Annotated in this window: 47 protein-coding genes and 3 tRNA genes (2 of these 50 cut by a window edge); 15 read left to right on the plus strand and 35 right to left on the minus strand. The window is 67.3% G+C overall.

All coding sequences use genetic code 11. The annotated features are described in order from the left end of the window. Positions 1 to 291, plus strand: partial view of a hypothetical protein gene (locus tag BLV92_RS09705; RefSeq protein ID WP_090544442.1) — the 3' portion only. Its footprint begins 57 nt before the window's first position; the window shows 291 of its 348 coding nt (coding positions 58-348); its start codon lies beyond the left edge, outside the window; the stop codon is at positions 289 to 291. Positions 292 to 403: 112 nt separating this feature from the next. On the opposite strand, the gene BLV92_RS09710 is transcribed toward BLV92_RS09705, so the two are convergent. The 8 genes from BLV92_RS09710 to tig form a co-directional block, all read right to left on the minus strand. Further along, on the minus strand, positions 404 to 2,350 hold the full coding sequence (locus BLV92_RS09710; RefSeq protein WP_090544444.1) for a SurA N-terminal domain-containing protein: 1,947 nt from the start codon (positions 2,348 to 2,350) through the stop codon (positions 404 to 406). A 133-nt stretch (positions 2,351 to 2,483) separates the two neighbouring features. Further along, positions 2,484 to 2,560 (minus strand) — tRNA-Asp (locus BLV92_RS09715). Between the two features lie 30 nt (positions 2,561 to 2,590). Further along, positions 2,591 to 2,666 (minus strand) — tRNA-Val (locus BLV92_RS09720). Between the two features lie 148 nt (positions 2,667 to 2,814). Then, positions 2,815 to 3,087 (minus strand): HU family DNA-binding protein, encoded by a 273-nt coding sequence (locus tag BLV92_RS09725; protein WP_090544446.1) that lies wholly within the window; start codon positions 3,085 to 3,087, stop codon positions 2,815 to 2,817. Between the two features lie 299 nt (positions 3,088 to 3,386). After that, positions 3,387 to 5,807: an endopeptidase La gene (gene lon / locus BLV92_RS09730; RefSeq protein WP_090544448.1), complete on the minus strand. Its 2,421-nt coding sequence runs from the start codon at positions 5,805 to 5,807 to the stop codon at positions 3,387 to 3,389. A 188-nt stretch (positions 5,808 to 5,995) separates the two neighbouring features. Further along, a complete protein-coding gene (gene clpX, locus BLV92_RS09735) occupies positions 5,996 to 7,267 on the minus strand; it encodes an ATP-dependent Clp protease ATP-binding subunit ClpX (protein ID WP_090544450.1) in 1,272 nt (423 codons plus the stop codon). Positions 7,268 to 7,466: 199 nt separating this feature from the next. Further along, the gene (gene clpP, locus BLV92_RS09740; protein ID WP_090544451.1) at positions 7,467 to 8,120 is read right to left on the minus strand and encodes an ATP-dependent Clp endopeptidase proteolytic subunit ClpP; all 654 of its coding nucleotides are present in this window, start codon (positions 8,118 to 8,120) and stop codon (positions 7,467 to 7,469) included. Between the two features lie 155 nt (positions 8,121 to 8,275). Beyond that, positions 8,276 to 9,622 (minus strand): trigger factor, encoded by a 1,347-nt coding sequence (tig, locus tag BLV92_RS09745; RefSeq protein ID WP_090544453.1) that lies wholly within the window; start codon positions 9,620 to 9,622, stop codon positions 8,276 to 8,278. A gap of 504 nt (positions 9,623 to 10,126) precedes the next feature. Between tig and BLV92_RS09750 the strand changes: the two genes are divergently transcribed. Together BLV92_RS09750 and BLV92_RS09755 are read left to right on the plus strand one after the other, a co-directional pair. Then, a complete protein-coding gene (locus tag BLV92_RS09750) occupies positions 10,127 to 11,284 on the plus strand; it encodes a glycerate kinase (RefSeq protein WP_090544455.1) in 1,158 nt (385 codons plus the stop codon). A 181-nt stretch (positions 11,285 to 11,465) separates the two neighbouring features. After that, on the plus strand, positions 11,466 to 11,921 hold the full coding sequence (locus BLV92_RS09755; RefSeq protein WP_090546967.1) for a MarR family winged helix-turn-helix transcriptional regulator: 456 nt from the start codon (positions 11,466 to 11,468) through the stop codon (positions 11,919 to 11,921). A gap of 411 nt (positions 11,922 to 12,332) precedes the next feature. Here the strand turns inward: BLV92_RS09755 and BLV92_RS09760 are convergent. Further along, positions 12,333 to 12,419 (minus strand) — tRNA-Leu (locus BLV92_RS09760). A 413-nt stretch (positions 12,420 to 12,832) separates the two neighbouring features. Here BLV92_RS09760 and BLV92_RS09765 point away from each other — a divergent pair. Next, the gene (locus tag BLV92_RS09765; protein ID WP_090544457.1) at positions 12,833 to 13,666 is read left to right on the plus strand and encodes a squalene/phytoene synthase family protein; all 834 of its coding nucleotides are present in this window, start codon (positions 12,833 to 12,835) and stop codon (positions 13,664 to 13,666) included. 21 nt (positions 13,667 to 13,687) lie between these two features. On the opposite strand, the gene BLV92_RS09770 is transcribed toward BLV92_RS09765, so the two are convergent. The 3 genes from BLV92_RS09770 to BLV92_RS09780 form a co-directional block, all read right to left on the minus strand. After that, positions 13,688 to 14,920, minus strand: coding sequence for a DUF1501 domain-containing protein (locus BLV92_RS09770; RefSeq protein ID WP_090544459.1), 1,233 nt, complete (start codon positions 14,918 to 14,920; stop codon positions 13,688 to 13,690). Positions 14,921 to 15,008: 88 nt separating this feature from the next. Further along, positions 15,009 to 16,517: a DUF1800 domain-containing protein gene (locus BLV92_RS09775; protein ID WP_090544461.1), complete on the minus strand. Its 1,509-nt coding sequence runs from the start codon at positions 16,515 to 16,517 to the stop codon at positions 15,009 to 15,011. Between the two features lie 223 nt (positions 16,518 to 16,740). Continuing rightward, positions 16,741 to 17,055 carry a hypothetical protein gene (locus BLV92_RS09780; protein ID WP_243842499.1) on the minus strand — a complete coding sequence of 105 codons (315 nt, stop codon included), beginning with the start codon at positions 17,053 to 17,055 and terminating at the stop codon, positions 16,741 to 16,743. Between the two features lie 251 nt (positions 17,056 to 17,306). On the opposite strand from BLV92_RS09780, the gene ompR reads away from it, so the two are divergent. The 3 genes from ompR (at position 17,307) to BLV92_RS09795 (ending at position 20,246) form a co-directional block, all read left to right on the plus strand. Then, positions 17,307 to 18,041, plus strand: a complete 735-nt coding sequence (gene ompR, locus BLV92_RS09785; protein WP_027814652.1) for an osmolarity response regulator transcription factor OmpR — start codon at positions 17,307 to 17,309, stop codon at positions 18,039 to 18,041. Positions 18,042 to 18,093: 52 nt separating this feature from the next. After that, positions 18,094 to 19,446, plus strand: coding sequence for an ATP-binding protein (locus tag BLV92_RS09790; protein ID WP_090544465.1), 1,353 nt, complete (start codon positions 18,094 to 18,096; stop codon positions 19,444 to 19,446). A gap of 251 nt (positions 19,447 to 19,697) precedes the next feature. Further along, on the plus strand, positions 19,698 to 20,246 hold the full coding sequence (locus BLV92_RS09795; RefSeq protein ID WP_090544467.1) for a peroxiredoxin: 549 nt from the start codon (positions 19,698 to 19,700) through the stop codon (positions 20,244 to 20,246). An 87-nt stretch (positions 20,247 to 20,333) separates the two neighbouring features. On the opposite strand, the gene BLV92_RS09800 is transcribed toward BLV92_RS09795, so the two are convergent. From BLV92_RS09800 to ispD, 3 genes are all read right to left on the minus strand, one after another. Continuing rightward, positions 20,334 to 21,464, minus strand: coding sequence for an acyltransferase family protein (locus tag BLV92_RS09800; RefSeq protein WP_090544469.1), 1,131 nt, complete (start codon positions 21,462 to 21,464; stop codon positions 20,334 to 20,336). A gap of 151 nt (positions 21,465 to 21,615) precedes the next feature. Next, entirely contained in the window at positions 21,616 to 22,095 is a 480-nt protein-coding gene (gene ispF, locus BLV92_RS09805) for a 2-C-methyl-D-erythritol 2,4-cyclodiphosphate synthase (RefSeq protein WP_090544470.1), read from the minus strand. 51 nt (positions 22,096 to 22,146) lie between these two features. Then, entirely contained in the window at positions 22,147 to 22,860 is a 714-nt protein-coding gene (ispD, locus tag BLV92_RS09810) for a 2-C-methyl-D-erythritol 4-phosphate cytidylyltransferase (RefSeq protein ID WP_090544472.1), read from the minus strand. A gap of 162 nt (positions 22,861 to 23,022) precedes the next feature. Between ispD and mfd the strand changes: the two genes are divergently transcribed. The 4 genes from mfd (at position 23,023) to mscL (ending at position 29,631) form a co-directional block, all read left to right on the plus strand. Continuing rightward, positions 23,023 to 26,496, plus strand: coding sequence for a transcription-repair coupling factor (gene mfd / locus BLV92_RS09815; RefSeq protein WP_090544474.1), 3,474 nt, complete (start codon positions 23,023 to 23,025; stop codon positions 26,494 to 26,496). 239 nt (positions 26,497 to 26,735) lie between these two features. Continuing rightward, positions 26,736 to 27,968 (plus strand): acetylornithine deacetylase, encoded by a 1,233-nt coding sequence (gene argE / locus BLV92_RS09820; protein ID WP_090544476.1) that lies wholly within the window; start codon positions 26,736 to 26,738, stop codon positions 27,966 to 27,968. 28 nt (positions 27,969 to 27,996) lie between these two features. After that, a complete protein-coding gene (locus BLV92_RS09825; protein ID WP_090544478.1) occupies positions 27,997 to 29,019 on the plus strand; it encodes a pyridoxal-phosphate dependent enzyme in 1,023 nt (340 codons plus the stop codon). Positions 29,020 to 29,184: 165 nt separating this feature from the next. Continuing rightward, the gene (gene mscL, locus BLV92_RS09830) at positions 29,185 to 29,631 is read left to right on the plus strand and encodes a large conductance mechanosensitive channel protein MscL (protein WP_090544480.1); all 447 of its coding nucleotides are present in this window, start codon (positions 29,185 to 29,187) and stop codon (positions 29,629 to 29,631) included. Between the two features lie 77 nt (positions 29,632 to 29,708). Here mscL and BLV92_RS09835 read toward each other — a convergent pair whose 3' ends face one another. From BLV92_RS09835 to BLV92_RS09845, 3 genes are all read right to left on the minus strand, one after another. Next, positions 29,709 to 31,685 carry a hybrid sensor histidine kinase/response regulator gene (locus BLV92_RS09835; protein WP_090544482.1) on the minus strand — a complete coding sequence of 659 codons (1,977 nt, stop codon included), beginning with the start codon at positions 31,683 to 31,685 and terminating at the stop codon, positions 29,709 to 29,711. A 90-nt stretch (positions 31,686 to 31,775) separates the two neighbouring features. Further along, positions 31,776 to 32,249, minus strand: a complete 474-nt coding sequence (locus BLV92_RS09840) for a response regulator (RefSeq protein WP_090544484.1) — start codon at positions 32,247 to 32,249, stop codon at positions 31,776 to 31,778. Between the two features lie 52 nt (positions 32,250 to 32,301). Continuing rightward, positions 32,302 to 33,978: a sensor histidine kinase gene (locus tag BLV92_RS09845; protein WP_090544486.1), complete on the minus strand. Its 1,677-nt coding sequence runs from the start codon at positions 33,976 to 33,978 to the stop codon at positions 32,302 to 32,304. Positions 33,979 to 34,330: 352 nt separating this feature from the next. On the opposite strand from BLV92_RS09845, the gene BLV92_RS09850 reads away from it, so the two are divergent. Continuing rightward, positions 34,331 to 34,831 carry a hypothetical protein gene (locus BLV92_RS09850; protein WP_090544488.1) on the plus strand — a complete coding sequence of 167 codons (501 nt, stop codon included), beginning with the start codon at positions 34,331 to 34,333 and terminating at the stop codon, positions 34,829 to 34,831. 103 nt (positions 34,832 to 34,934) lie between these two features. Here the strand turns inward: BLV92_RS09850 and BLV92_RS09855 are convergent, their stop codons facing one another. Continuing rightward, positions 34,935 to 37,382: an AsmA family protein gene (locus tag BLV92_RS09855; protein WP_090544490.1), complete on the minus strand. Its 2,448-nt coding sequence runs from the start codon at positions 37,380 to 37,382 to the stop codon at positions 34,935 to 34,937. A 169-nt stretch (positions 37,383 to 37,551) separates the two neighbouring features. Here BLV92_RS09855 and BLV92_RS09860 point away from each other — a divergent pair, with 169 nt between their 5' ends. Next, complete coding sequence (locus BLV92_RS09860) at positions 37,552 to 38,289, plus strand: ABC transporter ATP-binding protein (RefSeq protein WP_090544492.1); 738 nt, start codon at positions 37,552 to 37,554, stop codon at positions 38,287 to 38,289. Continuing rightward, positions 38,286 to 39,104 carry an ABC transporter permease gene (locus BLV92_RS09865; RefSeq protein WP_090544495.1) on the plus strand — a complete coding sequence of 273 codons (819 nt, stop codon included), beginning with the start codon at positions 38,286 to 38,288 and terminating at the stop codon, positions 39,102 to 39,104. Before BLV92_RS09860 ends, BLV92_RS09865 begins: the two co-directional genes overlap by 4 nt. A gap of 284 nt (positions 39,105 to 39,388) precedes the next feature. Here BLV92_RS09865 and BLV92_RS09870 read toward each other — a convergent pair whose 3' ends face one another. From BLV92_RS09870 to ligD, 3 genes are all read right to left on the minus strand, one after another. After that, positions 39,389 to 39,946, minus strand: coding sequence for a DUF6013 family protein (locus BLV92_RS09870; protein WP_090544497.1), 558 nt, complete (start codon positions 39,944 to 39,946; stop codon positions 39,389 to 39,391). A 260-nt stretch (positions 39,947 to 40,206) separates the two neighbouring features. Beyond that, positions 40,207 to 41,223 carry a zinc-binding alcohol dehydrogenase family protein gene (locus BLV92_RS09875; RefSeq protein WP_090544499.1) on the minus strand — a complete coding sequence of 339 codons (1,017 nt, stop codon included), beginning with the start codon at positions 41,221 to 41,223 and terminating at the stop codon, positions 40,207 to 40,209. A gap of 289 nt (positions 41,224 to 41,512) precedes the next feature. After that, a complete protein-coding gene (ligD, locus tag BLV92_RS09880; RefSeq protein WP_373681821.1) occupies positions 41,513 to 42,556 on the minus strand; it encodes a non-homologous end-joining DNA ligase in 1,044 nt (347 codons plus the stop codon). A gap of 518 nt (positions 42,557 to 43,074) precedes the next feature. Between ligD and serB the strand changes: the two genes are divergently transcribed. Further along, complete coding sequence (serB, locus tag BLV92_RS09885) at positions 43,075 to 43,914, plus strand: phosphoserine phosphatase SerB (RefSeq protein WP_090544503.1); 840 nt, start codon at positions 43,075 to 43,077, stop codon at positions 43,912 to 43,914. 387 nt (positions 43,915 to 44,301) lie between these two features. Here the strand turns inward: serB and BLV92_RS09890 are convergent, their stop codons facing one another. The 13 genes from BLV92_RS09890 to BLV92_RS09945 all read right to left on the minus strand — a co-directional run. Beyond that, positions 44,302 to 45,486, minus strand: a complete 1,185-nt coding sequence (locus BLV92_RS09890; RefSeq protein ID WP_090544505.1) for a cystathionine beta-lyase — start codon at positions 45,484 to 45,486, stop codon at positions 44,302 to 44,304. Positions 45,487 to 45,852: 366 nt separating this feature from the next. Beyond that, positions 45,853 to 46,485 carry a hypothetical protein gene (locus BLV92_RS09895; protein WP_244283773.1) on the minus strand — a complete coding sequence of 211 codons (633 nt, stop codon included), beginning with the start codon at positions 46,483 to 46,485 and terminating at the stop codon, positions 45,853 to 45,855. 61 nt (positions 46,486 to 46,546) lie between these two features. Then, the gene (bktB, locus tag BLV92_RS09900) at positions 46,547 to 47,731 is read right to left on the minus strand and encodes a beta-ketothiolase BktB (protein WP_090544509.1); all 1,185 of its coding nucleotides are present in this window, start codon (positions 47,729 to 47,731) and stop codon (positions 46,547 to 46,549) included. An 85-nt stretch (positions 47,732 to 47,816) separates the two neighbouring features. After that, a complete protein-coding gene (locus BLV92_RS09905; protein ID WP_090544511.1) occupies positions 47,817 to 48,743 on the minus strand; it encodes a sugar kinase in 927 nt (308 codons plus the stop codon). 5 nt (positions 48,744 to 48,748) lie between these two features. Then, entirely contained in the window at positions 48,749 to 50,140 is a 1,392-nt protein-coding gene (rimO, locus tag BLV92_RS09910) for a 30S ribosomal protein S12 methylthiotransferase RimO (RefSeq protein ID WP_090544513.1), read from the minus strand. Positions 50,141 to 50,239: 99 nt separating this feature from the next. Further along, positions 50,240 to 50,530, minus strand: a complete 291-nt coding sequence (locus BLV92_RS09915; RefSeq protein WP_166676593.1) for a BrnA antitoxin family protein — start codon at positions 50,528 to 50,530, stop codon at positions 50,240 to 50,242. After that, positions 50,514 to 50,783 carry a BrnT family toxin gene (locus tag BLV92_RS09920; protein WP_166676915.1) on the minus strand — a complete coding sequence of 90 codons (270 nt, stop codon included), beginning with the start codon at positions 50,781 to 50,783 and terminating at the stop codon, positions 50,514 to 50,516. The genes BLV92_RS09915 and BLV92_RS09920 overlap by 17 nt, the downstream gene beginning before the upstream one ends. 50 nt (positions 50,784 to 50,833) lie before the next feature. Then, entirely contained in the window at positions 50,834 to 51,592 is a 759-nt protein-coding gene (locus tag BLV92_RS31475) for a DUF3800 domain-containing protein (protein ID WP_143040667.1), read from the minus strand. A 254-nt stretch (positions 51,593 to 51,846) separates the two neighbouring features. Beyond that, on the minus strand, positions 51,847 to 52,716 hold the full coding sequence (locus BLV92_RS09925) for an ABC transporter permease subunit (RefSeq protein WP_090544518.1): 870 nt from the start codon (positions 52,714 to 52,716) through the stop codon (positions 51,847 to 51,849). After that, complete coding sequence (locus BLV92_RS09930) at positions 52,713 to 53,510, minus strand: taurine ABC transporter ATP-binding protein (protein ID WP_090544520.1); 798 nt, start codon at positions 53,508 to 53,510, stop codon at positions 52,713 to 52,715. Before BLV92_RS09930 ends, BLV92_RS09925 begins: the two co-directional genes overlap by 4 nt. A 25-nt stretch (positions 53,511 to 53,535) precedes the next feature. Continuing rightward, positions 53,536 to 54,588 (minus strand): taurine ABC transporter substrate-binding protein, encoded by a 1,053-nt coding sequence (gene tauA / locus BLV92_RS09935; RefSeq protein ID WP_090544522.1) that lies wholly within the window; start codon positions 54,586 to 54,588, stop codon positions 53,536 to 53,538. A gap of 244 nt (positions 54,589 to 54,832) precedes the next feature. After that, positions 54,833 to 56,878 carry a family 2A encapsulin nanocompartment cargo protein cysteine desulfurase gene (locus BLV92_RS09940; protein WP_090544524.1) on the minus strand — a complete coding sequence of 682 codons (2,046 nt, stop codon included), beginning with the start codon at positions 56,876 to 56,878 and terminating at the stop codon, positions 54,833 to 54,835. Beyond that, positions 56,853 to 57,671, minus strand: partial view of a family 2A encapsulin nanocompartment shell protein gene (locus BLV92_RS09945; RefSeq protein ID WP_090544526.1) — the 3' portion only. 114 nt of this gene lie beyond the right edge of the window; the window shows 819 of its 933 coding nt (coding positions 115-933); its start codon lies beyond the right edge, outside the window; the stop codon is at positions 56,853 to 56,855. Before BLV92_RS09945 ends, BLV92_RS09940 begins: the two co-directional genes overlap by 26 nt.

The raw sequence follows: 57,671 nt of genomic DNA on the forward strand, positions 1-57,671 counted from the left end.
CCCATTCCGACGGGCGCACAATCGGTCGGCACGAGCCAGCAGGCGCCGACCGCGGTCGCGCAGTGCATCGCGCAGAAGTGGGCCGACCGGTCGCAGCAGCAGGTCGTGTCGCAGACCATGCTGGCGAACAACCAGGCGGTCGATGTGTATGTGCCGGGCCAGCAGCCGCCGAACGGCGCGGCCGCGATCGTGCGGCCCGCATGGTCCGCGAACGCGAAAACGTGGGTCGGCTTCCGCGCAGCCGGCGGTGCGGCCGGCGACGCGACGGGGGATATCGGCGCCTGCCTGTGAGAGTTCGCGATGGTTGCATCGCGCGGCGCATCGCAGACGCCGGATGTGAAAAAGCCCCGCAAATGCGGGGCTTTTTCGTTGTTGCGCGCATGCGGCATACGCCGCGCGACGCTTACTGACCGTCGCCGCCGGCGTCGTTGCTGCCGGCCGGCCCGAGCGAGCCATACGTCTTGACCTTCGAGCGGTTGCGCAGCGCGTCCATGTACGCCTGCACGTTCGCCTGGCCGGCGATCTGCCCGAGCTGCTGCTGCGCGGCCGCGAGACGCGGCGCATCGACCGCCGCGCCGCTGATCACCGCATTCACGCGATAGATCGCGAAACCGTCCGCGCCGAGGTCGACGCCGACATACGCGGGCAGATGCTGCGGATCGGCCTTGAACACGGCGCTCAATGCCGCGGGCGGCAGCCCTTGCGCATCGTCGCGCGACACCTTCAGCGCGGACGAGAAACCGTCGGTCGCTTTCGACTTCTGGAGCGCCGCGAGTTTCGCCTGCCCTTCGGTGTGCGCCATGTCGGCGGCCTGCTGCGCGACGACCCGTTGACGCACCACGTCCTTCACCGCGTCGAACGCGGGCACCGCGGCCGGCTTGAAGTCGGTCACGCGCGCCGCGATCAGCGTGTTGTTGCCGACGTCGATCGCCTGCGTGTTGTTGTGCTGGTTCACCGAGTCGTTCGCGAACACCGCTTCGAGGAACTTCGGATGGTTCAGCGGGCTGTCCGGCGGCAGCGCGGGATTCGGCTTCGGCGTGACGGTCGCCGTGCGGATCTGCAGATGGAACTTGTCGGCGGCCGGCTGCAAGGTCTTCGACTGTTCGTACACGAGCGACGTGAAGCCATCGGTCGCCTCGGTGAACAGCTTCGACGCCTGCTGCGCCTTCACTTCCGCGACGATCGTCGGCTTCACTTCGTCGAACGGCTTCGTGACCGCCGGCTTCAGGTCGGTCAGCTTGACGATGTGATAACCGAAGTCCGACTGGATCACGCCGCTGATCTCGTCTTTCTTCAGCGCGAACACCGCGTTGTCGAACGCGTCGCCGCCGGCGATCATCCCGCGGCCGAAGTAACCGAGGTCGCCGCCCTTCGATGCGGAGCCCGGGTCCTGCGACGCGCGCTGCGCGATCTGCGCGAACTGGTCCGGATGCGCCTTCACTTCCGCGAGGATCGATTCGGCCTTCTGCTGCGCCGCCTTGCGGTCGGCCGCGTTCGCATCCTTCGGCACCGCGATCAGAATGTGGCTCGCGCGCACCTGCTCGTCGGTGCGGAAACGCTTGATGTTGTCGTTGTAGAACTTCTGCAGGTCCGCGTCGCCCGGCTGCACCGACGCGGCAACCGCGTCGGGAGACAACACGAGATACTGGATCTGCGCGGTCGCGGGCGTCGCGAAGTCGTTGCGATGCGCGTCGTAATACGACTGAAGCTGCGCGTCGGTCGGCTGCACCTTCGATGCGAAGTCCGACGCACGCAGCATCAACCCCTGCACCTCACGCTGCTGAACGGTCAGTTCAGCGAGATGCTGCGCGAGCGACTTCGGCGTAAACGCACTGCCGATCACCGCGGCCGGCAACTGCTGCAACGCGAGGTTGTAGCGCACGCGCTCGTCGTACTGCTCGGGCGTCATGCCCTGCATCGCGAGCAGTTCCTTGTAGTGGTCGAGGTCGATCGTGCCGTCCGGCTTCTTCAGCGACGAGATCACCGGGTCCGCGAGCAGCGAGCGGCGCACCGCGTCGTCCGACGCCGTCAGATGCAGGCGCTGCGTTTCGTCCGCGAGCACGCGCTGCTGGATCAATCCTTCGAGCACGTCCTGACGATGCTGCGGCGTATCGAAGATGCTGGCGTCGAAGCGCGCACCCAGCATCTGCCGCGCCTGATCGAGCTGCTGGCGCGCGGCGTTATCGTATTCGGCGCGGGTGATCTTGTTGCCGTTGACGCTCGCGACATTCGCGCTCTCGTCGAAGAAGCCGCGGAAGCCCTGGATGCCGACGAAGCCTAGCCCCGGCACCACCAGCAGGAGCAGCATGAACATCATCAGCCGTTTATGATTGCGGAAAAAATCGAGCATGCCTGACAGACCGGATGGGGGCGCCAAAAAACAGAACGCCCGATATTACAACAGCGGGCAATAAAAAAGGCGAACCACTGGTTCGCCTTTGCTTTCTTTTGCCGCAGTGCTGCGGCGCTTCGTCGTGAACGGCTGGCGGAGCGGACGGGGCTCGAACCCGCGACCCCCGGCGTGACAGGCCGGTATTCTGACCAACTGAACTACCGCTCCGTATTGCGCTGCATATGAACCGCAAAGCTGTGGTGGGTGCTGAGAGGCTCGAACTCCCGACCTACGCCTTGTAAGGGCGCCGCTCTACCAACTGAGCTAAGCACCCAGCTCGACGGTTCGTGTCGCTTGCATCGTTCTTTGCTCGTTCACGTCGTGAACACGATGGGCCTGAGTCACTCAACGGCCATCGCCGCGCTGCCTGATCGCCAGGCCATGCATCCGTATGGTTGCAAGCCCCTCAAGCAGCGAGCCCGCTAGTTTAGCGCATCCTTCAGCGCTTTACCAGGCCTGAATTTCGGGACCTTTGCAGCCTTGATCTTGATCGCCGCGCCGGTGCGCGGGTTGCGGCCGGTGCGTGCGGTGCGCTTGCCGACGGCGAAGGTGCCGAAGCCGACCAGCGTGACCGTGCCGCCCTTCTTCAGCGTTCCCTTGACGCCGCCGATCACGGCGTCGAGTGCGCGCCCCGCTGCGGCTTTCGAGATGTCCGCTTGCTGCGCAATATGGTCGATCAATTCCGTTTTATTCATTCCAGCCCCCGAGAATGTGTGTTTGGGCAATCGTGATGGCGCAGTGCGCCGGGAAAAGACGGGTCCGACGCTACGTCGGGCCCGCTCATTAAACGAGGCCGAAAGACACGTGTCAAGCGGGGCAGAGCCTGATATAGCGCCGTTTTCGAGCGATTTACCGGATCGGCGGCGAGCCTGAGGCGGACCGTCGCCGTGTAATGATCCGTAACCGTTGCGAGGCCAATAAAAAAACCCGCGGCGTTAAAGCCGCGGGTTTTCGGGTCATGCGTGCCGCGCCGGAGCGCGGTCGACAACGATCATCAGTGCTTGACGACTTCGCCGGTAGCCGCGTCCTTCGCCGATTCGGCAACCGGCGCTTCGGCCTTCGCCTCTTCTTCCGGCAGCGCCTGCGGCACCCGTTCGAGCGCCAGTTCGAGCACCTTGTCGATCCAGCGGACCGGCACGATTTCGATCGCGTTCTTCACGTTGTCCGGAATTTCCGTCAGGTCCTTCACGTTCTCTTCCGGGATCAGCACGAGCTTGATGCCGCCGCGATGCGCCGCGAGCAGTTTCTCCTTCAGCCCGCCGATCGGCAGCACTTCGCCGCGCAGCGTGATTTCACCCGTCATCGCGACGTCGGCGCGCACCGGGATGCCGGTCAGCACGGACACCAGCGCCGTCGTCATCGCGATGCCGGCGGACGGACCGTCCTTCGGCGTCGCGCCTTCCGGCACGTGGATGTGGATGTCCTGCTTGTCGAACGCTTCGTCCTTGATGCCGAGACGACGCGAACGCGAACGCACCACCGAGCGCGCGGCTTCGACCGACTCCTTCATCACGTCGCCGAGCGAACCCGTGCGGATCACGTTGCCCTTGCCGGGCATCACCGCCGCTTCGATCGTCAACAGGTCGCCGCCGACTTCCGTCCACGCGAGGCCCGTGACCTGACCGATCTGGTTTTCCTTCGCGGCCAGGCCGAAGTCGTACTTGCGCACGCCGAGGAACGTGTCGAGGTTGCTGCCGTCGACCGTCACCGCACCATCCGCCTTCTTCAGCAGAAGCATCTTCACGACCTTGCGGCAGATCTTCGACACTTCGCGTTCCAGCGAGCGCACGCCCGCTTCACGCGTGTAGTAGCGAATGATGTCGCGGATCGCCTGCTCCGTGACCTCGATCTCGCCGGCCTTCAGGCCGTTGTTCTTCTTCTGCTTCGGCAGCAGGTAACGCAGCGCGATGCTGACCTTCTCGTCTTCCGTGTAACCCGACAGACGGATCACTTCCATCCGGTCGAGCAGCGGCGGCGGGATGTTCAGCGAGTTCGACGTCGCGACGAACATCACGTCCGACAGGTCGAAGTCCACTTCGATGTAGTGGTCCGCGAACGTGTGGTTCTGTTCCGGGTCCAGCACTTCGAGCAGCGCCGACGACGGATCGCCGCGGAAATCCATGCCCATCTTGTCGACTTCGTCGAGCAGGAAGAGCGGATTGCGCACGCCGACTTTCGTCAGGCTCTGCAGGATCTTGCCGGGCATCGACCCGATATACGTGCGCCGGTGGCCGCGAATCTCGGCCTCGTCACGCACGCCGCCGAGCGCCATGCGCACGAACTTGCGGTTCGTGGCGCGGGCGATCGACTGACCCAGCGACGTCTTGCCGACGCCGGGAGGCCCGACGAGGCACAGGATCGGCGCCTTCACCTTGTCCACGCGCTGTTGCACCGCAAGATATTCGAGGATGCGTTCCTTCACCTTCTCAAGACCGTAGTGGTCTTCGTCGAGCACGCGTTCGGCGTTCGAGAGGTCGTTGTTGACCTTGCTCTTCTTGCGCCACGGCAGCCCGATCAGCGTGTCGATGTAGTTGCGCACGACCGTCGCTTCCGCCGACATCGGCGACATCAGCTTCAGCTTCTTCAGCTCCGCGTCGGCCTTCTTCTTCGCTTCCTTCGGCATGCGCGCGGCGGTGATGCGCTTCTCAAGCTCTTCGAGATCCGCGCCTTCTTCGCCTTCGCCCAGTTCCTTCTGGATCGCCTTGACCTGCTCGTTCAGGTAGTACTCGCGCTGGCTCTTCTCCATCTGACGCTTCACGCGTCCGCGGATGCGCTTCTCGACCTGAAGGATGTCGATCTCCGCTTCGAGCTGCGCGAGCAGATGTTCGAGGCGCTCGATAACCGGGAACATCTCCAGGATGTGCTGCTTCTGGTCGAGCTTCAGCGGCAGATGCGCGGCGATCGTATCGGCGAGACGCCCGGCTTCGTCGATACCCGACAGCGACGTCAGGATCTCCGGCGGGATCTTCTTGTTCAGCTTCACGTACTGGTCGAACTGCGACACGATCGCGCGACGCAGCGCTTCGGTTTCGGCGCTGTCCGCGTGGTCGGGTTCGAGCGGCAGCACTTCGCACGAGAACTGGGTTTCCTGTTCTTCGATCGAAAGCGTCTTCGCGCGCTGCAGCCCCTCGACCAGCACCTTCACGGTGCCGTCAGGCAGCTTCAGCATCTGCAGGATGTTCGCGATACATCCCACTTCGTACATGTCTTTTTCGGTCGGCTCGTCCTTGGCGGCGGTTTTCTGCGCGACGAGCATGATGTGCTTGCCGCCCTCCATCGCCACTTCGAGCGCCTTGATCGACTTCGGCCGGCCCACGAAGAGCGGAATCACCATATGCGGGAAAACTACGACGTCACGCAGCGGGAGCAGCGGGAGCGTGGTGCGTTCCGGCGGGAGGAGTTGGGTTCCTGACATTTCATTTCCCCATGAGTGGAATCAATTCGTTCGGTAGGTGAGGCCTGCGACAACGATTGCAAGCCTCCAGCGTGTGGGAAAAGTTCAGTGACACCAAAAAAAGTACGCCATCGACCACAAGATAAACGAAAAAGCCGTTCATCAATTACATGAACGGCTTTTTCCCGGAACTCTTTAGCCGATCACGGTCAGTTCGACCCGGCGACTTTTGGCGCGTCCTCGTAAATCAGCAGAGGCTTGCCATCGCCGTCGATCACGTTGTCGTCGATGATTACCTTGCTGACGCCTTTCATCGTCGGCAGTTCGTACATCACGTCGAGCAATGCCTGTTCCAGAATCGAGCGCAGCCCGCGGGCGCCGGTCTTGCGGCGGATCGCCTTGCGCGCGACGGCCTGCAGCGCGGCCGGACGGATCTCCAGTTCGACCCGTTCCATCGCGAACAGCTTGTGATACTGCTTCACGAGCGCATTCTTCGGTTCGACGAGAATCTTCATCAGCGCCGTTTCGTCGAGCTTGCCGAGCGTCGCGACCACCGGCAGACGGCCGATCAGTTCGGGAATCAGGCCGAACTTGATCAGGTCTTCCGGTTCCACTTCGCGCAGCACTTCGCCCGCGTCGCGCTCCTGCTTGCTCTTCACGCTCGCGCCGAAACCAATGCCGGTTTTCTCGGTGCGATCGGTGATGACCTTTTCGAGTCCATCGAAAGCGCCGCCGCAAACGAACAGGATATTCGTCGTATCGACCTGGATGAAATCCTGGTTCGGATGCTTGCGGCCGCCTTGCGGCGGCACCGACGCCATCGTGCCTTCGATCAGTTTCAGCAGCGCCTGCTGGACACCTTCGCCGGACACGTCGCGCGTGATCGACGGGTTGTCGGACTTGCGGCTGATCTTGTCGATTTCGTCGATGTAGACGATCCCGCGCTGCGCCTTGTCGACTTCGTAATTGCAGTTCTGCAGCAGCTTCTGGATGATGTTCTCGACGTCCTCGCCGACGTAGCCGGCTTCGGTCAACGTCGTCGCGTCCGCGATCACGAACGGCACGTTCAGCAGGCGCGCGAGCGTCTGCGCGAGCAGCGTCTTGCCCGAGCCGGTCGGCCCGATCAGCAGGATGTTGCTCTTCGACAGTTCGACGTCGTCCTTCTTGTCGAGATGCTTCAGGCGCTTGTAGTGGTTGTACACCGCGACCGCGAGAATCTTCTTCGCGCGTTCCTGGCCGATCACGTACTGATCGAGGATGTCACGGATTTCCTGCGGGCTCGGCAGGTCGGAACGCGACAACGCCGCGTCGACGCCCGCGCCGGCCGCCTCGTCGCGAATGATCTCGTTGCACAGGTCGATGCACTCGTCGCAGATGAACACCGACGGCCCCGCAATCAGCTTCTTCACTTCATGCTGGCTTTTGCCGCAGAACGAGCAATACAACAGCTTTTCGCTGTTAGAACCTTTCTTGTCCGCCATGGATAGATGAGCCTCCGGACACTCTGTTACATGATACGCCGCTTTCCCCCGCCACACCGGGCGGGGATGCGCGAACCGCTTGCTGTGACGGCGTGTGGGCCGCAGGCCGCGAAGCGCTTATCGGGATTATTTCACAAGGCTCGCGCCGGGACTTCAACCGCTGTATCCGGTGAAAATACGGATAAAAAACCGTGTCCGATCACGGACGCTTGTGCAGGACCTGGTCGATCAGCCCGTAAGCCTGCGCGTCGTCGCCGGACATGAAGTTGTCGCGGTCCGTGTCGCGCGCGATGCGCTCGACCGGCTGGCCCGTATGGTTCGCGAGCAGCTGGTTCAGGCGCTCCTTCAGGTACAGGATCTCGCGCGCCTGGATCTCGATGTCCGACGCCTGGCCGCGCGCGCCGCCGAGCGGCTGGTGGATCATCACGCGCGAATTCGGCAGCGCAAAACGCTTGCCCTTCGCGCCCGACGCGAGCAGGAACGCGCCCATGCTCGCCGCGAGGCCCATGCAAAGGGTCGAAACATCCGGCTTGATGAACTGCATCGTGTCGTAGATCGCCATGCCGGCCGACACCGACCCGCCCGGACTGTTGATGTACAGGCTGATGTCCTTGTCCGGGTTTTCGCTTTCGAGGAACAGCAACTGCGCGACCACCAGGTTCGCGGTCTGGTCGTTCACTTCGCCGACCAGGAACACCACGCGCTCCTTGAGCAGACGCGAGTAGATATCGTACGAGCGTTCGCCGCGGCCGCTCGTCTCGACGACGATCGGCACGAGCCCGAGCGCCTGCGGCTCCAGATCCCGCGAAGCGTGAGACGTCAGCGTATCCAGCGATTGGGCGCGAATGGTCATGCGATGAATCCTTGTCTGGAAAAATTCTTCTGGTTAACCGGTATGGCGACGCGCCCCGCCGATTCAACCATGCAGCCCGCAGGGTCGAATCCGCAGACGTAAAAACGGCGTGCAGGCCGTCGCTCCGACAGCCGGCACGCCGTTCCGGCGGCGCCTTAAGCCTGCGCCGTTGCGCTTGCCAGTTCCTCGAAGCTCACCTGCTTGTCCGTCACCTTGGCCTTGCCGAGCACGAAATCGACGACGTTCGATTCGACGACGTACGCTTCCATTTCCGCAAGGCGCTGCTGGTTCGAATAATACCAGCGGACGACTTCCTTCGGGTCCTCGTAGCTTTTCGCGAATTCGTCCACTTCCGCGCGGATCTGCTCGGGCTTCGCCTGCAGTTCGTTCGCCTTCACCAGCTCGGCCAGCACGAGGCCCAGCTTCACGCGGCGCTCGGCCTGCTCGCGGAACATCTCGGCCGGAATCGGCGCATCCTTCGCGTTCGGCACGCCGCGTTGCGCGAGGTCCTGGCGCGCCATTTCGACGAGGCGTTCCTGGTCCTGTTCGATCAGCGCGTTCGGCACGTCGAGTTCGGAGATCTTCAGCAGCGCGTCCATCACCTGGTTCTTCACGATCGCCTGGGTGCGGCGCTTCGCTTCGCGTTCGAGGTTGTCCTTGATCTCGGCGCGCATCTTCGTCAGGTCGCCGTCGGCGATGCCGAGCGACTTCGCGAATTCAGCGTCGATTTCCGGCAGGTGCGGCCACTCGATCGTCTTCAGCGTGATCGTGAACTTCGCGGTCTTGCCGGCGACGTCCTTGCCGTGATAATCGTCCGGGAACTTCAGGTCGAATTCGCGTGATTCGCCGGCCTTCAGACCCAGCGCAGCCTGTTCGAACTCGGGCAGCATGCGCCCTTCGCCGAGCACGAACGCGAAGTCTTCCGCGCTGCCGCCCGGGAACGCGACGTCGTCGATCTTGCCGACGAAGTCGAGCGTCACGCGGTCGCCGTTCTGCGCCGCGGTGTCCGCGCCGCCGTCACCGTGGTCGCCGCCCTCGCCGCGCGCATGGAAATGCACGCGCTGCTTGCGCAGGATGTCCAGCGTGCGGTCGATCTCGGCTTCGGTGATCGTCGTGGTGGTGCGCTCGATTTCGGCGTCCGCAACGTCGCCGAGCTTCACTTCCGGATACACCTCGAACGTCGCGTCGAACGCGTATGCACCTTCGGCCGCTTCCGCCTTCGGGCTGAAGCTCGGCTGGCCCGCGACGCGCAGGTTTTCCGCGCGGCTGATGTCGAAGAATTCCTTGCCGACCTTGTCGCTCAGCACTTCGGCTTCCACTTGGCCCGAGTACTGCTGCGTGACCATCTTCAGCGGCACCTTGCCCGGGCGGAAACCCGGCATGCGCACGTTCTTCGCGAGCTGGCGAATGCGCGACTCCACTTCTTTCTGCACGGCGTCCTTCGGCAGGGAAATCGTCACGCGGCGTTCGAGCTTGCCGAGGTTTTCAACAACGTTAGCCATGGCTTCAATCGTCCTAAAATTATTCGAGCGAATCAGTAGTGTCTTTGCTGTGCCGCAGTTCGTTGGAGCAGTCCGTCTCGCGTGCGCGCCATGGCGCCGCACTTCAATTCTCGTGCGAGCCCGGGCTGCGCCAGCGCCTGCGTCCGTCCTGCCGCCGACCGTCCGGAGCGTCCGATGCAGCAGGTGCTGCCCACATCGTCGATCCCGTCGATCCTGTCGTTCCAATCGTTCGGGGTCGTCCGGTTATTCCGGTTATTCCGGGACCCTCCCGATCGACCGCCTGCGGCGCGGTTCCGTCAAAAGAGCCAAGTATTTTAGCAAACTATTTCCGCCGCCAAGCGGAATTGCCATGCGCGTGCCTCATGCACCCCCGTCGCAGGCGATACCGGCGATCGGAAAGCGCGCATCCAGCGCCGTACACCTTGCTGATAAGCTAGCGGGCGCACACGCTTCCCGCCCGCGCGGGCGACCCGCGCGAACAACAACTTCCCGTACCGAGACACCATGCCCAACCCGTCGCCCGCCTCTTCCGCCGCGCCCGTCGTCGTGATCGCCCCGGATTCGTTCAAAGGCTCGCTGAACGCCGAGCAGGTGGCCGATGCGATCGCCGCCGGCATCCGCCGCGCGCGCGCCGACGCGCAGATCCGCATCTGCCCGATGGCCGACGGCGGCGAAGGCACGCTCGACGCGATGCTGTCCGGCGGCGGCCGACGCCGCTCGCTGACGGTGCGCGGCGCGGCCGGCCCGACGCTCGACGCGGCGACCGGCCTGCTCGACGACGGCAGCGCGATCATCGAGACCGCCGAGATCGTCGGCATCACAGACTCCGTGGGGATGGCCGTGCCGGTGACCGCGCGCAGCACGCGCGGCATGGGCGAAGCGATCCGCGCGCTGCTGGACGACGGCGTGCGGCGCTTCTACGTCGCGCTCGGCGGCAGCAGCACCAACGATGGCGGCGCGGGTCTGCTCGCGGGCCTTGGGATGCAGCTTTACGACGCGCAGGACGCACCGCTCGAACCGACGCCCGAATCGCTCGCGCGCGTCGCCCGGGTCGATGTCTCCGCACTCGATGCGAGGCTCGCGCAGGCGTCGTTCGTTGCGATGTCCGACGTCGACAACCCGCTCACCGGCGAGCACGGCGCGACCGCCGTGTTCGGTCCGCAGAAAGGCGTGAGCGCGGATCAGGTCGCCGCCATCGACGCGGCGCTCGCACGTTTCGCAGACCTGCTCGAAGCGGCATTGCAGCGCCGCGAGCGCGACCAGCCCGGTGCGGGCGCGGCCGGCGGCCTCGGCTTCGCGCTGCGGATGCTGGGCGCGAGCTTCGAGCCGGGCGCCGAAGTGGTCGCGCGGCAGATCGGCCTCGACGAAGCGCTTCGGGGTGCCGACTGGCTGATCACCGGCGAGGGCCGCTCGGACGTGCAGACGCTGCACGGCAAGGCGCCGTTCATTGCGTGCCGCCATGCGACAGCGGCCGGCGTGCCGGCCACGCTGCTATCCGGCGCGGTCGATCCGGCCGCGCTGCCGAGGCTTGCGGAACACTTCAGCGGCTGCTTCTCGCCGGCTCCCGGCCCGATCACGCTCGACGTCGCGATCCGCGACGCGGCCGTGCTGCTCGCCAACGAAGCAGAGCAACTGACGCGCCTGAAATTCGGTCCGCGCTGACCGCTCACCGCACGACCGTACGATACGGTAAACCAGCCCAAAAACTCGCCTGCGTGCACTGCGCAGAACGAAACATCGCAGTGCACAACGCATGACGTGCGTTGACCAGCGGCGCGGATGCGGCAACAATCGCAACACGCGCAGCATCGACCGCGCGCACCCACACGCAACCAGGAAAACCATGAAGGCACCTAGAAGGGCCGGGCTGGAGCAATTCTTGACCTACCGTCTGCACATATTGAACAAGCTGTCCGAACGAGGCAGTGGCGAACGTTATCAGGCCAAGCTCGGCATCACGTTGCCCGAAGCGCGTCTGATCGCGGCCGTCGGCGCGTTCGGACCGTTCTCGGTGATGGAGCTTGCCCGTCACGCGAATCTCGACAAGAGCCAGGCAAGCCGCGCCGCCGACGCATTGATGCGCCGTGGCTTGATGCGCCGCGACGCGAGCGAGGAAGATGGCCGCCTCGTGCTCGTATCGCTGACGCCGGAAGGCCGTGCGCTGTACCGGCGCGTGATGCCGATCGCTCGCAAGTGGAACGTCGATTTCTTCGCGTGCCTCGACGAGCGCGAGCGCAACACGCTGCATCAGGCGCTCGACAAGCTGATCGAGCATGCGATCTCAATGCAGGATCGCTGACACCGCCTGCGCCGCTTACGCCGCTTGTACCACTTACGCGGCGTAACCCTGCACGGGCATCGGGTCCGCCGATGCCCGCTTCGATCCCATCCGGGACGAAGGCCCGCCGATCGCGGACAGCGCATCGATTCGATGCCGGTTTAGCGGCAAACGCAGGCGAAATTCGATTCCGCATACGTTTGCGAGGGTTCGAAGTCCCGATTAATCCCGATCAACCCGAGCGGCGTCGATGCGATGCTTCGATGTTCGAACGACCTGTAGTCGCGATCATTTCGGACGGCTTGCGTTCCTGTCGACTGGCATTCATCGAGTGTGGCGAACGGCAACGCAGGCCTGTTATCAGCGAGGCCGGAGCAAGCCCAAAAGCGAAAAAGGCCGCGTACCTTCCGGTACGCGGCCTTTTTTCTTTTGTGGTGCGTGAGGCCGGACTCGAACCGGCACACCCTTGCGGGCGTCAGGACCTAAACCTGGTGCGTCTACCAATTTCGCCACTCACGCAGGCATCTCTTCGATTCGCGGGATCGACCGCAGCGGACTTGCGCCCGCCAGCCTACCGCGAGACGTCGCCACCGCCCCCGAGCCATCGGAGCCGCGGCACCGCCTCCGTGCCCGCCGGGCGCTCGCGCGAGGCTTGTGGCCTCGCGTGTCTGCCGACTTTGCCGCTTCCCTGCGAGCCGCACGGCCCGCGCGCTATAACCGCTATAACCGATAACGCGCCAGGCGACTCGCGGCTTCGGGCTCTGCTGTGCGAAGCCCGGTACGGCGACCGCCGCGCCCCGGAAAGCGTGAGCGCGAGATTCTAACCGATTGCCCTGCGCTTGTCTGCATGCCCGGTCGCCATGCGATGCTAGAATCGCCCGTTCGGCGCGGCGCGCCAGTCCGGACGCCGCGCACCCCACGTCCAATCTGCCGTGAACTTCGACGACTACTGCCTGCAAAAGGCAGCCCCGCCCGGATCGAGCACCTACTACGCGCTGCGCCAGGCGAGCGCGGACCGTCAGCCGTTGATCGCCGCGCTGTTCGCGTTGCGGCGCGAATTCGAAGAGACCGCGAAAGAAACGCACGATCCAACGGTCGGCCGCACCAAGCTCGCATGGTGGCAAAAGGAACTCGCCGCGTTCGCGGAAGGCTCGCCGTCGCATCCCGTCACTCGTGCGCTCGCGCAGCGGCTAACCGACCCGCGCGCCGAATATCCGGCGTTGCAGACGCTGCTCGCCGGCTTCGAGATGGACCTCGACCAGGCGCGTTACCTCGACTTCGCGAATCTGCAGCGCTACATCGGCGGCGTCGGCGGCGCGTTCGCCGCGCTGCTCGCGCGTGTCAGCACCCGCGGGCCGGACGACACCGCGCGCTGGTCGGTGCCGCTCGGCAACGCGCTGATGCTCGCGCAACTCGTGCAGGAGATCGGCAACGATGCGCGTCACGGCCGCATCTACGTGCCGATCGACGAATTGCAGCGTTACGACGTAACCGCCGCCGACCTGATCAACCGCCGCTACAGCGACGCGTTCACCGAGTTGATGCAGTTCCAGACGAATCGCGCACGCGAGGCGCTAACCGCGGCGCTCGCCGCGATCCCGGCCCCGGAGCGACGGGCGCAACGCACGTTGCGCGCACAGGCTGCGTTGTCGCTTGCGCTGCTCGACGAGGTCGAGCGCGAGCGTTTCCAGGTGCTGCATCAACAGATCGCGCTGACGCCGATCCGCAAACTGTGGATCGCATGGCGCGCGGCGCGACGCGCATAGACGCCGGACAGGCGCGCGGCGTCAGACGCGCAGCAGCGGCAGCGGCTCGAAGCGCTGTTGCAGCACCGCCTGCGAATCCAGTCCCCACCACGGCCCGAGCACGGTCGCGTAGATCTGCCTGAAATCGATGCCAACGGGCAGATTGCCGTTGCCGTCGAGCCGCGCGAGTTGCGGCGCATCGCCATACAAGCCGCCGCGCACGCGGCCCCCGGCGACGAAGTGCGCGGCCGCCGTCCCGTGATCGGTGCCGAGACTCTGGTTCTCGCGCACGCGCCGGCCGAATTCCGCGTACGTGACGATCAGCGTGCGGTCCCAGCGGCCGAGTTCGACGAGCGCGTCGCGCATCGCGATCATTCCCGCCGCCAGTTGCTTCAGCAACGCCGCATGACCGCCGGGCTGATTCTGGTGCGTATCGAAGCCGCTCAACGTGAGACGGATCGCGGCGACGCCCTGCCCCGCGATCGGCGCGCCTTGCGCGGTGTCGCCCGTTGCGAGCACCTCCATCGCGGTCTTGATCGACGCGCCGAACGCGCCCGGCGGAAACGTCGTCTTCAGCGCGTATTGGCCGGGCCTCGGCCGCAGGCGCGCCGCCGCGCGCACGATGTCGTGCTCGACGTCGAGGATGTGCGCGAGCGCCGGATTGCGCTCGCGCAGCGCGACCGGCGTGACGAGCCGCGCCGCGCGCGCGAACTGCGCGGGATTCACGAGTGCGATCGCTTTCGCGCCGTTCGCGAGCGGCCCCATCTCCGCGCTGCCGAGCACGACGCCGTCGGCCGCGAAACCGGCCGGCACCGGGTTCTGCGCGAACGCGCGGGTGAGCCAGCCATCGCGCAGATATTGATCGGCGCGCGACGCGGTATCCCAGATCTCGATCGACCGGAAATGCGACAGGTTCGGCTGCGCATAACTGACGCCCTGGACGATCGCCAGTTGCTGCTCGCGCCACAGCGGCAGCAGCGGCGCGAGCGCCGGATGCAGCGCGGTGCGCTCGTCGAGTCCGATCGCCTCTTCGCGGCGCACCGCGAGATTCGGACGATAGCGGTAGTACAGCGGATCGAAAAAAGGCACGACCGTATTCAACCCGTCGTTGCCGCCCTTCAGTTCGACGAGGATCAGCAGGTTGTCGTAGCCGGCCGCGCGCGGCGCGTTCGCGGCCGGCGTCGCGGCAAGCGGCGGCTGCGCGCGGACCGCGCCGGGCAACCACCATGACGAGCCCGCCGCCGCCGCGGCCGTCAGAAATTCGCGTCGCTTCATGCTTCACCTCGCGTTGTTATGCGACGGCATACGGGCAGCCGCTGGCTGCGCGCGCATCGCGTCTCCTCGCTTTGTGTCGTTTCCCGCGTCATTTCAACTGGTACACCGGGTCCATCAACAGGGCTTCGAGATACGCGCCGGCGCTCGCGCCGATCACGATCGCATCGGCCGGTTCAAGCGGCAATACTGCCCGTTGCATCTGCAATTGTGCGGACAGGTCGGGCTGCGCATCCGCGGTCAATCGATACGGCGCAAGCCACGCATCGAGATCGAAGCGCAGACCGCGCGGCATCGCCCCGGCCGACACAGCGGCAGCGGCACGCCGCATGCCCGGCGCGGCGGACGGACTACCCGCCTCGGTCGCGCGAAACAGCCGTTCGACGAACTGCTTGCGCGCGAGCAGCGTCGCGCTGTTGATCCACGTGTCGCCGCCGGGCCAACCCTTCACGCCCGGCGGCGCGAAGAGCCGTTCACCGAGTTGCGCGGCGGTCCCCGCAAACGGTTCGGTGCCGCCGTACACGACGTCGAAGCGCCTCAGCGTGCCGACGACGAACTCGACCGGCGAACTGACGAGCACGCCGCGATTGCGCTCGTCCCAGAAAGTGGGCGACAGCAGCAGCGCGCGCAGCGCGACGCGAATGTCGTAGCCGCTCGTGCGAAAGCGCGTCGCGATCGCGTCGATCTGCGCGTCGTCCGGCGCGCCGGACACGAACTCGCCCCACAGCTTCATCACGATGAAACGCGCCGTCTGCGGTTGCGCGAGCAGCACGTCGAGCATCTGATCGCAGTCGAACGCGCCGCGCTGACCGAGGACGACCTTGTCGCCATCGTCATGCAGACCGGGTTTCGACACGAAGCGCCACGTATCCGGATCGACGCTCCAGCCGGTGCATGCGCGAGCCGCCTCGGTCACGTCCTGCTGCGAGTAGCGGCCCTCGCCGAGCGTGAACAGCTCCATCGACTCGCGCGCGAAGTTCTCGTTCGGCTTGCCCTTGCGGTTGCCCGTGCCGTCGAGATAAAGCAGCATCGCCGGGTCTTTCGCGACGTCGTGCAACAGCGTCGCGAAGCTGCCGAGCGCATCGCGTCGGAGCAGCGCGTTCTGCGCGGCCATCAGTTGCGGATCGCCGACCTTATCCTCGCCCGACGTGAAATGGTTGTGCCAGAAGAGCGTCATCCGCTCGGTCAACGGCGACGGCGTCACCAGCATCTCGCGAATCCACCACGCCCGCAGTTCGTCATAACGGCGACGCCTCTGCTGCTGCGCCTCGCGGCGCTGGTCCGGCGTCCAGGCGCTGCGCTCCGCCCGGTCCGGCGGCGATTCCGACGCCCATGCGGGCAACGGTGTGAGCGCGTCGGTGCGGGTCGTGTCGAGCAATCGCGTCACGGCCTGCTCGCGGGTCAAGCCGAGGTAGGGCGCAAGCTCCTGCGCGTCGGGCGCAAAACCGGTGCGGATAAGCAGATAACGCACGTCGTCGGCGTCGAGCGGCGGTGCATCGCTCACGACGCGCGCCGGGCCGCTGCGATGCGAACCTCGCGCCGGCGTGGCAGCCACCGCGATGCTCGCGAACAGCGCCGCGGCCAGCACGGCGATCGCCATACGCGACGTGGCCGCGCGCCACGGCGCGACACGCGAAAACCGTCTCATGTTATCCCCCGTAACGGGCGGCGCAAATCGAAGCCGAAGCGGAATCCGCCGATGCCGCAAGCCAAGACTGTAGCCGTCGCGCGGCCGGACGAAAATAGACAGCGGGGTCGAACCTGCTACGGGATCTTTCACGCGGACAATGCGTGGAGGCAGACAGACGGCGCTGGCGCGGCGCCTAACGCTTGTAGAGTTCGCGGACCGCGTCCTCGATATGCTGGCGCAGCAGACGCCGCTCGTCGGGCGTCATGTGCCCGTCACGGCGGCGCTGGTCGAGGTCGGGGGGGACGGCGTTGCGCGACGCGGGGTCGGGCGCCGAGCGCGGGTCGGGCGGCACGTTGCCGCGCACGCGGTACATCGATCTTGCGCCGCTTCGCGACGGCATCCGCGGCAGATCGAGGCGGGAAGTGAAGGGCTGGGCGCGGGCTTCGACCGGCTCAAGAATCGCCGCAATCGCGCTGGCTACCGCCAACCCGATCATCACGCGGCGCATTCGCGGTCCGGCTCCTCCCTTCATCTTGTTCCCTTCGTGACGCGCCAAACGGCTACCTCGAATGCATGTGCAGCCCCGGTTCGAAGCGGGCGCGAAAGTTTAAGTCGGTTGAAGTATCTACCGAACGGCGGCCTTCCGTAAAGGAGTCTAACGATGGGTGCTTTACGTCGTCGCACAGGCCGGGTAAATTTTGTAACTGACTGTAACCCGTAAAACCGGTGCGGACTCGCACCCCTTCCAATCGCGCTAAGATGCCGGGCATGGAAACGAAGAACCCCTCCAAAATTCTTGTTGTCGACGACGATCCCCGCCTGCGCGATCTGCTGAGGCGTTATCTCGGCGAGCAAGGCTTCAACGTATACGTCGCCGAAAACGCGCCCGCAATGAACAAGCTGTGGGTCCGCGAACGGTTCGACCTGCTGGTGCTCGACCTGATGCTGCCGGGCGAGGACGGTCTGTCGATCTGCCGCCGCCTGCGCGGCAGCAACGACCGCACGCCGATCATCATGCTCACCGCGAAAGGCGAGGACGTGGACCGCATCGTCGGTCTCGAAATGGGCGCGGACGACTATCTGCCGAAGCCGTTCAACCCGCGCGAACTCGTCGCGCGCATCCACGCGGTGCTGCGCCGCCAGGCGCCGTCCGAACTGCCGGGCGCGCCGTCGGAAACCACCGAGGTGTTCGAGTTCGGCGAATTCGCGCTGAATCTCGCCACCCGCACGCTGACCAAGGCCGGCCAGGAGATCCCGCTGACCACCGGCGAGTTCTCGGTGCTGAAGGTGTTCGCGCGCCATCCGCGCCAGCCGCTGTCGCGCGAAAAGCTGATGGAACTGGCGCGCGGCCGCGAATACGAAGTGTTCGACCGCAGCCTCGACGTGCAGATTTCCCGCCTGCGCAAGCTGATCGAACCCGATCCTGGTAGCCCGCGCTTCATCCAGACCGTCTGGGGCCTCGGCTACGTCTTCATCCCCGACGGCGCCGCGTGATCCGCACGCGTCCCTGCATTTCTCCGTTGTGGTTTTCTGACAGGAAAGGTTCATGCGGATCGACCGGCGTCTGCTGACGCTCGCATTCGGCGGCCTGTTCTGGCGAACCTTCCTGCTGATCGCGCTGCTGATCGCGGTCAGTCTCGCCGCATGGTTCCAGAGCTTCCGCGTGATCGAGCGCGAGCCGCGGGCGCAGCGCGTCGCGCTGCAACTGGTCGCGATCGTGAAGCTCACGCGCACCGCGCTCCTCTATTCCGATCCCGACCTGCGCCGCGCGCTGCTTCAGGATCTCGAAAGCAACGAGGGCGTGCGCGTGTATCCGCGCGAGGCGTCGGACAAATACAAGCTGCAGCCGGACGAGTCGCTGAACCGGCTGATCGAACACGACATCCGCGGCCGCCTCGGCGACGACACGGTGATCGCGCAGTCGGTCAACGACATCCCCGGCGTGTGGATCAGCTTCAAGATCGACGACGACGACTACTGGGTCGCGCTCGACCGCGACCAGTTGGACAACGTGACCGGCCTGCAATGGGCCGGCTGGGGCCTGTTCGCGCTCGGGCTGTCGCTGTTCGGCGCGGCGTTCATCACGAGCCTCGTGAACCGCCCGTTCGCGCGGCTCGCGCTCGCCGCGCGGCGGGTCGGCTCCGGCCACGCGCCCGACCCGCTGCCGGAACGCGGGATGGGCGTCGCGGCCGAAACGAACCGCAGCTTCAACCAGATGGTGCGCGACCTCGCGCAACTGGACGCGGACCGCGCGCTGATGCTCGCCGGCATCTCGCACGACCTGCGCACGCCGCTCGCGCGGCTGCGGCTCGAAACGGAGATGAGCCCGTCCGACCAGGCGACGAAGGACGCCATGGTCGACGACATCGAACAGATGGACATGATCATCGGCCGCTTCCTCGACTACGCGCGGCCGGTGCAGCGGCTGGCGGAGCGCGTCGACCTGTCGGTGATCGCGAGCGAGATGGCCGCGCGGATGGCCGGCGAGGACGGGATGCGGCTCGTCACGCGGCTCGCGCCGTCCGCGATGATCGAGGCCGACGACACCGACATGCGCCGCGTCGTCGGCAACCTGATCGAGAACGCGCGCAAATACGGCATCAGCGCGAACGACGGGATTCCGCACATCATGCTGGAAACGCGCGTATCGCACTCGCGCGTCGAACTGTCGGTCGTCGACGAGGGGCCGGGCATCCCCGAGGATCAACTGGCGCTCGTCACCCGGCCGTTCTACCGGGTCGACACCGCGCGCACGCAGGCGAACGGCACCGGCCTCGGCATGGCGATCGTGCAGCGGCTGGTCAGCCGCTATCGCGGCGCGCTGAAGCTGCGCAACCGCACGCCCGGCCCGGGTCTCGAAGTGACGATCGAGTTTCCGCTCGCGAAGGGCGGCGTCTGACGCCGCGCGCCCTGCTTCGTTCGCCTTCTTTCCGCGCCGCGTGGAGCGGCGCTTGCTCGTTCGTTCCGGTCTGACACACGGCGGCCGCGTCACGCCACGCGGATCGCGGCGACAATCGACGGATTCGCGAAGCATCGCCAGCACCCGCGCCGTTTTTCGCGCGACGCAATGCGACGCGGCAACAACACCGTTATCGCATGCAGTCAGCACGAGCAACAGGTTCCCCGAACGAACGCACTGGAGGTTTCCGCATGAAAACCGTCGGCGACAAACTCGAAACTTTCACCGTCACCACCGCGAAGCCCGGCTTCAATCATTACGAGGAAAACGGCGAGTCGGCGTTCGAAGAGATCACCGAACAGTCGTTTCCGGGCAAGTGGAAAGTCATCTACTTCTATCCGAAGGACTTCACGTTCGTGTGCCCGACCGAGATCGTCGAGTTCGCGAAGCTGCAACGCGCGTTCGACGACCGCGACGCGGTGCTGATGGGCGGCAGCGTCGACAACGAATACGTGAAGCTCGCCTGGCGTCGCGAGCACAAGGACCTGGACCGGCTGAACCACTACGCCTTCGGCGACGTGAAAGGCGAGTTGATCGACCAGCTCGGCATCCGCGACAAGGACGCCGGCGTTGCCTTGCGCGCGACGTTCATCGTCGATCCGGACAACACGATCCAGCACGTGTCGGTAAACAGCCTGAACGTCGGCCGCAATCCGGAGGAAGTGCTGCGGATTCTCGACGGCCTGCAGACCGGCGAGTCGTGTCCGTGCAATCGCCCGGTCGGCGGCTCGACGCTTTGACCGGCAGCGCGAGCGGCCGGCGCTTCGTCGGTCGCCGGCTGACAGGGGGTCTCCTCGCCGGCTGAAAAGGTCCGGCCGCTTTTTTTGTCAAGTCGGCCCGGCCGCCGCGCTCGCCGGCAGCCGGCTGCGGATCGCCGCTTCGGCCGGCTTTTTCCATTCGAGCATCCGCTTCTCCAGCAGTTGCCACGACAGATGCGCGAGCAGCACCGCCAGCGCGAACTGCATCGCGACGGGCAACGCTTCCTGCACCAGCGGCGGAACGTCGAGCCGGTCGTACAGCGCCGGATCGACGCCGAGCCGCGACGGAATCAGGTTGTGGAACAGATAGAAGCCGTAACTGATCGTGCCGAGATACGCGAGCATCCGCATGTCGAGCGCCGCGACGAGCGCGCTGTCCTGGCGATGGACGATCCACAGGAACACCGCATACAGCGACATCGCGAGCCCGACGTCGAGCACGGCCGGGACCGGCGACACCGGCGACCCGACGAAATCCGCGCGCAGCACCGCGAACGCCGCGATGCCGGCCAGCCCGCCGAGCAGCACCAGGCCGCTCGCGAGCGGCGATGGCTCGCGCGCCGGCGCGCCGGTCATCGCGGCCGTGCCGCCGAGCGCGATCATCGCGAAGTTCCACGGCGACAGCGCATACACGAGCGGTTCGCTCGCGCCGTCGCGCATCAGCGCGAGATGCGCGATCGCACTCGCGACGACGACCGCGACGCACAGCGCGAAGTGCCGCGATGCGCGCGTGAACACCAGCACGAACGGCGCGACCAGATAAAACTGCTGCTCGACCGCGAGGCTCCAGAAGTGGGACACGGTGCCGGCCCAGCCGTCGTGCACGACGCCGATCCACAGGTTCGACAGGAACGCGTAGTGCCAGACGAGGCCGAGGTTCACGTCGCGCTGGTAGAACGACGCGTGCGCGATCGTCAGCGCGATCAGCAGCAGGTAATAAACGGGAAAGATGCGCAGCGCGCGCTTCATGAAGAACACGTAGACGACCGCATCGCGCCGCGCGCCGCGCTGCTCGATGCGCACCCGGCTGCGATGCAGTTCGCCGATGATCAGATAACCGCTGATCAGGAAGAACAGCCACACGCCGAGCTTGCCGGCATCGATCGCGTCGACGTGGGCCTTGTGCGACAGGAACACGAGCACGACCGCCAGTGCGCGGAGGCCGTTGAGACCTTTCACATGCGTTGCAGCGCCAGTCATCACCTCTCCTGCTTCCGGATACCGGTTCAGTATGAGGCGTAAAAAACCGAAAATTTAATCGCCACAATTGCTCAAACGACAGGCACTCATCGCACCTGGCGCCGTCGTGGCAGCGGGCACGCGGCGTGCGCGCCGCTGCGTTCCTACGGGGTCACGCGCGGATCAGCAGCACCGCCGCCTGCGCCTCGATCCCCTCGCCGCGGCCGAGATAACCGAGCTTCTCGTTGGTCTTCGCCTTCACGTTCACGCGGTCGAGCGGCAGGCTCAGGTCCTCCGCGATCGTCGCGCGCATCGCGTCGATGTGCGGCGCGAGTTTCGGCGCCTGCGCGATCACGGTGCTGTCGACGTTGCCGATCGTGAAACCCGCCTGTGCGACGCGCGCCGCGCATTCGCGCAGCAGCACGCGGCTGTTCGCGCCCGCGAAACGCGTGTCGGTGTCCGGGAAATGCCGGCCGATGTCGCCGAGCGCAGCCGCGCCGAACAGCGCATCGGTGATCGCGTGCAGCAGCACGTCCGCATCCGAGTGGCCTAGCAGGCCGCGGTCGTAAGGCACCGTCACGCCGCCGATGACGAGCGGGCGTCCCGGCACCAGCGCGTGCACGTCGTAGCCTTGTCCGATTCTGATGTCCATGCCTGTGGGTTCCGTAGTGACGTAGTGAGAATATGCTGTTGCGCGGTGCGGTCAGCCCGCGGGCGGCCGGCCGAGAAACGCCTCCGCCAGATCGAAGTCTTCCGGATACGTGACCTTGAAGTTGCGCAGGCTGCCCTGCACGAGCTTCGGCGCATGGCCGAGCCACTCGATCGCGCTCGCCTCGTCGGTCAGGTCGTGGCCTTCCTGCTGCGCGCGCAGGATCGCGTCGCGCAGCATGCCGATGCGGAACATCTGCGGCGTCTGCGCCTGCCAGAGCCCGCCGCGCGACTCGGTGCGCGCGATGCGGGCCGCGCCGCCGCCCGGCGCGATCCGCTTCAGCGTATCGGCGACCGGCAGCGCGACGATGCCGCCGACCTCGTCGTCCTTCACCGAGCCGATCAGCGCGCGGATCAGCGCCGGCGTGATGCCGGGGCGCGCGGCGTCGTGCACCAGCACCCAGTCGTCGTCGCGCGCGCCGAATTCCGCGAGCGCATTGAGTCCGTTGAACACCGACGCCTGCCGCGAGGCCCCGCCGCAGCGGCGCACCGCGAAGCGCAGGCCGCTGAAGCGGCGCGCGTCGAAATGGGAGTCGTCCGGCGCGATCACGACGAGCGTCTGCGCGAATTCGCTGCACGCGTCGAACGCCGCGAGCGAGTAATGCAGCAGGTCGCGGCCGGCGACGGTCCGGTATTGCTTCGGCATGGCCGAGCCCGAACGGCTGCCGGTGCCGGCGCACGGGATCAGGGCAAAAAGGCGGGAAGTCACGGTGATGCGAGGCGCCCAGGTGAAAGTAAAGGACGGATTTTATAATAGGTGCTTTGCCCGCATGCCGGACGCCCCCGCCGCTGCGTGTCGCCTCGTGCCGACCGCGCGCCGGAGGCCGTGCCGTTCCTGCGGATTCGAGCTTCACGGCCAGCCTGGTTTCCTATGCCCGATATCGCCGCTTCATCGCAGTCCCCGTCTCCGGTCGCCGTCGTCAAGCCGGGGCAGCGCTTCGCGTTCGACGGCACGCACGGTTCGTCCGATGCGCTGCTGATCGCCCGTTACCGCGCCGCGTCGCGCCCGCAGGCGCCGCTCCTCGCGGTCGTCTGCGCGAGCGCGGTGGACGCCCAGCGGCTCGCGCAGGAGATCCCGTTCTTCGCGCCGGACGCGCGCGTGCGCCTGCTGCCCGACTGGGAGACGCTGCCGTACGATTCGTTCTCGCCGCATCAGGACCTCGTGTCCGAACGGCTCGCGACGCTGCACGACCTCGGCGAAGGCCGCTGCGACGTGCTGCTCGTGCCGGCGACGACCGCGCTGTACCGGATGCCGCCCGCGTCGTTCCTCGCCGCGTACACGTTTTCGTTCAAGCAGGGCGAGCGGCTCGACGAGGCGAAGCTGAAGGCGCAGTTGACGCTGGCCGGCTACGAGCACGTGAGCCAGGTGGTGCGCCCCGGCGAATACTGCGTGCGCGGCTCGCTGATCGACCTGTATCCGATGGGCTCGCCGCTGCCGTACCGGATCGACCTGTTCGACGACCAGGTCGATTCGATCCGCGCGTTCGACCCGGACACGCAGCGCAGCCTGTATCCGGTGAAGGACGTGCGGCTGCTGCCCGGCCGCGAGTTTCCGTTCGACGAGGCGTCGCGCACCGCATTCCGCAGCCGCTGGCGCGAAGTGTTCGAAGGCGACCCGAGCCGCGCGACGATCTATCGGGACATCGGCAACGGCGTACCGTCGGCGGGCATCGAATACTACCTGCCGCTGTTCTTCGACGACACCGCGACGCTGTTCCACTACCTGCCGTCCGACGCGCATCTGGTGTTCTGCGGCGACCTCGACGCGTCGATCCGGCGCTTCACCAACGACACGAAGCAGCGCTACAGCTTCCTGTCGCACGACCGCGAACGGCCGATCCTCGACCCGCAGCGGCTGTTCCTGAGCGACCTCGACTTCTTCACGCTCGCGAAGCCGTTCGCGCGGCTCGTGCTGCCGTCCGGCGCGGGCGGCTGGGCGAACGTGCTGCCGAGCCTCGCGCTCGACCGCCACGCGGACGATCCGCTCGCGGCGCTGCGCGCGTATCTCGACACGACGCCGAACCGCGTGCTGTTCGCGGTCGAATCGGCGGGCCGCCGCGAGACCATCGCGCAACTGTTCGCGGAAAACCGGCTGCGCCCGGCTTCGGCCGACAGCTACGAGGACTGGCTGACCGGCGACGAGCGCTTCACGCTCGGCGTCGCGCCGCTGTCGACCGGCTTCGCGCTGCCCGGCGAAGGACTCGCGATCGTCACCGAGACGGAACTGTACGGCCCGCTCGCGCGCCGCGCCGGCCGCCGCCGCCAGGAACAGGCGAGCAGCGTCGATTCGATGGTGCGCGACCTGTCCGAACTGAAGGTCGGCGACCCGGTCGTCCATGCGCAGCACGGCATCGGCCGCTATCACGGCCTCGTGACGATGGACCTCGGTGAAGGCGAAACCGAATTCCTGCACCTCGAATACGCGAACGGCAGCAAGCTCTACGTGCCGGTATCGCAATTGCACGTGATCTCGCGCTACAGCGGCGCGGACCCGGAGAGCGCGCCGCTGCACGCGCTCGGCTCGGGCCAGTGGGAAAAGGCGCGCCGCAAGGCCGCGCAGCAGATCCGCGACACCGCCGCCGAACTGCTGAACCTGTACGCGCGCCGCGCGGCGCGCGAAGGCCATGCGTTCAAGCTGGAACCGCGCGACTACGTGAAGTTCGCGGAGAGTTTCGGCTTCGAGGAAACGCCGGACCAGGCCGCCGCGATCGCGGCCGTGATCGGCGACATGACGAGCGGCAAGCCGATGGACCGGCTGGTCTGCGGCGACGTCGGTTTCGGCAAGACCGAAGTCGCGCTGCGCGCGGCGTTCATCGCGGTGATGGGCGGCCGCCAGGTCGCGATCCTGTCGCCGACCACGCTGCTCGCGGAGCAGCACACGCAGACCTTCACCGACCGCTTCGCGGACTGGCCGGTGCGGATCGCCGAACTGTCGCGCTTCAAGTCGACCAGGGAAGTGAACGCGTCGATCCAGCAGATCAACGACGGCAGCGTCGACATCGTGATCGGCACGCACAAGCTGCTGTCGTCGGACGTGCAGTTCAAGCGGCTCGGGCTCGTCATCATCGACGAAGAGCACCGTTTCGGCGTGCGCCAGAAGGAGGCGCTGAAGGCGCTGCGCGCGGAAGTGGACGTGCTGACGCTGACCGCGACGCCGATCCCGCGCACGCTCGGCATGGCGCTCGAAGGACTGCGCGACTTCTCGGTGATCGCGACCGCGCCGCAGAAGCGCCTCGCGATCAAGACGTTCGTGCGGCGCGAGGAGGACGGCGTGATCCGCGAGGCGATGCTGCGCGAACTGAAGCGCGGCGGCCAGGTGTACTTCCTGCACAACGAGGTGGAGACGATCGAGAACCGCCGCGCGATGCTGGAGACGCTGGTGCCCGAGGCGCGCATCGCGGTCGCGCACGGCCAGATGCACGAGCGCGAACTCGAAACGGTGATGCGCGACTTCGTTGCGCAGCGCGCGAACGTGCTGCTCTGTACGACGATCATCGAGACCGGCATCGACGTGCCGACCGCGAACACGATCCTGATCCACCGCTCCGACAAGTTCGGCCTCGCGCAATTGCATCAACTGCGCGGACGCGTCGGCCGCTCGCATCACCAGGCGTATGCGTATCTGCTCGTGCACGATCCGCAGGGGCTCACGAAGCAGGCGCAACGGCGGCTCGAAGCGATCCAGCAGATGGAGGAACTCGGCTCGGGCTTCTATCTCGCGATGCACGACCTCGAAATCCGCGGCACCGGCGAAGTGCTCGGCGACAAGCAGTCCGGCGAGATCCAGGAGATCGGCTTCCAGTTGTACACGGACATGCTGAACGACGCGGTGAAGGCGCTGAAGGACGGCCGCGAGCCGGACCTGAACGCGCCGCTCGCGGCGACGACCGAAATCAACCTGCATGCGCCGGCGATCCTGCCGGCCGACTACTGCGGCGACGTGCAGGAACGGCTGTCGCTGTACAAGCGGCTCGCGAACTGCGAGCACGACGATTCGATCGACGCGATCCAGGAAGAACTGATCGACCGCTTCGGCAAGCTGCCGCCGCAGGCGCAGGCGCTGATCGAAACGCACCGGCTGCGGCTCGCCGCGAAACCGCTCGGCATCTCGAAGATCGACGCGGGCGAAGCGGTGATCGGCTTGCAGTTCATTCCCAATCCGCCGATCGATGCGATGCGGATCATCGAGATGGTCCAGAAGCACAAGCACATCAAGCTTGCGGGCCAGGACAAACTGCGCATCGAGACACGCAGCCCGGACCTGGCGGTACGCGTCGCGACGGTGAAGGAGACGCTGCGCGCGCTCGGCGCGCCGGCCCGCGCGACGGCGGGCGCCACGCGCTGAGCGCGCGGGAAAACGCGGACAAGCACGGCACGGGAAGCGCAACGGGCGGCGCGCGTTTGCCGCGCGCCGCCCCCCCTCCCGCGGACCCGCGCTTCCCATGAACGCGCCCGTGGCCCGGCGCCGCGCGGCCCGTTTGCAGCACCGCGCAACAAGCCTCCATGCGGCTTTCGGCCCGGCTGCTTTCGCTCCGGAAATCTTTTTTGGGTAATATGAGATGACTTTCAGGCTGGAGTCCTCTCATGTCCGTCGCCGCTGAACCAGCGCAATCGTCCGCCGCATCCGCCGCTTCCGCCCCCCTCCCCGCGTCGCTTCCGTGGGTCACCCGCCTCGTGTCGATGGACACGGTGAGCCGCAATCCGAATCTCGGCCTGATCGAAGTCGTCCGCGACGATCTGCGCGCGCGCGGCATCGAAGCGACGCTCACGCACAGCCCGGACGGCAAATGGGCAAACCTGTTCGCGACGCTGCCCGCGCACGACGGCTCGACGGACGGCGGCATCGTGCTGTCCGGCCATACCGACGTCGTGCCGGTGGACGGCCAGCAGTGGGACAGCGACCCGTTCCGTCCGGAGATCCGCGACGGCCTGCTGTACGGCCGCGGCACCTGCGACATGAAGGGCTTCATCGGCGCGGCGCTGACGCTCGTGCCCGACATGCTGCAAACGAAGCTCGCGAAGCCGATCCACTTCGCGCTGTCGTTCGACGAGGAAGTGGGTTGCGTCGGCGCGCCGCTGATGATCGAGGAACTGGTGAAGCGCGGCGTGAAGCCGGACGGCTGCATCGTCGGCGAGCCGACCAGCATGCGGCCGATCGTGGCGCACAAGGGCATCAACGCGTATCAGTGCTGCGTGCGCGGCCAGGCCGCGCATTCGTCGCTGACGCCGCGCGGCCTCAACGCGATCGAATACGCGGCGCGGCTCGTCTGCTACATCCGCGACATGGCCGACCAGTTCCGCGCCCAGGGGCCGTTCGACGAACAGTACGACGTGCCGTTCACGACCGCGCAGACGAGCACGATCGAAGGCGGCAACGCGATCAACACGGTGCCGGCCGAATGCCGTTTCGTGTTCGAGTTCCGCAACCTGCCGGCGCTCGATCCGGACGCGATCTTCGCGCGCGTCGATCAATACGCGCGCGAAACGCTGCTGCCGAAGATGCAGCGCGAACATGCGTCGGCCGCGATCGAGTTCACGAAGCTCGCGGCCGCGCCTGGCCTCGAAGCGTCCGAGCAGGCCGCGATCACGCAACTCGTGCGCGCGCTGACCGCCGACCAGGACCGCCGCAAGGTCGCCTACGGCACCGAGGCGGGCCTGTTCGCGCGCGCCGGCATTCCGAGCGTCGTCTGCGGCCCCGGCGACATCCAGCAGGCGCACAAGGCGAACGAGTTCGTATCGCTCGACCAGTTGTCCGCGTGCGAGGCGTTCCTGCGCAAGCTGGTTCGCGGCCTGTCGGTCGAAGCGCAGGCCCGCTGACCCGCAGCGCCCTTCGACACCGCTCGCCATGTCCACCGGCACGCCGCAGCCCACGAACCACACGATCGACGGCGAGGCGATCCCGACGCTCGACGACATCGCCGCGCAGCACTTCGCGCTCGCGCCGTGGGTGCTGCGCACGCCGGTGTTCGACCGGCACGACCTGGGTTCGCTCGAAGGCACGCTGGTCAACTTCAAGTTCGAACTGCTGCAGGCGAGCGGCAGCTTCAAGGCGCGCGGCGCGTTCACGCATCTGCTGTCGCTCGACGCCGCGCAGCGCGCCGCCGGCGTCACCTGCGTGTCCGGCGGCAATCATGCGATCGCGGTCGCGTATGCGGCGATGCGGCTCGGCATCGGCGCGAAGGTCGTGCTGTTGCGTACCGCCAGCGCCGCGTGCGTCGCGTTGTGCCGGCACTATCGCGCGGACGTCGTGATGGCGCCGAATGCCCGCGAGGCGTTCGACCTCGTGCGCAGGATCGAGGCCGACGAAGGCCGCTACTTCGTGCATCCGTTCAACGGCTATCGCACCGTGCTCGGCACTGCGACGCTCGGCTACGAATGGGCGACCCAGGCGCCGGACCTCGAAGCGGTGATCGTGCCGGTCGGCGGCGGCGGACTCGCGGCCGGCGTGGCGACCGCGCTGCGTCTGGCGAACCCGAACCTGCACGTATTCGGCGTCGAGCCTGAAGGCGCGGACGTGATGAGCCGCAGCTTCGCGGCGAACCATACGGTGCAGATCGCCCATCAGCATTCGATCGCCGATTCGCTGGTGTCGCCGCATACCGAGCAGTACAGCTACGCGTTGTGCCGGCGTCATGTCGACCGGATCGTCACCGTCCCGGACGACGCATTGCGCCATGCGATGCGCGTGCTGTTCGACGAACTGAAACTCGCGGTCGAACCGGCCTGCGCGGCCGCGACCGCCGCGCTGCTCGGACCGCTGCGCGACACGCTGCAAGGCCGGCGCATCGGCGTGCTGCTGAGCGGGACCAACATCGATCCGGCGGGTTTCGCCGAACAGATCGCATTGGCTTATCCGATGCCGCGTTGAGCGGCCGATCTCCTTTCCCGCTCTGTCGGACTGAACCGTTTTTAACGCACGAAAGGTTCAGAAAAGGTCAAATTACTACCCGATCGGAACCGCGTTCGCTATCATTGCGCCATTGTACAAATCGCGCAGTTGCCCGCGCGTCAACCCTTTACGGAGAGCCCACCCATGAGCATGATCAAAGAATTCAAGGAATTCGCCGTCAAAGGCAATGTGATGGATCTGGCCGTCGGTGTGATCATCGGCGGCGCCTTTTCGAACATCGTGAACTCGGTCGTCAAAGACCTGATCATGCCGGTGATCGGCGTGATTACCGGCGGCCTCGACTTCTCGAACAAGTTCATCCGCCTCGGCGACATTCCGTCGACTTTCCGCGGCAGCCCCGAGTCGTTCCGCGACCTGCAGACCGCCGGCGTCGCGGTGTTCGGCTACGGTTCGTTCATCACCGTGCTGATCAACTTCATCATTCTCGCGTTCATCATCTTTCTGATGGTGAAGTTCATCAACAAGCTGCGCCGCCCTACCGCCGAGGAAGCCGCGGCCGCGCCGGCAACGCCGGAAGACGTGCTGCTGCTGCGCGAGATCCGCGACGAACTGAAGAAGCAGACGCCCTGACCGCGACTGCGTCGAACCACAAAAAGCCCGCGCCGCTCACGCCGCGCGGGCTTTTTGTTGATGCGTCTCCGCTCGCGTCACGACGCCGGGTCTGAATACTTCGCGACCAGCGCCTGCTCGATCATCCGCTCCAGTTGCGCGAAATCGACCGGCTTCGTCAGATGCGACGTGAACCCCGCATCGACGCAGCGGCGCACGTCCTCGTCGGTGCCGAAGCCGGTCAGCGCGATCGCCGGCGCGTCCGAATGCTCGCGAAACGCGCGGATGAAATCGAGCCCGGTGCCGTCCGGCAGACCGACGTCGCTGACGACGAGATCGAACGGCATCGTCTGCGTGAGCGCGAGCGCATCGGCGACGCGCCCCGCGACGGCCACCTCGTGGCCGAGGCTGCGGATCAGTTGCGCCATCACCTCGGCCGTGTCCTCGTGATCCTCGATCAGCAGGATGTTCAGCGCGCCCGCCTGATGCGGCCGCAGCGCGTCCGCCGGCGCGGGCGCGCCGCGTAGCGGCTCCGCGGTCGGCAGCACGATCGTGAAGGTCGCGCCGCAATGCGTGCCGGGGCTGTGCGCGCAGACCGCGCCGCCGTGCGCATCGGTCAGCGCCTTCGTCACCGCGAGGCCGAGACCCAGGCCGCCGAACTGCCGCGTCAGGTTGTGGCTGCCCTGCTCGAACGCGTTGAACAGCTTGCCGATGTGCTCGGACGGGATGCCGATGCCCGTGTCCTCGACGTCGATTCGCACCTGCATTCGCTCGTCGCGGGTGCGCACGTAGATGTGGCCGCCGTCCGGCGTGAACTTCGCCGCGTTGCGCACGAGGTTCCATAGCATCTGCTGAAGCCGCGCGCGGTCGCCACGCACATGATGCTGGCGCGCATACAGTTCGACGTGCACGTCCTGCTGCTTCACCTGGATCTCGCTGTGGAACAGGTCGAGCACCGCGTCGATCACCTCGTGTACGTCGACGGTTTCGAGCGTCAGGTTCAGCTTGCCGTTCGCGACGCGCGTCAGATCGAGCAGATCGTCGATCAGCCGCGCCTCCAGTTCGATGTTGCGGCGGATCATCCGCACGCCGGAACGCGCGGCGTCCGGCAGGTCCGCCATCTGTTCGAGCAGGCGCGTACCGGCGAGCACTGGCGTCAGCGGCGTGCGCAGCTCGTGCGACAGCATCGCAAGAAAACGGTCCTTCGACCGGTTCGCTTCCTCCGCGGCCTGGCGCGCAGCCTGCTCCGACGCGAGCAGGCGTTCGTGCTCTTCGATCGCCTCGCGCTGCGCATGGATGTCCGTGCAACTGCCGAACCACTTGTTGACGCCGCCGTGCGGGTCGCGCATCGCGACGATGCGCACGTCGAACCAGCGATACGCGCCGTCGTGGCGGCGAATCCGCAACTCGTGCCGATAGTCGGTCGCGCCGCTGTTGACCGCCTTCAGCCACGTGCGGCGAATCTCCTCGCGATCGTCCGGATGCACGGCGTCGAGCCACGCGAGGCCGTGCGATTGCCGCGCGTCGAGGCCCGTGTACGCGAGCCACTGCTTCGACAGGAAATCGCAGTCGCCGTCCGCGTTGCACGTGAGCACCAGATGCGGCAGCGCCTCGGATAGCGTCCGGTAGTGCTCCTCGCGATCGCGCAACAGCAGCGCCTCGTCCGACGCGCGTTGCAGGCGGACCTGCGCGAGCACGCGCGCGACCGCCTCCGGCAGATAGTCGAGATAGTCGCCGGCTTTCGGCACGACGTCGGACACGCCCGCGCGCAGCGCCTCGATCACGCGCGACTCGTCGGTGAAGCCGGTCACGAGGATCGCCGGCACGCGCACGTTCTGCGCGCGCAGCCGGCGGAAGAAGTCGAGGCCGGTTTCCGCGCTGTCGAGCTGATAGTCGAGCACGAGCACGTCCGGCGTCTGCGCGGCGAGCTGCGCGCCGGCGGCCGCGACGCCCGCGCAGGTCGTGACCCGCGCGCCGGCCCGTTCGAGCGATTTGCGCGCGAGACGCAGGATGCCGTCGTCGTCGTCGACGACCAGCACGTTCGCGCCCGCCAGCATCGTTGCGTCGTCACTCATGCGCGTGCCGTTCCTTTGCTGCGTGATGGCCTCGGTGATGGGCTGCCTGATGGTCCGTGTGATCGCGCGGGCCGTTCCGCGCGCGCCCGTTCATGGCCGCGCAAGCCGGTGGCCCGGCGGCAGCTTGACGACCTGCAGAAAAAAGCCGAGCCGGCGCACGGCCTCGATGAACGCGTCGTACTCGACCGGCTTCGTGATGTACACGTTGCAGCCGAGTTCGTAGCAGCGTTCGATCTCGCGCGGATCGTCGGTGGTCGTCAGCACGATCACCGGCACCGACGCGGTCGCCGGATCGGCCTTCAGCCGCCGCAGCACCTCGAAACCGTCGACGCGCGGCATCCGCAGATCGAGCAGGACGACGAAATTCGACAGTTCGTCGCGCGACGGATAACCGGCGTCCGTTCCCGCCGCCCCGCCGAAAAAATAGTCGAGCGCCTCCTGGCCGTCTCGAAAGCGCAGGAAGCCGTTCGAGATGCCCGAACGCCTCAGGTTCCGTTCGACGAGCGTCGCGTGGCCGTCGTCGTCCTCGACCAGCACGATGCTGACCTGTTCCCCGTCTGTCATGTTGCCTCCGTATGGCGGTATTGCATGCATGGCGGTGAAACCGCACTGGCCGTCATGCCGCGAGCGACGAAGGCTCGGGCAGCGCCATGAAAAAAGTCGATCCCGCGCCGGCGTCGGCCGGCTCGCGCGGCGCGCCGGCCTGTCCTCCGACGCGCGATTCGAGCCACACCCGGCCGCCGTGCCGCTCGACGATCCGGCGCACGAGCGCGAGGCCGATGCCCTGCCCGCGCGCGTCGTCGCCGTGCAGCCGCTGGAACGCGTGAAACAGCTTGGGCAGATACGCAGCCGGAATCCCGACGCCATTGTCGCGTACATAATAAACATGCGTCCGCGACGGATTGACGGCGGTTTCGGCGGCCGAATCGCCGCGCCCGGCGGACGTCGGGACCGGCCCGTCGAGCGCGCCGATCTCGATGCGCCCCGGCCGCGCGGGATCGAGAAAATGCAGCGCGTTGTCGATCAGGCTCGCGAACGCCTGTTCGAGCGCGTTCGCATCGGCCCACGCGGGCGGCAACTCGTGCACGACGATCCGCACGTCGCGCGCGGCCGCCGTGTCGCGCACGCCGTCGACGATCCTCGCGACGAGCGCGTTCACGTCCACCCGCTCCCACCGATATTCGACCCGCCCGGCGCGCGACACGCGCAGCAGCGCATCGATGATCGCGGCCGCGCGCAGGACCGCCTGCCGCAAAAACTGCAACGACTCGCTGACGTCGCCGTCGAGCACCTGCGCCATGCGTGCCCGTTCGCCGGCGGGCAGGCCCGCCGCGTCGACGTTCGCGCGCAGTTCATCGCAGGATACCTGTAGTTCCCTCGAAAAACCTTGCAGGTTCACGAGCGGCGAGCGCAGGTCGTGCGACACGCTGTAGATGAACATCTCGTTATCCTGCGTTTGCTGCCGGAGATGCTCGTTCGCGCTCGCGAGATCCGCCGCGCGCGCTTCCAGTTGCGCCTTCAGCACGGCCTGCTCGCGCGCCGCGCGTTGGAGGCGTTCGCTCGTCTGATGCAGCACCGCGTCGAGCGCGGCGATCTCGTCGTCGCCGGGCAATGGCGGCGCAAGCGGCTGGCGGTCGCCGAAGCGCCGCGCGTTGGCGCCGAGCGCGGCGAGCCGCGTGCCGATGTTGCGCGAGAACACGGTGGCCGCCGCGGCCCAGACCAGCATCGACCCTACCACGGCAACGATCAGCGTGGTCTGCTGCCGTTCGCGCGTGCGCCGCGACGACGCGCTGCGCGCATCGCCGAGCTGCCGCTCGTCGGCGACGAACTGCGCCAGCTCGCTGCGCACGATCGCGATCTGCGGCGGCAGCGCGTCGCCAGCGGTGAGCAGGTCGTCGGGATGATGGCCCGCGCGCAGCGCATCGGCAATGTCCGCCACGCGCAGCCGCCAGCTGTTCGCGGCCTCGCGCATCCGCTCGACGCGCGCGCGCTGCACGGGATTGTCCGCGACGGCGCGCGACAGTTGCGTGAGCCGGTCGGAAAACTCGATCCACACCGCATGCCGGTCGATGAACGACGGATCGCCGAGCGCAATGCCGGTGCGCACGCGTGCCGCTTCGCGCATCAATGGATCGACGAGACTCGACGCCTGCCACAGCACCTGCTTGCTCGCGTCCGCGCGGCGCGCGGCCTGCGCGGCGTCCTGCTGCGTGCCGAAGACGGCGCCGAGCAACGCCAGTTCGATCGCGCCCGGCACGGCGATCAGCAACAGCCCCTTCGCGAACAGTTTCATGTCGGTTTGACCGGAGGCGGAGGTCCGTGCGGCAGAGCCGCCACAACCGCAACATTATCGGCGCGAAATTCCGGGATGACAACGAATGTGGCTATGCGCACGGGCACGCGAGAAAACCGCGGTTTTTTACGATCGATCGGCCCACCATGCGCGCACTCAGGTCTATTATTGAGACCGGAGACAGAGCGAAAGAGCGCGGGGGATACTCACAGAGACGCGCAAGCCACCGGTCGTCGGGCATGCGACATGCGGAACAACCACGAAGGTCCGCGCCAGCGGATCGTCCGTGAATCCCGCGGATCCGTATGCTATAAAGGATCGACGTGCGGCGCGCCAAGCCGGGAGTGGTCGCATGGGAACGCTGCGTTTTTTGCAATCCTTTTTCAGGCGAGTTTTTATGTCCTACCCGAAAAAGCGTAAGCGCATCAAGTCGGATGGCGACGAGTCGTTTCTCGCCGTGCTGACTCACTTCAAACCGTTCGGTCAACTGGATACCAAGATCGCCCGTGCGCGCGCGCAGGACGAACCGGTGCTGTACGCGCACGTACTGCCCGGTCTCGACGTCCTGCTGTGCAGCGTGCGCGGTGCGCAGCCGCCGTATCCGGCCACCGGCGAGTTGCGCCGACGCTGCATCGAATCCATTGCGCATGCGCTCGAACAGCCGCTCGAAGGGCTCGAAAACGGCGGCTACTGGTACGAGGCCGACGGTTTCGGTTTCCTCGTGTTCGCGAGCCGCGCCCGCGCGCGCATCCTGCCCGAGTTCGGCGCGACCCGCCCGGGCATCACGCCCCCCCGCCGCGCGCCGCGCCGCCAGGGTACGCCTGGCGACACCGTCCCGCGTTCGCTGCGCTAGGGTTTTCCCCTCTCCCGCCTGTTTTCCCCGACCAGGAACCCGGGCCGCCCATCGGGCGCCCGGGTTCTTCGCATAGACGGCCCATGGCGCCTATGCGCGTACTTCAGCTTCCCTTGTAGAGATTCGACGGATTCGCCAGCGCCGGCGCGTTGCGCGTGCCGTCGTTCGCAGGCGCGCTGTCGCGCGGCTTTGTCGGCGCGGGTTTCGGCGTGCTGTCGGCCGGCGCGCGCATCTTCTGGCCCGGCGGCGGCGCGCTCGGCTGCCTGCGCATCTGCGCGAGCAGCGTATCGCACGGCAGCGGCTGGTTGTTGCTCGGCGCGATCAGCGGCAGCAGCGCCGCGAGCGGATTGATCAGCCCGAGCCCGACCGCCGCGCCGCCGCGCAGTGCGAGCGCGGTCGCGTTCACGCCGACGTGCGGGTCCTTCAGCGTGCCCTTCACGTACAGCGGCGAGCGCAGCGAGAACACGCGGAAACCCTTCGTATGCGGATGGATGCTCAGGTCCAGCGACTCGTCGCGCAGGTTCACGTGGCCGTCGATGTTGATCACCGCGTCCTCCGTGTCGAGCGCGAACACGCGTGAATCGAGCACGCCGTCGGTGGCGACGAAGTGCGCGGCCGCGCAATTGATGTTCACGTCGCGATTGCCGAACATCTTTTCGTACACGACGTTCGCGACGTTCAGGCCCGCGGCCTCCATCAACAGCCGGCTGACGGTCCCCTGCGTGACCAGCATCTTCAGTTCTCCGTTCGACGTCGCCGCGAGCGCGGCCGGCGAATTGCCGGTCGCGGACAGCGACGCGTCGCCGTTGACCTCGCCGAGCGCGGACTGCATCGTCTTGAAGTTCGGGAACAGTTGCTTGAGCTTAAGATGCCGGGCCTCCGCCGTGCCGCGCCCTTTCAGCGGCACCACGCTGCCGTCGAGGTTCAGCCGCGTCGCGAGCGTGCCGCCGGCGACGCCGAAGCGCAGCGGATCGAGCGACAGCACGCCGTCCGTCATCACCACGTGCGTGTACAGGTCGGAGATCGGCAGGCTGCCCTGCTTGACGATCCGGCGGCCGGTGAACTTCACGTCCGCGTCGATCGCCTTCCAGCGTTCGGTGCGGAACTGCTCGACCGGCAGCACGCGGCCCGCCGGCTGCTTCGCGGCGTCGCCGCGCGAGACCTTGCTCGCGTTGCTGTCCGCGCCGATGATCGGCGCGAGGTCCGAGAACTGCAGCAGGTTCGACACCAGTTCGCCGCTCAGCAGCGGACGCGGATCGCGCTGCGTATAAACGAGCGTGCCGTTCAGGTCGCTGCCGCCGACGCGGCCGGTGAAGTTCTCGTAGCGGAACACGCTCGCGTTGCGGCGGAACTGGCCGATCAGCCGGCCTTCGGTTGCATACGGCGGCGTCTCCGGCAGCGTGACGCCGGTGAGGCTGTACAGATGCGCCATGCTGCGGCCCTGGAGCCACAGCCGCAGGTCGACCGCCGCGAGGTGCGCGGGATCGGTCAGCGTGCCGACGAGCGCGATGTGCATGTCCGCGACGCGCACGTCCGCCTGGATCGGGAACGGCCGGTTCGCGTCCTGCAATGCGAGCACGCCGCCCACCTTGCCGGTGCCGGACACCGGCGTGTTGTTGTACGTGCCTTTGATCGTCCAGCCGATCGCGTAATACGGCTCCGCGCGCGCGGGCGGCTGCGCACCGCTGGCAGCCGCGCTGGCTGCCGCGGGCGAGGCAGCCGCTGCTCCCGACGCCGGCGTCAGCGCCGAAGCGCCAGCCGGTCCGCTCGCTTCCCCGGCCGCCCCGGACGCCCCCGGCGCACTCGCATCGCTTGCGGCGGCCGCTGCCGCTTCGGATGCCTGCTCCTTTTGCGCCTGCTGCGCGAGCCGGTTCGCGCCGGCCCGCCCGATCACCTGCGCGGAGCCGCTGCGCGACGCGCTCTCCTGCTGCTTCATCGCCTCGCCGATCGGGATCGGATGGCCGAGCGTGTCGATCGCCACCTGCACGTCGGTTTTCGTCTGCTGGTCGTTGACCGCGACGTTGCCTTTTTCGAACTCGATGTCGTGCAGATCCAGCTTCCACGTGGACGGCCCCGACGACGCCGGCAGCTTGAAGGTCCAGTTGTTGCGGCCGTCCGCGAGCCGTTCGGCGTCGACCGACGGATTCACCAGATTGATCGACGGGATCACGATGTCGTGCGCGATCAACGGCAGGACCTTCACCTGGAAGTCGATCTCGTCGAGCGTCGCGAAATGCGGCGCTTTCGTCCAGTCGGGGTTCGCGACCGTGATGCGCGTCGCCGAAAAGCGCGGCCACGGCACCCAGCCGCGCCAGCCGGTTTCACCGACCGGATGCCGCCAGCCGACCTTCAGATCGCCCTCGATCGCGAACGGCCGGCCGATCGCTTCGCTGACCTTCTCGTTGACCCACGGTTTCGCGCGATTCCAGTCGAACGTCAGCAGCAGCACGACCAGACCGACGACGAGAACGACGACAATCAGCACGAGCCATGCGAAGATCTTGCCGAGTGTGCGGCCGAACCCGCGAGCCTTCGGTTGCGTGGACTTCATGCGCGCTCCATTGTTTTTCTCCAGCAATACGTTCCCCAAGCAGCCGGCATGCCCGGCGGACCGCCATGATGACGTATCGCAGCGCCGCGCGCATGTCGGCTGCCGTCGGCTGCCGTCGTCCGCCGTCGCAAGACCATTGCCAACCCTGGCCAATCCATCAACCCAGCCGATGACCGATCAGCCTTCCGCCCCGCCGCTCGTCGCCGCGCAGCGCATCGCGCGCCGCGACGCGGCCCGTCAGCAGACGCTGCTGCAACCGACCGACTTCGCCCTCGCCGCCAGCGAGCGCGTCGCGCTGACCGGGCCGTCCGGCTCCGGCAAGAGCGTGCTGCTGCGCGCGCTCGCGCTGCTCGATCCGCTTGACGGCGGGCGCATCGAATGGCGCGGCAGGCCGGTCACGCGCGCGCGGATTCCCACCTTCCGCCGCCACGTCGCGTATCTGCGGCAGCGGCCCGCGCTGCTCGACGGCACCGTCGAGGACAACCTGCGTTATCCGTATTCGCTCGCGGTCTATCGCGACGTGTCGTTCGACGCCGGACGCGCCCGCGCGCTGCTCGCGGGCGCGGGCCGCGGCGAGGCATTTCTCGCGCGCGACGCGTCCGAACTGTCCGGCGGCGAAGCGCAGATCGTCGCGCTCGTGCGCGTGCTGCAACTCGACCCGGACGTGCTGCTGCTCGACGAGCCGACCGCGTCGCTCGACCCGGAGTCCGCGCGCGCGATCGAGGCGCTGGTCGCCGCGTGGTTCGAGCGCGACCGCGCCGCCCACGCGACCGTCTGGGTGTCGCACGACCCGGCGCAGGCGCTGCGCGTCGGCACGCGGCAGTGGACGATGCACGCGGGCGTGCTCGCTAACGCGTCGCCGTCCGGTCCGCCTGCGGCGACCGCGCCGAGGGAGGCCGCGCGATGAACGGCGGACTGCAAAACCTCGGCCTCGGCGACATCGCGATCGCCGCGCTGCTCGTGTTCGTGAACGGCGCGGTGTCGGTGCTGCTGAAGCTCGATCTCGAACGCAAGCTCGCGTGGGCGGCGGTGCGCACAGTCGTGCAGTTGCTCGCGATCGGCTACGTGCTCGGCTGGGTGTTCGCTTACGACCGCTGGTACGTGGTGCTGCCGCTGATGGTGCTGATGACGCTGATCGCCGGTTTCGCGGGCTCGCAGCGCGGGCAGCGCACGTATGGCGGGCAGCGCGTCGACAGCATCGTGTCGATCTGGGTCAGCGCATGGCTCGTCGCGGCGGTCGGGTTGTTCCTCGTGATCCGCATCCGGCCGTGGTACGAGCCGCAATATGCGATTCCGATCCTCGGGATGATCCTCGGCAACACGCTGACCGGCGTGTCGCTCGGCATCGAGCGGATGACGACCGAACTGACCGCGCGCCGCGACCGCGTCGAGACCGCGCTCGCGCTTGGCGCGACGCGCTGGGAAGCCGCGCAGGCGCCGGCGCGCGAGGCGGTGCGCGCGGGGATGATCCCGACGCTGAACCAGATGGCGGTGGTCGGCGTCGTGAGCCTGCCCGGGATGATGACGGGCCAGGTGCTCGCCGGGCAGTCGCCGTTGCAGGCCGTCCGCTACCAGATCGTAATCATGTTCCTGATCGCCGCGTCGTCGGCGCTCGGCACGGTCGGCGCGGTGCTGCTCGCGTACCGGCGGCTCTTTTCGGCGGAGCATCGTTTTCTCGCGGCGCGGCTCGTGGAGCGCACGAAGCGGCGCGCGGCGGGGTGAGGTCGCGGGATGCCGTAAGGCGTCGTCGGCAGGTGCGTGGAGACGCGCGGAAGGCGAGGTTTCGGCATCGGTCCGTACGCAGCCACGCGGAGGCTGGCGAGGCCGGTTTCAGCGTCAGCACGCGTTGCCGACGCACGACGCCGGAAAGCGGCAAGACTGATTACGCAAGCCACCCATCGCGGAATCAAGCGTCGCGATGCGTCCATGCGCGCAACGCAACGCGTGGCGGACGGAAACCGTGCGACGCCGCGTTCGTCGTGGACTCGCTGCCCCCCGCCGCCCACTCAACGCTGCGCGGAAATCGTGATCTGCGTGCCGTCCGCGAGCGTCAGCGTCTTCACCGTGCCGGTGGTCGGCATCGCGAACCGCAAGACCTCGCTATGCGCGGCCACGTCCGGGCATTTCAGCGGCTTGCCGCCGCTCGTCACCGTCGTCGTGCCGCGTGGCGCCTGCGCGCGGAAGCTCAACTGCACGTTCGCGGTGCCGTTCGACGCGACGATCGGCGCAAGGCGCAACTGCGTCTGACGGACCATCGCGCCGTTCGCGTCGAGCGGCAGCGACGCGTAATCGGGACAGCCGTCCGGCGTCGGCACCGGGCCGCCCGGCGGCGTCGTGCGCCACGTGAAGTCGTCGGTCTCGCCGGAGCGCAGCGTGCGCGTTTCCTGCGCGTTGCCGAACTGCTTCGACGCGACTTTCACGGTGTAGCGGATCGGCCCGTCGGTGGCGGCTTTCGACGTGATCTTGATCGGCGGCGCCGCGTGCGCGTAGAGCGTCAGCACGGACACGGCGGCGAGCAGCACGCCGCGAAGCGCCGTCGCGCGGCGAGGAGCGCAGAACAGCATACGTCACCTCCTGGCTGGATCGGCCGTGCATCGTGCGGCAGCGGCGCCGCGCGCGGCCCTGGGACGAAGAGTCTGCTTTCAGTCTAGCAAGCGGCGCGCCGCGCGGCGCTGTTGCGCGGCCAGGTATTCCCCGGCTTGCGCGCGCGGCCGATCTGGCGGACGCCATGCGGATGCGGCGGCGCAACGCGGGTTTTGAGGGTTCGCGCTGCGCGTTGCGCTCACGGATGCCGCCGATCGACGAACAACCACCAAAGTCGCCATCAGAAGCCGCTCAACACGAGCTTGCCGATCGCGCGCCCTTCTTCGAGCAGCTTGTGCGCGCGCCGCAGGTTCGCCGCGTCGATCGAGCCGAGCGTCTGGCCGACCGTCGTGCGCAGCGTGCCGGCGTCGACGAGGCGCGCGACCTCGTTCAGCAGCCGGTGCTGCTCGATCATGTCCGGCGTGCCGAACATCGCGCGCGTGAACATGAATTCCCAATGCAGCGCCGCGCTTTTCGACTTCAGCAGTTCGACCGCAACCGGCTTCGCGTTCTCGACGATCGTCACGATGCCGCCCTGCGGCTTGATCGCGTCGGCGGCGGCCGGGAAGTTCGCGTCGGTGTCATTGAAGATCAGCACGTAATCGACGTTGTCGAACCCGAGCGCCTTCAGTTGCGCGGGCACGTCGCCGTAGTGGTTCACGATGTGGTCCGCGCCGAGCGACTTCGCCCATTCGGCCGATTCCGGCCGCGACGCGGTCGCGATCACGGTCAGCTTCGCGAGTTGTTTCGCGAGCTGGATGCCGATCGAGCCGACACCGCCCGCGCCGCCGAAGATCAGCGCGGTCTTGCCCGCGTCCGCGCCCTGCGGCGACACGCGCAGCCGGTCGAACAGCGCCTCCCACGCGGTGATCGCGGTCAACGGCAGCGCGGCCGCGTGCGCGAAATCGAGCGACTGCGGCTTGCGGCCGACGATGCGCTCGTCGACCAGTTGGTATTCGCTGTTCGAGCCGGGCCGTGTGATGCTGCCCGCATAGAACACCGGGTCGCCGACCTTGAACAGCGTGACGTCCGGGCCGACCGCGGCGACGGTCCCCGCCGCGTCCCAGCCGAGCACGCGCGGCGCGGTTTCGACAGCCGGCTTCGGCGAACGGACCTTGTAGTCGACCGGATTCACCGACACCGCCTCGACCTTCACGAGCAGGTCGCGGCCGGCGGCGACGGGTTGCGGGATCTCGACGTCGAGCAGCGCTTCGGGATCGTCGATCGGCAGATAACGGTGGAGGCCAACGGCTTTCATCTATTGCTCCTGATTCGGTGAGGGGGCGACGCTCGCCGGCCGGCGAGCGTGGTTCGGCGCATCGTAGACGCCGCGGTGTCGGTTGAAAAGCATCGTGACGGGCGAAACAGGGTTCGGCTTGATCTGTTCGTCGGCCTGTTTGAGATTCCGGCCAGCGGTCTGGGGCGCGCGTTCGTGCGGTCAACGGCGGCGTGCAGCGTTTGCCGGCTTACCCGCTTTGACGGCGTGCATCCCGCCGGGCCTGCCCATCCGTCCGGACGCCGCGCCAATCAGGCGGGCATGCTCCACGCTACGGCGCGGCATCGCCCGCATCGCTTTCGAGCCGGGCCGTCAACGCCGCGCTCAACCGCTGCCGCACCCGGCCGTAGCCGGCCCACGGATCGGCGTCGCCGCAGTCCGCCAAGCGCGCATCGATGTTCGCGAGCGTCCATTGCGCGCCGCCGGTCGTCTGCGGAACCTCGCCCCACGTCAGCGGCACCGACACGCCCATCCCCGGCCGCGCGCGCACGCCATACGCGACCGCCGTGCTCGCGCCGCGCGCGTTGCGCAGATAGTCGATGAACACCTTCTTGCGCCGGTGCTCCGCGCCCGCCGTCGCGCTGAACTGCGTCGGCCGGCTCGCCGCGAGATGATGCGCGAGCGCGCGCGAGAACGCCTTCGCGTCGTCCCAGCCGACCTCCGGCGTCAGCGGCACGACGACGTGCAGCCCCTTGCCGCCGCTCGTCTTGCAGAACGATTCGAGGCCGAGGTCCGCGAGCGTCGCGCGCGTCAGCAGCGCCGCCTCGATCATCCGGTCCCAGCCGAGTTCCGGGTCCGGGTCGAGATCGAATACGACGCGGTCGGGCCGCTCGATGTCGGTCGCGTGCGCGTTCCACGTATGCAGTTCGATCGCGTCCATCTGCGCGACGACGATCAGCGCTTCGAGCGTGTCGATCGTCAGCAGCGGCGGATGGCCCGGATCGAGCCCCTCGTGCTGCGTGACGCCCGGAAACGGCACGCGGCCGATATGGCGCTGAAAGAAGGTCTCGCCGCCGACGCCCTGCGGCGCGCGCACGAGCGACACCGGCCGGTCGCGCAACTGCGGCAGCAGCCACGGCGCGATGCGTTCGTAGTAGCGGACGAGGTCGAGCTTGCGGATGCCGCTTGCCGCGTCGATCACGCGGCGCGCGCTGGTGATGCGGATGCCCGCGACTTCGGCCGTGGCGGCCCGGCCGCCGCGCGACGGGCGCGCAGCCGTGGGTGCCGCGGATGATGCGCCGGCGTTCGGGTGCGTGCCGCGCGAAGATCGGGCGGCGGCGGTCGTCGCCCGGGTTCCATTGGATCGATCGTGCATACCGGTTCGCTCCTCATGCGCGCCGCATACCGGATTGCGGTGCGTGCGGCGTCGGGTGGCTGACGGTACGCGGCGGCCGCTGTGGCGAACCACCGCGCGATTGTCGATATTGTGCCTTCGATGCGGGGATGGCGGGTAGGCGGCTCGTTGAAAGCGTCGGGCATGCGTGCAGATCGCCCGTACAGGCAGTGCGCTCGCGCCTCGTCGCGCCTCGCCTCGTCTTCGTTTCGCGATACGTCCATGCCAGCCTTGCTTCGGCATTCTTGCTGCGCGACATCGATAGCCGTTCGAGGCCGGCGGCGCAAGCGGGCCATACGCATGCTTTCGCTGTGTTCCCAGGCAAATCGACGCCCGACTATCCGTTCCCGCCCGACGGCCCACCACGGCCGCGGGATCGCTCACACGCTACAATAGCCGGATTTTCCGCGCGGTCCGCGGCCTCGCCGACGCCGTCGCGCGCCGTTTCCGCATCCCCGTTCGCCGTTTCGTCTGTGTCGCCTGCCGCGCCCCGTTCGCCCATGAATCTCGTCATCCAGAGTCCCGAGCCGCTCTCCTCCGTCCATCACAAGACGCTCGTCGCGCTCGCGCGCGGCAGCCGCATCGAGCCGATCGACGCGCACGCGATCCGCATCGAGAACGCCGCGGCCTCGCAGCGCGCGGACCTCGACGTGTACTGCGGCACTCACCGGCTCGACTACGCGTTCGTCGAACCGGGCCGCACGCTGGACCAGTTCGGCCTCGTCGCGATGGACATGGACTCGACGCTCATCACGATCGAATGCATCGACGAGATCGCGGACTTCTGCGGGCTGAAGAGCGAAGTGGCCGCGATCACCGAGGCGTCGATGCGCGGCGAGATCAAGGACTTCAACGAAAGCCTGACGCGCCGCGTCGCGCTGCTCGAAGGGCTCGACGCGAGCGCGCTCGAACGCGTGTACGAGGAAAGGCTGCAACTGTCGCCGGGCGCAACGCAGATGCTCGCCGGCGCGAAGGCGGCCGGGCTCAAGACGCTGCTGGTGTCGGGCGGCTTCACGTTCTTCACCGAGCGGCTGAAGGCGCGGCTCGGCCTCGACTTCACGCGCGCGAACACGCTCGAAATCGTCGACGGCAAGCTGACCGGCCGCGTGAGCGGCGAGATCGTGAACGCGGATGTGAAGGCGCGCACGCTGGTCGAGACCTGCGCGCAGCTCGGCATCGAACCGCGCCGCGCGATTGCCATGGGCGACGGCTCGAACGACCTGAAGATGATGGCGCAGGCGGGGTTGTCGGTGGCGTTCCGCGCCAAGCCGGTCGTGCGCGAGGCGGCGAGCGTCGCGTTCAATTACGTCGGGCTGGATGGGTTGTTGCGGCTTTTTTGATCTGGCGGGGCATGGTCACGTTCGGGTGGCCGAGCGCGGTGGTCGATTTTCATTGCGCATGCCCCGGCTACGCGATTCGTCCCGGGTGCAGTTGAAACAGGCCGCGTTTCAACGGTCGCCATGACGTATTCGTTCGTGCGTACCCGCGCGAGCGACAGGCCCCGGGCACGCACTTGCGAAGCGCCTTCATCCCCGCGCTTCATGCCCCCTATTTGCCCCCAACGTGTCGCGCCGATCCATTCATCGGCGCGACACGTGCAGGTCATGCACGTTCGAGCCAATCCGAAGTCGGGCCTCGAATCAGCGCGCGCGGAACGCCCGAGTGGCCGCCCTGGGCAATCGCAAACGGCCTCCCTGCCCGAGCCGTTTGCGCGCTGCCCGGCGAAATCACTTCAACACCGCAAGCGCCCGTTCGATATCCGCTTGCAGATCCGCCGCCTCTTCCAGCCCGACGTAGAACCGCACCAGCGTGCCGCGATGCGGCCAGTTCGCCGCGGTGCGCATCGACGCGACGTCGTACGGCATCACGAGACTATGCGCGCCGCCCCAGCTCCAGCCGAGCGCAAAAAGGTCCAACGCTTCGCAGAACGCGTCGATCTGCGCCGGGTTATAACGCCCATCGAACACAACCGAGAACAGGCCGCCCGCGCCGGTGAAATCGCGCTTGAAAAACGCGTGGCCCGGACAGTCCGGAAACGCCGGATGCAGCACCGCCGCAATCTCCGTTCGCCCCTTCAGCCACTGCGCGAGCGCGAGCGCATTGCGGTCATGCGTGTCGAAGCGCGCCTTCATGCTCGGCAGGCCGCGCAACACGAGCGAGCAGTCGTCCGACGACACGCCGATTCCCATCCGCATCCGCGCGAGCTTCAGCTTCAGGTACAGCTCGCGGTCCACGGTGATCGTCGCGCCCATCAGCACGTCGCTGCCGCCCGATTGATACTTCGTCAGCGCCTGCACCGAGATATCGACACCGTGATCGAACGGCCGGAACGCGAGGCCCGCGGACCATGTGTTGTCGATCGCGGTGACCACGTTGCGCGCGCGCGCAACCGCGGTGATCGCCGGCACGTCGGGCACTTCCATCGTCACCGAGCCCGGCGCTTCCAGCCAGATCAGCCGCGTATTCGGCTGGATCAGGTCCGCGATGCCCGCGCCGATCATTGGATCGTAGTAACGCACGCCGATCCCGAAGTCGCGCGCGAGCCAGTCGCCGTGCTCGCGGTTCGGCGAATAGACGTTGTCCGGAATCAGCACGTCGTCGCCCGCCTTCACAAGCCCGAAATACACGTTCGAGATCGCGGACAAGCCGGACGGCTGCAGCAGCGTATGCTCGCCGCCCTCGATCGTCGCGAGGCGGTTCGCGAGCATCGTCGAGGTCGGCGTCGCGTGCAGGCCGTAGCGCCACTGCGCGTCGTTGCGCCAGTCGAGCGAACGCACCGACGCGAGATCGGGGAACACGACGGTGGACGCGCGCGTGACCGGTGCGGCGAACGATTCGAAGCCGGGCGTCAGGTCGTCCTGCGGATGCACGATGCGCGTCTGCAACGCGCGGCTGGAGTCGGATTTCTTCATGTCGGAGTGAGGCTGGATGAGCGCTTGGCGAAGCGGCGCGCGATGCGCCGCACCCCGAAGATTAACCGAGGTTGGCGCGGCGCGCGTGAGACGCCGTGGCTGGTGGGCCGGCGGGAGTCGGGATATTTGGCGATGACGCCGCGATCGGCCCGTAGCGGACGAGATATCCGGCATACGGATTCGTTTCTTCACTCGCCGCGCACTGGATAACGGAGAGAAAGGCCGACAGGCGTCGAGGCTGCCGCACCGCCTATGCCGCCTGCCCGATATCCCGCTTCCGACGCTGCGCGCCTTCGTCACGCAATCATCCGCCAGCGGCGCGTTCGATGAACGGCTTCGCGCCACAACCCGCGACACACGCAACGATCAATCGCCGGTCGTCAGATTGCTGACACCGCCGACCGGCTGCCCGCCTTGCCCCGCCTTCGCGGACGGCGCCGCCTGCTGCGTCTGCTGTGGCGACACGGCCGGCTGCGGATTCGCCGCCGCAGGCATGAGCGACGCCGGCGGCACCGCCTGCCCTGCCGCCAGCGGCTTCAGTTCGAACGGCTGGGGATTCGAGTCGTCGATGTTCATCCGGTCGCCGGCCACCGAGCCGTCCGCCGCGAACGTGCCGACCCAGTTGCCGACGATGTGCGTACCGTCGTTCGACTCCTCGATCTCCAGCGTGCTGCCGTCGCGGTCGCCCGCGACGACGAGCACCTCGCCGGTGTCGGTGTACTGATACTCGCCGTGCACGCCCTGCGGATCGTCGGTCTTCGCGCCGAGGCGCAGCACGATCTGCCGGTTGCCGAGCATGCCGACGTAACGCGGGAACTGCGCGAACCCGGGGTTCGGCTTCAGCGGCAACTGCGCCGACGGCGGCGCGGCCAGCTCCTTCACCGGATCGCCGGCAAACTGAGCATGCGCGGCGAGCGGCGCGGCCAGCATGGCGGCAACGGCAAGCACCGCACCCGCGACCCGGCCATGCCGCGCGGCCATTCGTTGTATCGACGTCATCCCTTCCCTCTGCATGGTCCTTCGTGCGCGCCGCACGCAACGCGGCGTGCGGCGCGTGGGATCAGATCCGCTCGAACACCGCGGCGATGCCCTGCCCGCCGCCGATGCACATCGTGACCAGCGCATAACGGCCGCCGGTCCGATGCAGTTCATAGAGCGCCTTCACGGTGATCAGCGCACCGGTCGCGCCGATCGGATGGCCGAGCGAGATGCCCGAGCCGTTCGGATTCACCTTCGCCGGATCGAGGCCGAGTTCCTGCGTGACCGCGCACGCCTGCGCGGCGAACGCCTCGTTCGCCTCGATCACGTCGAGATCCGCGACCGACAGCCCCGCGCGCTTCAGCGCGCTGCGCGTTGCCGGCACCGGGCCGATGCCCATGTACGCAGGATCGACGCCCGCATGGGCGTACGACACGAGCCGTGCGAGCGGCTTCACGCCGCGCTCGCGCGCGGTGTCCGCGCTCATCAGCAGCACGGCCGCGGCCGCGTCGTTGATGCCGGACGCGTTGCCGGCCGTCACCGTGCCGTTCTCTTTCGCGAACACCGGACGCAGCTTCGAGAAGTCGCCCGCCGACGCGTCCGCGCGCACGTGCTCGTCGGTGTCGAACGTCACGTCGCCCTTCTTCGAGCGGATCACGACCGGCAGGATCTGCTCCGCGAAACGGCCTTCGGCGATCGCATGCGCCGCACGGCGATGCGATTCGAGCGCGAGCGCATCCTGCGCGTCGCGCGTGATGCCGTACTGCTTCGCGACGTTCTCGGCGGTCACGCCCATGTGGATCGTCTGGAACGGGTCGTGCAGCGCGCCGAGCATCATGTCGATCAGCGGCGCATCGCCCATCCGCTGGCCGAAGCGCGCGGCCGGCACCGTGTACGGCGCGCGGCTCATGCTTTCCGCGCCGCCGCCGATCGCGATGTCCGCGTCGCCGAGCAGGATGCCCTGCGCGGCCGACACGATCGCCTGCAGGCCCGACCCGCACAGCCGGTTCACCGTCAGCGCCGGCACGTGCTGCGCGACGCCGCCGTTCAGCGCGGCGACGCGCGCGAGGTACATGTCCTTCGGCTCCGTGTGCACGACGTTGCCGAACACCACATGACCGACGTCGTCGCCGCTCACGTTCGCGCGCGACAGCACTTCGCGCACGACGCGCGCGCCGAGATCCGTCGGCGGGAAGTCCTTCAGGCCGCCGCCGAAATCGCCAATCGCCGTGCGCACGCCGGCCGCCACCACCACTTCGCGTTGCATCTGCTGCTCCTCCGGTTCCCGGTTGAATGTGTTGTATGTGTTCTGTGTACTGCGATGGCGCGGCGGCGTCCGCGGCGCAGGCCGGTCAGCCGGCCAGCATCCGCTCGACCGCCTCGCGGCGCGGAATCGGCGCGACCGCGCCGAAACCCTGCGTCGATAGCGCCGCCGCCGCGTTCGCATAATGCGCGGCCGCGAACGGATCGTCGCCTTCGACGAGCCGCGCGATGAACGCACCGCCGAAGCAGTCGCCCGCGCCGGTCGCATCGACCGCCGCGACGACGCGGCCCGGCACGATGCGGCGCTCGTCCGGCGTCGCGACGTATGCGCCTTCCTTGCCGAGCTTCAGCGCGACGATCCGCGCGCCGTGCGCGAGCAGCCAGTCGACGATCGCGTCGCGATCGTCGAGGCCGGTCAGCACCACGACGTCGTCCCAGCTCGGCAGGCAGATGTCGGTCTGCCGCAGCACTTCGGTCATCACCGCGCGGGCGCGCGCGAGCGGCCACAGCTTCAGCCGCAGGTTCGTGTCGAAACTCACGCGCACGCCGTTGCTGCGCGCGTGCGCGATCGCCTCGAACGCCGCGTCGCACGCGCTGCTGCTGATCGCGACGCTGATGCCCGACAGATGCAGCACGCGCGCGGCCGCGATCGCATCGAGCGGCAGATCGCGCGGCGCATAACGGCTCGCCGCAGAACCCGCGCGCAGATAATCGAACGCATGCCCCTGCGGACCGTGCGACACGAAATACACGCCGGTCGGCGCGGCGGGATCAACCCGCACGCACGACGTATCGACGCCTTCGGCCGCCCACATGCCGAGCAGCAGCCGGCCGAAGTGATCGTCGCCGAGCGCGGATACGAAACCCGCGCTCACGCCTTGCCGCGCGGCCGCGACGCAGAAGTTCGACGTGTCGCCGCCGAAGCCTTGAAGATAGTCGGGCCGATCCTTCGACGCCTGGTTGAATTCGACCATCGCCTCGCCAAACGCGAGGACCTGAGGTGTTGCTGCCGCCATACGGATCAGACCTCGCCCCACAGATCGTGGCCGTCCGCGCCGGTGATCTTCACCGACACGAAGTCGCCGGCCTTGTAGCGTTTCGACGCCTTCGTCGCGGGCGCGACGTAGACGACGCCGTCGATCTCCGGCGCGTCCGCCGCCGTGCGGCCGATGCCGCCGTCCGCGTTCACTTCGTCGACGAGCACCTTCAGCGTCTTGCCAACCTTGCGCTGGATGCGCTTCGCGGACACCTGCTCGGCCACTTCCATGAAACGCGCGCGGCGCGCCTCGCGCACGTCGTCGGGCAGCGCGCCGTCGAGTTCGTTCGCCGTCGCACCCTCGACCGGCGAATACGCGAAGCAGCCGACGCGGTCGAGTTCCGCCTCGCGGATGAAGTCGAGCAGCGTTTCGAACTGCGCTTCCGTCTCGCCGGGGAAACCCGCGATGAACGTGCTGCGGATCGTCAGGTCCGGGCACGCGGCGCGCCATGCCTGCACGCGCTCCAGCACCTTCTCCGCGTTCGCGGGACGCTTCATCCGCTTCAGCACGTCCGGATGCGCGTGCTGGAACGGCACGTCGAGATACGGCAGCACGTGGCCCTTGAACGGACCTTCGGCCATCATCGGGATGATCTCGTCGACGTGCGGATACGGATACACGTAATGCAGACGCACCCACGCGCCGTACTGCGCGGCGAGTTCGCCGAGCGCGCCGACCAGTTCGGTCATCCGCGTCTTCAGCGGGCGGCCGTTCCAGAACCCGGTGCGAAACTTCACGTCGACGCCGTACGCGCTCGTGTCCTGCGAGATCACCAGCAGTTCCTTCACGCCGGACTTGAACAGGTTTTCCGCTTCGAGCATCACTTCGGCGACCGGACGCGACACGAGGTCGCCGCGCATCGACGGGATGATGCAGAACGTGCAGCGGTGGTTGCAGCCTTCGGAGATCTTCAGGTATGCATAGTGGCGCGGCGTGAGCTTCACGCCGGCGGCCGGCACGAGATCGACGAACGGATCGTGCGGCTTCGGCAGATGGCTGTGCACCGCCTGCATCACTTCGCCGACCGCGTGCGGACCGGTGACCGCGAGCACCTTCGGATGCACTTCCTCGATGAGGCCGGTGCCGCTCGCGCTCTTCTTCGCACCGAGACAGCCGGTCACGATCACCTTGCCGTTCTCGCTCAACGCCTCGCCGATCGCGTCGAGGCTTTCCTGCACCGCCTCGTCGATGAAGCCGCAGGTGTTCACGACGACGAGGTCCGCGCCGTCATACGTGCCGGAGATTTCGTAACCTTCGGCGCGGAGCTGGGTGATGATCTGTTCCGAATCGACCAACGCCTTCGGACAGCCGAGGCTGACCATGCCGATCTTCGGCGCAGGATTCGTCTTGTCGATTGAATTTAAAGGGTTTTTCACGGGGAATCTGTCTGATGTGGGGCGCGCAGGGGCTGGGGATGCCCGAGGACTTGAAGCCGGTCCGGTATTTTACCTGCCCGGCAGTGGCGATGGCTCAGGTCAGGCCGCTTTGCCGCCGTGCTGATCGAGCCACTGGCGCAGCGCGTCGTTCATCCGCGACTGCCAGCCGTCCCCCGTCGCGCGGAATTGCTCCACGATGTCCGCGTCGTAACGAACGGACAGCAGCACCTTCCGCTTCTCCAGCCTGGGGCGGCCCCGCGCTCCGACACGCTTCATCTTCGCGAAATCCCCGGCCGGCACTTCGTAGGTATCGGAATCGGCCGCAATGCCGCGGTTGATGGCGGCATCCTCCTCGTCCGTCGGCATGATGACTTTAGGCTTCGGCGACATAACTCGCTACCTCCCGCTTGTTGGCCTTTCGAAAACTGATCACGTGCATTGCGTCGCCCCGCTGGACGAACACAACGCAGTAAAGGCGCTCGCCGATCACGCCAAAACCCACTTCGCGTACTTCGCCGTAATCGCATCGCGCATCCACGTAGGCCATCACTTCCGGCCAGTCCAGTTCGGCCGCCATCGCCAACCCGACGCCGTGTTTGGCGAGGTTGCTCCGGTTCTTGACCGGATCGAAAGTGATTTCCACGGGAGTTATTGTAGCTACGATATTAATGCGATGCAAATTTTTCGTAGCTACTATAAAAAGGTCGGGCCGTCGTACCATTTTCGTGAGACCGTGTTGACCGGGCGATCAGCTTGCGTAGCCGATACCCCTGTTCGCCCGCACGACGACGAACCCTGTGCCGAAAGATCGTGTCGCGCGAGCCCCCGCGTTGCTCCAGAACCACCGGCTGCGGCCCAGGCATCGCGAAGAGTTCGGCCGACGACCGCCTCATATGCGCATCGAGAAACTCGATGCTCCATCGATCGCCCGACCTGAACTGCAACCGCCTGCCTCGCCTTGCGTAGCGCCAGCGCACAAGAAGATCCCGCGCATTCACTCACGAGCCCGGTCGAATCCTTCTCGTAGAGAAACGACGGGAAGGTCCGGCACGCATGCTGCACGGAACGCGTACAGGTTTCGCGAGCCTTGAATGGCGCCGCGACGCCTTCGACCCACATCGTCGCGAGAAGGCGGCACCCGAATCGTTCGAGCAGCGTCAGCGTATCGTCGATGAAGCGGAACGGCGTCTTCGCGCGGGTGCCGTGCTTCCGGATTGCACGGCGCACACCGGCCCGCTTGATCTCCTGCCGTACGTCGTCGAGCCGATGCTTCGACGTGAACGCGCCCGGACAATAGCGGCGCTTGAGGGCGAGAAATTCGCGCGTGATGTACGGCGGAGCGTCCTCGTGCGCGATCAGGCCGGCGATCACGAGCAACGGCTGAACGTCCGATTTCGTCGCGGGCAGCGATGCGCTGCAGCCCGCCTCGTCGATATGGCAGATGTACGACACGACCCTGACAACCTCAAAAATGAAAACAGCCGCTTAAGCGGCTGTCTGGCGGCCTGTGGCCGGATTTGTCGCCAAGGTTGCCCCGTTCGACCCTCGATCCGACTTCAACCGATATCGTGTGACGATCGTAAAGGATGCCAAAGCGCGACGTCAACGCGTCCATCGAGTATGAACATCAAATTGCCTGAACGTATGAGTGACCTACGGGCAAAGTCCTACAGATTCGTTGAAGTTGTCATCGATCGTCGCCCTGCTCACATCTTTCCTTTCCACGGCACCACCCTGCGCTCGACCGCCCGCATCCCGAGATCGAACAGCCACGCGATCAACCCGATCAGCACGATCCCCATCACGACGACATCCGTGCGCAGAAAACTCGACGCGTTCAGCACCATCTGACCGAGGCCCGCGGTCGCGGCGACCATCTCGGCGGCCACGAGCGTCGTCCAGCCGAAGCCGATCGCGATACGCAAGCCGGTCAGGATTTCGGGCAGCGCGGCCGGCAGCACGACGAACCGCACGATCTGCCAGAACCCGCCGCCGAGCGAGCTTGCCGCGCGCAGTTGCTCCTCGGTCGCGCTGCGCGCGCCGGCCCGCGCGGCCATCGCGATCGGCGCGAAGCACGCGAGGTAGATCACGACGATCTTCGCGGTCTCGTCGATGCCGAACCAGATCACCACGAGCGGCAGATACGCAAGCGGCGGCAGCGGCCGATAGAACTCCAGCGGCGGATCGAGCAGCCCGCGCGCGATCCGGCTGACGCCCATCAGGATGCCGACCGGCACCGCGGTCAGCGCCGCGAGCGCGAACGCGCCGAACACGCGCAGCGCGCTCCATCCCAGGTGCTCGGACAACGGCAGGCCGCCCTGGATGCGCCCGTGCCACGCATCGACGAATGCGGCCCAGACGGCCTCCGGCGTCGGCAGAAACAACGGCGGCAGCCAGTGCAGATGCGTCGCGAGCCACCACAGCAGCGCCAGCCCGGCAACCGACGCCAAACTCAACGCAGCGGTCGGCCCTTCTCCTGGCATGCGCCACACGCGCGCGCGGCGCGGGCCGGCATCGACAGCGCGGGTCTCAACTGCGTCGGCGGGTTTAACCAGCGACTCTCTCGGCACGCTCACGTCAGCACCTCGTGCACGGCATCGTCGTGCAGGATGCGGATCAAACGCTCGCGCCATTCGATGAATTCCGGCGACGACTTCACCGCGCGCGCATCGCGCGTCTCCAGATAACGTCGCGAGAACGGCAGCGCATAGGTCTGCGCGATCCGTCCGGGCCGCGGCGTCATCACGACAAGCCGGGTCGCGAGAAACAGCGCCTCCTCGACGCCGTGCGTGATGAAGAACACCGTCTTGCGCGTGCGTCCCCATACGTCGAGCACGACTTCCTGCACCGCCTCGCGCGTCATCGCATCGAGCGCGCCCATCGGCTCGTCCATCAGCAGCATCCGCGGATCGCTCGCAAGCGCGCGCGCAATGCCGACACGCTGCTGCATGCCGCCCGACAGTTCGTACACGCGGGCCTGCGCGTGCGCATCGAGGCCGACCAGCGACAGCATCTGTAGCGCAACACGCTCGCGCTCCGCCTTCGGCACCCGCTGAAACCGCAGCCCGAGCGCGACGTTGTCGATAACGTTCAGCCACGGCATCAGCGCGTGCTTCTGGAACACGACGCCGCGATCCGCGCCCGGCCCCGTAACCACTTGCCCATCGATGCGCACGTCGCCGTCGGCCGGCTGGATAAAACCGGCGATGCAATTCAACAGCGTCGTTTTTCCACACCCGGATGCACCGAGCGCGACGACGAACTCGCCGCTTTCAACGGACAGGTTGACGTCGGCGAGCGCGACGGTCGGCGAGCGGCCACGCCCGCCTTCATAAACGACGCTCAGCCCGCGAATCTCCAGCGCGCTCATCGACGCATGCTCCGTGCGACGTCGCTCACTGCGCGGCCGCGCGCTGCACGTATTGCGGATCGACGCCGACCGAATAGTCGGACAGCACGTTCTGGATCGTCCCCTGCGTCTTCAGGAACGTGGCGGTCGCCGCAAGCGAACGCGCGGCGCCGGACTGCGCGCCGCCGCCGAGCCACGTGCCCGATGCCTGCTCGGCGAGCGTCGGGAACGCATAAAGCGCGAGGCTCGCGGGTACGTCCTGCGGATTCGCGCCGGACTCCTTCGCGACCGCCGCGGCCTTCGGCGACGCCGCGTTCCAGTCCGCGCGATGCGCGGCATAGTCGGCGTCCGTCGCCGCGAGCACCTTCACGAAACGGGTCAGGAATTCCGCGTTGTCCTTCGCGAAGCGGCGATCGACGACAAAACCGTCGAACGTCGCCTTGCCGCTTTCGCGCGCAACCTGGCCGGACGTGATCAGCACCTTGCCGTTCTTCTTCACCTGCGCGAGCACCGGGTCCCAGATGTACGTCGCGTCGATGTTGCCGCGCGCCCAAGCGGCCGCGACCTCGGGCGGACGCAGGTTCACGATCTTCACGTCGGCCGGGTTCACGCCGGCGTCCTGCAACGCGACGAGCGTATGGAAATGCGATGTCGACACGTAAGGCACGCCGATCGTCTTGCCCTTCAGCCCCGCGAGGCTCGTGACGCCGGAGCCGTCGCGCACGACGAGCGCCTCCGCGTCGTTGATGTTGTCGAGAATCCAGAACAGCGAGATGTCGACGCCCTGCGACAAGCCCGCCGCAATCGGGCTCGACCCGGCCTCGCCGAGCTGCACCGAGCCCGACGCGAGCGCGCGGATCACGTCCGCCCCGCTCGCGAGCTTGCGATACGTGACCTTGTAGCCGGTCGCTTTCTCGACCTCGCCGCTCGCCTGCGCGAAGCGCCACGGCACGACCATGTCCTGATACGCGATCACGACCTCGTGCGTGTCGGCCCGCGCGGGTCCGGCGACGAACGCGGCGGACAGCGCAGCGCATGCCGCGAGCGCGGCAGCCACGGGACGCAGACGACGTGCAAAGGAACGAGAGAAGCGATTCATCAACGGACTCCGGCAAGTAGGTCGAAACGGGAAGGCTCCGACTATAGGAGGTCTTGCCGGCCGCGGTTCTAACTTATCCGCGATAGCTAATCATGCCGCCTGGGCATTGCTATTTCCGCTGCGCCGGATCGCGGCGCAACGGTGACGGTGGAATCGTCGCGATAATTCGCGCGCAAAAAAAGAGCCGGCGCAAGGCCGGCTCCCGATGCTCAACGATCCGCAGCGATCGCCGGACGCGTGTTCGTCAGGCCCTTCGCGCCGCGAGCCTGCGCACCGTGTCGACCATCGCATCGACTTCTTCGCACGTGTTGTAGAACGCGAGCGAAGGCCGCACCGTCGCTTCGAGGCCGAAGCGGCGCAGGATCGGCTGCGCGCAGTGATGCCCGGAGCGCACCGCGATGCCGTCCTCGTTCAGCGCGCGCCCGACTTCCTCCGTCTCGTAGCCGCGCAGCACGAACGACAGCACGCTCGCCTTGTCCTTCGCGGTGCCGACCAGACGCACGCCCGGCACCGGCGCGAGCACGCTCGTCGCATACGCGAGCAGATCGTGCTCGTAGCGGGCGATGTTCTCGATGCCGATCCGGTTCACGTAGTCGAGCGCCGCGCCGAGCCCCACCGCGTCCGCGATGTTGCCGGTGCCCGCCTCGAAACGCGCGGGCGCGGGCTGGAACACCGTGCGCTCGAACGTGACGTCCGCGATCATGTTGCCGCCGCCCTGCCACGGCGGCATCGCATCGAGGATCTCGCGTTTGCCGTACACGACGCCGATCCCGGTCGGCCCGAAAATCTTGTGGCCGGAGAACACGAAGAAATCCGCGTCGAGCGCCTGTACGTCGACGCGCATGTGCGACACCGACTGCGCGCCGTCCACGAGCGCCTTCGCACCCGCGCGATGCGCGAGATCGACGATCTCCGCGACCGGCACGACGGTGCCGAGCGCATTCGACACCTGCGTGACCGACACGATCTTCGTGCGCGCGTTCAGCAGCTTCCGATATTCGTCGAGCAGCACCTGGCCCGAGTCGTCCACCGGAATCACGCGCAGCGTCGCGCCCTTCGCGGCCGCGAGCTGCTGCCACGGCACGATGTTCGCGTGATGCTCCAGATGCGACACGACGATCTCGTCGCCCGCGCCGATGTTCTGCTCGCCCCACGACTTCGCGATCAGGTTGATCGCCTCGGTCGTGCCGCGCACGAACACGATCTCGTCCGCCGACGATGCGCCGACGAAACGCCGCACGGTCTCGCGCGCATGCTCGTAGGCATCCGTCGCGCGGCCCGCGAGCGTGTGCGCGGCGCGGTGGATGTTCGAGTTCTCGTGCTCGTAGAAATACGCGAGCCGGTCGATCACCGCCTGCGGCTTCTGCGTGGTCGCCGCGTTGTCGAACCAGATCAACGGCTTGCCGTTCACGCGCTCGCTGAGGATCGGGAAGTCGCGCCGCACCGCATGCACGTCGAACGGCGGATGCGCGGATGCGAACGGCGTCGCGCGCTGCGCATCGCGCGGATGCGCGGCGGCGCGGGCGTCGTCGAACGCGTACAGCGAGCCGGTGCGCGACGGCGTGCGGGCCGCATCATCCGGCGTGAAGCGATGCAGCGGCAGCAGCTCGCGCAGATCGTTTTGCGCGGGCAGGCCGAACGCGCGCGGATCGGCCGCGTTGCCGTGCAGCGAATGAGGCACCGCGATGTCGAGCGGCGCATCGACCGCGCTGCGCGCCGCGTCGTCGAGGAAATAGAACGGCGACCCCGTTGCGGGCGCCACGTGCGGACGCGCGAGCCCGCCTGCTTCCGGCACGCCGAGCGCGACGCCGCCCGCGCGCGGCTCGAACGCCGGCGCGATTGACACCACGCTGTCCGGCAAGCCGTTCTGCGCGGCCGCATGCGGTGCGAGCGCGGGAATGCGGTTGCTGAGCGACAGCACGTGCGTCGGCGCGCCCGGCAGCAGATTCGCGCCCGGCACGCGCCCTTGCGGCAACGACAGCCCCGGCACGCCGGTGCCCGCGCCACCCGGCCCCGCGAGCGGCGAGCCCGGCGGCACCGGATTGCCGATCGACGACAGGATCGGCGCGGCGGCCGGCAGCGCGGACGGCACGCCACCCACCGCGCCGCTGCCCGCCGATACGTCCGGCACAGCGGCCCCGCCCGGCAACGCACTGAAGAACTCGGTGGCGAGCCGCGCGAGCATCGACGGGTCCGGCAAGCCGCCCGGCAGAGCCGGCGCGGGCAGGTCCGGCAGCGCGCCGCCCGCGGCCGGATTACCCGGATTACCGATAGGTGTCTGCATAGTCATGGTACTTGCCGATCTCCACGTCATCGAGCACCGCGAGCGCGTCCGGCGAATGAACCGCGAGCGAGCAGTACAGCGAGATCAGATACGACGCGATCGCCTGGTTGTTGATGCCCATGAACCGCACCGACAGCCCCGGCCCCTGTTCGCCGGCGACGCCCGGCTGATACAGGCCGACCACGCCCTGGCGCTTGTCGCCGACGCGCAGCAGCAGGATCTTGGTCTTGCCGTCCGCGACCGGCACCTTGTCCGACGGAATCAGCGGCAGGCCGCGCCACGTGAGGAACTGCGAGCCGAACAGGCTGACCGTCGGCGGCGGCACGCCGCGCCGCGTGCATTCGCGGCCGAACGCGGCGATCGCGAGCGGATGCGTGAGGAAAAACGCCGGCTCCTTCCACACCCTCGTCAGCAGTTCGTCGAGATCGTCCGGCGTCGGCGCGCCGGTCAGCGGAAAGATGCGCTGATCTTCCTCGACGTTCGCGAGCAGGCCGTAGTCCGGGTTGTTGATCAGCTGGCTTTCCTGAAGCTCCTTGATCGTCTCGATCGTCAGGCGCAACTGCTCCTTGATCTGGTCGTGCGGGCTGCTGTACAGGTCCGAGATCCGCGTATGCACGTCGAGCACCGTGCTGACCGCGTTCAGGAAGTATTCGCGCGGCTGTTCTTCATACGGAACGAACGTGGTCGGCAGCGTGCCTTCGTCCTCGCGCGCGGTGCAGGCGGCGCGCACCGCTTCCGGGTCCTTCACGCGATTCAGCCGGTAGATGCCCGCCTCGACCGGCACCCATTGCAGCAGATG

This window comes from Paraburkholderia caballeronis, from assembly GCF_900104845.1.
GTDB lineage: Bacteria > Pseudomonadota > Gammaproteobacteria > Burkholderiales > Burkholderiaceae > Paraburkholderia > Paraburkholderia caballeronis.

Excerpts from the sequence above, each read along its gene's own strand:
- BLV92_RS09710 (WP_090544444.1), bottom strand. The coding sequence starts at position 2,350 with ATGCTCGATTTTTTCCGCAATCATAAACGGCTGATGATGTTCATGCTG.
- BLV92_RS09725 (WP_090544446.1), bottom strand. The coding sequence starts at position 3,087 with ATGAATAAAACGGAATTGATCGACCATATTGCGCAGCAAGCGGACATC.
- lon (WP_090544448.1), bottom strand. The coding sequence starts at position 5,807 with ATGTCAGGAACCCAACTCCTCCCGCCGGAACGCACCACGCTCCCGCTG.
- clpX (WP_090544450.1), bottom strand. The coding sequence starts at position 7,267 with ATGGCGGACAAGAAAGGTTCTAACAGCGAAAAGCTGTTGTATTGCTCG.
- clpP (WP_090544451.1), bottom strand. The coding sequence starts at position 8,120 with ATGACCATTCGCGCCCAATCGCTGGATACGCTGACGTCTCACGCTTCG.
- tig (WP_090544453.1), bottom strand. The coding sequence starts at position 9,622 with ATGGCTAACGTTGTTGAAAACCTCGGCAAGCTCGAACGCCGCGTGACG.
- BLV92_RS09750 (WP_090544455.1), top strand. The coding sequence starts at position 10,127 with ATGCCCAACCCGTCGCCCGCCTCTTCCGCCGCGCCCGTCGTCGTGATC.
- BLV92_RS09755 (WP_090546967.1), top strand. The coding sequence starts at position 11,466 with ATGAAGGCACCTAGAAGGGCCGGGCTGGAGCAATTCTTGACCTACCGT.
- BLV92_RS09770 (WP_090544459.1), bottom strand. The coding sequence starts at position 14,920 with ATGAAGCGACGCGAATTTCTGACGGCCGCGGCGGCGGCGGGCTCGTCA.
- BLV92_RS09775 (WP_090544461.1), bottom strand. The coding sequence starts at position 16,517 with ATGGCGATCGCCGTGCTGGCCGCGGCGCTGTTCGCGAGCATCGCGGTG.
- BLV92_RS09780 (WP_243842499.1), bottom strand. The coding sequence starts at position 17,055 with ATGCGCCGCGTGATGATCGGGTTGGCGGTAGCCAGCGCGATTGCGGCG.
- ompR (WP_027814652.1), top strand. The coding sequence starts at position 17,307 with ATGCCGGGCATGGAAACGAAGAACCCCTCCAAAATTCTTGTTGTCGAC.
- BLV92_RS09790 (WP_090544465.1), top strand. The coding sequence starts at position 18,094 with ATGCGGATCGACCGGCGTCTGCTGACGCTCGCATTCGGCGGCCTGTTC.
- BLV92_RS09795 (WP_090544467.1), top strand. The coding sequence starts at position 19,698 with ATGAAAACCGTCGGCGACAAACTCGAAACTTTCACCGTCACCACCGCG.
- BLV92_RS09800 (WP_090544469.1), bottom strand. The coding sequence starts at position 21,464 with ATGACTGGCGCTGCAACGCATGTGAAAGGTCTCAACGGCCTCCGCGCA.
- ispF (WP_090544470.1), bottom strand. The coding sequence starts at position 22,095 with ATGGACATCAGAATCGGACAAGGCTACGACGTGCACGCGCTGGTGCCG.
- mfd (WP_090544474.1), top strand. The coding sequence starts at position 23,023 with ATGCCCGATATCGCCGCTTCATCGCAGTCCCCGTCTCCGGTCGCCGTC.
- argE (WP_090544476.1), top strand. The coding sequence starts at position 26,736 with ATGTCCGTCGCCGCTGAACCAGCGCAATCGTCCGCCGCATCCGCCGCT.
- BLV92_RS09825 (WP_090544478.1), top strand. The coding sequence starts at position 27,997 with ATGTCCACCGGCACGCCGCAGCCCACGAACCACACGATCGACGGCGAG.
- mscL (WP_090544480.1), top strand. The coding sequence starts at position 29,185 with ATGAGCATGATCAAAGAATTCAAGGAATTCGCCGTCAAAGGCAATGTG.
- BLV92_RS09835 (WP_090544482.1), bottom strand. The coding sequence starts at position 31,685 with ATGAGTGACGACGCAACGATGCTGGCGGGCGCGAACGTGCTGGTCGTC.
- BLV92_RS09840 (WP_090544484.1), bottom strand. The coding sequence starts at position 32,249 with ATGACAGACGGGGAACAGGTCAGCATCGTGCTGGTCGAGGACGACGAC.
- BLV92_RS09845 (WP_090544486.1), bottom strand. The coding sequence starts at position 33,978 with ATGAAACTGTTCGCGAAGGGGCTGTTGCTGATCGCCGTGCCGGGCGCG.
- BLV92_RS09850 (WP_090544488.1), top strand. The coding sequence starts at position 34,331 with ATGGGAACGCTGCGTTTTTTGCAATCCTTTTTCAGGCGAGTTTTTATG.
- BLV92_RS09855 (WP_090544490.1), bottom strand. The coding sequence starts at position 37,382 with ATGAAGTCCACGCAACCGAAGGCTCGCGGGTTCGGCCGCACACTCGGC.
- BLV92_RS09860 (WP_090544492.1), top strand. The coding sequence starts at position 37,552 with ATGACCGATCAGCCTTCCGCCCCGCCGCTCGTCGCCGCGCAGCGCATC.
- BLV92_RS09865 (WP_090544495.1), top strand. The coding sequence starts at position 38,286 with ATGAACGGCGGACTGCAAAACCTCGGCCTCGGCGACATCGCGATCGCC.
- BLV92_RS09870 (WP_090544497.1), bottom strand. The coding sequence starts at position 39,946 with ATGCTGTTCTGCGCTCCTCGCCGCGCGACGGCGCTTCGCGGCGTGCTG.
- BLV92_RS09875 (WP_090544499.1), bottom strand. The coding sequence starts at position 41,223 with ATGAAAGCCGTTGGCCTCCACCGTTATCTGCCGATCGACGATCCCGAA.
- ligD (WP_373681821.1), bottom strand. The coding sequence starts at position 42,556 with ATGCACGATCGATCCAATGGAACCCGGGCGACGACCGCCGCCGCCCGA.
- serB (WP_090544503.1), top strand. The coding sequence starts at position 43,075 with ATGAATCTCGTCATCCAGAGTCCCGAGCCGCTCTCCTCCGTCCATCAC.
- BLV92_RS09890 (WP_090544505.1), bottom strand. The coding sequence starts at position 45,486 with ATGAAGAAATCCGACTCCAGCCGCGCGTTGCAGACGCGCATCGTGCAT.
- BLV92_RS09895 (WP_244283773.1), bottom strand. The coding sequence starts at position 46,485 with ATGACGTCGATACAACGAATGGCCGCGCGGCATGGCCGGGTCGCGGGT.
- bktB (WP_090544509.1), bottom strand. The coding sequence starts at position 47,731 with ATGCAACGCGAAGTGGTGGTGGCGGCCGGCGTGCGCACGGCGATTGGC.
- BLV92_RS09905 (WP_090544511.1), bottom strand. The coding sequence starts at position 48,743 with ATGGCGGCAGCAACACCTCAGGTCCTCGCGTTTGGCGAGGCGATGGTC.
- BLV92_RS09915 (WP_166676593.1), bottom strand. The coding sequence starts at position 50,530 with ATGTCGCCGAAGCCTAAAGTCATCATGCCGACGGACGAGGAGGATGCC.
- BLV92_RS09930 (WP_090544520.1), bottom strand. The coding sequence starts at position 53,510 with ATGAGCGCGCTGGAGATTCGCGGGCTGAGCGTCGTTTATGAAGGCGGG.
- tauA (WP_090544522.1), bottom strand. The coding sequence starts at position 54,588 with ATGAATCGCTTCTCTCGTTCCTTTGCACGTCGTCTGCGTCCCGTGGCT.
- BLV92_RS09940 (WP_090544524.1), bottom strand. The coding sequence starts at position 56,878 with ATGACTATGCAGACACCTATCGGTAATCCGGGTAATCCGGCCGCGGGC.